52 protein-coding genes and 4 pseudogenes (1 of these 56 running past the window's edge) are annotated in these 57,671 nt (G+C 59.4%); 20 read left to right on the top strand and 36 right to left on the bottom strand.

The window, feature by feature from the left end; translation table 11 throughout:
- The 3 genes and pseudogenes from MOV75_RS01510 to MOV75_RS01500 form a co-directional block, all read right to left on the bottom strand.
- Positions 1–734, bottom strand: the 5' portion of a protein-coding gene (locus tag MOV75_RS01510) for a glutathione S-transferase (RefSeq protein WP_246917158.1). The gene continues 70 nt to the left of window position 1, outside the view; the window shows 734 of its 804 coding nt (coding positions 1–734); its start codon is at positions 732–734; its stop codon lies beyond the left edge, outside the window.
- A 414-nt stretch (positions 735–1,148) separates the two neighbouring features.
- The gene (gene panB / locus MOV75_RS01505) at positions 1,149–2,021 is read right to left on the bottom strand and encodes a 3-methyl-2-oxobutanoate hydroxymethyltransferase (RefSeq protein ID WP_246917163.1); all 873 of its coding nucleotides are present in this window, start codon (positions 2,019–2,021) and stop codon (positions 1,149–1,151) included.
- Positions 2,022–2,281: 260 nt separating this feature from the next.
- Positions 2,282–3,904 (bottom strand): annotated as a pseudogene (locus tag MOV75_RS01500) (long-chain-fatty-acid--CoA ligase); the annotation flags it as partial.
- 215 nt (positions 3,905–4,119) lie between these two features.
- Between MOV75_RS01500 and MOV75_RS01495 the strand changes: the two are divergent.
- Together MOV75_RS01495 and MOV75_RS01490 are read left to right on the top strand one after the other, a co-directional pair.
- Complete coding sequence (locus MOV75_RS01495; protein WP_246917169.1) at positions 4,120–4,527, top strand: tautomerase family protein; 408 nt, start codon at positions 4,120–4,122, stop codon at positions 4,525–4,527.
- 776 nt (positions 4,528–5,303) lie between these two features.
- Positions 5,304–6,410: an AraC family transcriptional regulator gene (locus tag MOV75_RS01490; protein ID WP_247004589.1), complete on the top strand. Its 1,107-nt coding sequence runs from the start codon at positions 5,304–5,306 to the stop codon at positions 6,408–6,410.
- Positions 6,411–6,577: 167 nt separating this feature from the next.
- Here MOV75_RS01490 and MOV75_RS01485 read toward each other — a convergent pair whose 3' ends face one another.
- The 9 genes from MOV75_RS01485 to MOV75_RS01445 form a co-directional block, all read right to left on the bottom strand.
- Entirely contained in the window at positions 6,578–8,794 is a 2,217-nt protein-coding gene (locus MOV75_RS01485) for a 3-hydroxyacyl-CoA dehydrogenase NAD-binding domain-containing protein (protein WP_246917175.1), read from the bottom strand.
- Between the two features lie 119 nt (positions 8,795–8,913).
- Positions 8,914–10,122, bottom strand: coding sequence for an acetyl-CoA C-acetyltransferase (locus tag MOV75_RS01480; RefSeq protein ID WP_247004587.1), 1,209 nt, complete (start codon positions 10,120–10,122; stop codon positions 8,914–8,916).
- A gap of 359 nt (positions 10,123–10,481) precedes the next feature.
- A complete protein-coding gene (locus tag MOV75_RS01475; protein WP_246917181.1) occupies positions 10,482–11,684 on the bottom strand; it encodes an ABC transporter substrate-binding protein in 1,203 nt (400 codons plus the stop codon).
- A 73-nt stretch (positions 11,685–11,757) separates the two neighbouring features.
- Complete coding sequence (locus MOV75_RS01470; RefSeq protein ID WP_246917185.1) at positions 11,758–13,341, bottom strand: class I adenylate-forming enzyme family protein; 1,584 nt, start codon at positions 13,339–13,341, stop codon at positions 11,758–11,760.
- A 241-nt stretch (positions 13,342–13,582) separates the two neighbouring features.
- A complete protein-coding gene (locus tag MOV75_RS01465; protein ID WP_246917188.1) occupies positions 13,583–14,353 on the bottom strand; it encodes a Phenylacetic acid catabolic protein in 771 nt (256 codons plus the stop codon).
- A complete protein-coding gene (locus tag MOV75_RS01460) occupies positions 14,353–14,607 on the bottom strand; it encodes a phenylacetic acid degradation b (protein ID WP_246917191.1) in 255 nt (84 codons plus the stop codon). Before MOV75_RS01460 ends, MOV75_RS01465 begins: the two co-directional genes overlap by 1 nt.
- A 10-nt stretch (positions 14,608–14,617) precedes the next feature.
- Entirely contained in the window at positions 14,618–14,929 is a 312-nt protein-coding gene (locus MOV75_RS01455; RefSeq protein ID WP_246917194.1) for a metal-sulfur cluster assembly factor, read from the bottom strand.
- Positions 14,926–15,882: a Phenylacetic acid catabolic protein gene (locus MOV75_RS01450; protein ID WP_246917197.1), complete on the bottom strand. Its 957-nt coding sequence runs from the start codon at positions 15,880–15,882 to the stop codon at positions 14,926–14,928. Before MOV75_RS01450 ends, MOV75_RS01455 begins: the two co-directional genes overlap by 4 nt.
- Before the next feature lie 34 nt (positions 15,883–15,916).
- Positions 15,917–16,624 carry a TetR/AcrR family transcriptional regulator gene (locus tag MOV75_RS01445; protein WP_247004585.1) on the bottom strand — a complete coding sequence of 236 codons (708 nt, stop codon included), beginning with the start codon at positions 16,622–16,624 and terminating at the stop codon, positions 15,917–15,919.
- 358 nt (positions 16,625–16,982) lie between these two features.
- On the opposite strand from MOV75_RS01445, the gene MOV75_RS01440 reads away from it, so the two are divergent.
- From MOV75_RS01440 to MOV75_RS01425, 4 genes are all read left to right on the top strand, one after another.
- Positions 16,983–17,582, top strand: a complete 600-nt coding sequence (locus MOV75_RS01440) for a 2-hydroxychromene-2-carboxylate isomerase (protein ID WP_246917203.1) — start codon at positions 16,983–16,985, stop codon at positions 17,580–17,582.
- Entirely contained in the window at positions 17,579–18,286 is a 708-nt protein-coding gene (locus tag MOV75_RS01435) for an SDR family NAD(P)-dependent oxidoreductase (RefSeq protein ID WP_246917206.1), read from the top strand. Before MOV75_RS01440 ends, MOV75_RS01435 begins: the two co-directional genes overlap by 4 nt.
- 254 nt (positions 18,287–18,540) lie before the next feature.
- Positions 18,541–19,524, top strand: a complete 984-nt coding sequence (locus MOV75_RS01430) for an NAD(P)H-binding protein (protein ID WP_246917209.1) — start codon at positions 18,541–18,543, stop codon at positions 19,522–19,524.
- 154 nt (positions 19,525–19,678) lie between these two features.
- Positions 19,679–19,894 carry a hypothetical protein gene (locus MOV75_RS01425; RefSeq protein ID WP_247004583.1) on the top strand — a complete coding sequence of 72 codons (216 nt, stop codon included), beginning with the start codon at positions 19,679–19,681 and terminating at the stop codon, positions 19,892–19,894.
- A 64-nt stretch (positions 19,895–19,958) separates the two neighbouring features.
- On the opposite strand, the gene MOV75_RS01420 is transcribed toward MOV75_RS01425, so the two are convergent.
- Positions 19,959–21,134 carry a trans-acting enoyl reductase family protein gene (locus tag MOV75_RS01420; protein WP_246917213.1) on the bottom strand — a complete coding sequence of 392 codons (1,176 nt, stop codon included), beginning with the start codon at positions 21,132–21,134 and terminating at the stop codon, positions 19,959–19,961.
- A gap of 237 nt (positions 21,135–21,371) precedes the next feature.
- On the opposite strand from MOV75_RS01420, the gene MOV75_RS01415 reads away from it, so the two are divergent.
- Positions 21,372–22,163: an SDR family oxidoreductase gene (locus tag MOV75_RS01415; protein ID WP_246917216.1), complete on the top strand. Its 792-nt coding sequence runs from the start codon at positions 21,372–21,374 to the stop codon at positions 22,161–22,163.
- A gap of 246 nt (positions 22,164–22,409) precedes the next feature.
- On the opposite strand, the gene MOV75_RS01410 is transcribed toward MOV75_RS01415, so the two are convergent.
- From MOV75_RS01410 to MOV75_RS01385, 6 genes are read right to left on the bottom strand one after another with little or no spacing between them, the layout of a single operon-like run.
- Positions 22,410–23,960 (bottom strand): class I adenylate-forming enzyme family protein, encoded by a 1,551-nt coding sequence (locus tag MOV75_RS01410; RefSeq protein ID WP_246917219.1) that lies wholly within the window; start codon positions 23,958–23,960, stop codon positions 22,410–22,412.
- Positions 23,961–23,967: 7 nt separating this feature from the next.
- The gene (locus MOV75_RS01405) at positions 23,968–24,384 is read right to left on the bottom strand and encodes a Zn-ribbon domain-containing OB-fold protein (RefSeq protein WP_246917222.1); all 417 of its coding nucleotides are present in this window, start codon (positions 24,382–24,384) and stop codon (positions 23,968–23,970) included.
- 2 nt (positions 24,385–24,386) lie between these two features.
- Complete coding sequence (locus MOV75_RS01400; RefSeq protein ID WP_246917225.1) at positions 24,387–25,556, bottom strand: thiolase family protein; 1,170 nt, start codon at positions 25,554–25,556, stop codon at positions 24,387–24,389.
- A 54-nt stretch (positions 25,557–25,610) separates the two neighbouring features.
- Positions 25,611–26,018, bottom strand: a complete 408-nt coding sequence (locus tag MOV75_RS01395; protein WP_258719482.1) for a rhodanese-like domain-containing protein — start codon at positions 26,016–26,018, stop codon at positions 25,611–25,613.
- A 5-nt stretch (positions 26,019–26,023) separates the two neighbouring features.
- Positions 26,024–26,530, bottom strand: a complete 507-nt coding sequence (locus MOV75_RS01390; RefSeq protein WP_246917230.1) for an aromatic-ring-hydroxylating dioxygenase subunit beta — start codon at positions 26,528–26,530, stop codon at positions 26,024–26,026.
- Positions 26,531–26,541: 11 nt separating this feature from the next.
- Positions 26,542–27,801, bottom strand: a complete 1,260-nt coding sequence (locus tag MOV75_RS01385; RefSeq protein ID WP_246917232.1) for a Rieske 2Fe-2S domain-containing protein — start codon at positions 27,799–27,801, stop codon at positions 26,542–26,544.
- Between the two features lie 344 nt (positions 27,802–28,145).
- Here MOV75_RS01385 and MOV75_RS01380 point away from each other — a divergent pair, with 344 nt between their 5' ends.
- Positions 28,146–28,931, top strand: coding sequence for an SDR family oxidoreductase (locus MOV75_RS01380; RefSeq protein ID WP_309486922.1), 786 nt, complete (start codon positions 28,146–28,148; stop codon positions 28,929–28,931).
- Positions 28,932–28,976: 45 nt separating this feature from the next.
- On the opposite strand, the gene MOV75_RS01375 is transcribed toward MOV75_RS01380, so the two are convergent.
- The 4 genes from MOV75_RS01375 to MOV75_RS01360 form a co-directional block, all read right to left on the bottom strand.
- On the bottom strand, positions 28,977–29,948 hold the full coding sequence (locus MOV75_RS01375; protein ID WP_246917236.1) for a tripartite tricarboxylate transporter substrate binding protein: 972 nt from the start codon (positions 29,946–29,948) through the stop codon (positions 28,977–28,979).
- 60 nt (positions 29,949–30,008) lie between these two features.
- Positions 30,009–30,884: a tripartite tricarboxylate transporter substrate binding protein gene (locus MOV75_RS01370; protein WP_246917238.1), complete on the bottom strand. Its 876-nt coding sequence runs from the start codon at positions 30,882–30,884 to the stop codon at positions 30,009–30,011.
- Between the two features lie 245 nt (positions 30,885–31,129).
- Positions 31,130–32,029, bottom strand: coding sequence for a LysR substrate-binding domain-containing protein (locus tag MOV75_RS01365; protein ID WP_246917241.1), 900 nt, complete (start codon positions 32,027–32,029; stop codon positions 31,130–31,132).
- A 273-nt stretch (positions 32,030–32,302) separates the two neighbouring features.
- A complete protein-coding gene (locus tag MOV75_RS01360) occupies positions 32,303–34,225 on the bottom strand; it encodes an AMP-binding protein (RefSeq protein ID WP_246917244.1) in 1,923 nt (640 codons plus the stop codon).
- 375 nt (positions 34,226–34,600) lie between these two features.
- On the opposite strand from MOV75_RS01360, the gene MOV75_RS01355 reads away from it, so the two are divergent.
- The 3 genes from MOV75_RS01355 to MOV75_RS01345 all read left to right on the top strand — a co-directional run bounded on the left by MOV75_RS01355 (position 34,601) and on the right by MOV75_RS01345 (position 37,761).
- A complete protein-coding gene (locus MOV75_RS01355; protein ID WP_246917247.1) occupies positions 34,601–36,283 on the top strand; it encodes a tannase/feruloyl esterase family alpha/beta hydrolase in 1,683 nt (560 codons plus the stop codon).
- Positions 36,284–36,483: 200 nt separating this feature from the next.
- Entirely contained in the window at positions 36,484–36,873 is a 390-nt protein-coding gene (locus MOV75_RS01350; RefSeq protein WP_246917250.1) for a hypothetical protein, read from the top strand.
- 564 nt (positions 36,874–37,437) lie between these two features.
- Positions 37,438–37,761 (top strand): hypothetical protein, encoded by a 324-nt coding sequence (locus MOV75_RS01345; RefSeq protein WP_246917253.1) that lies wholly within the window; start codon positions 37,438–37,440, stop codon positions 37,759–37,761.
- A 518-nt stretch (positions 37,762–38,279) separates the two neighbouring features.
- Here MOV75_RS01345 and MOV75_RS42590 read toward each other — a convergent pair.
- The 3 genes and pseudogenes from MOV75_RS42590 to MOV75_RS01335 form a co-directional block, all read right to left on the bottom strand.
- Positions 38,280–38,510 (bottom strand): annotated as a pseudogene (locus tag MOV75_RS42590) (transporter substrate-binding domain-containing protein); the annotation flags it as partial.
- Positions 38,511–38,672: 162 nt separating this feature from the next.
- On the bottom strand, positions 38,673–38,921 hold the full coding sequence (locus MOV75_RS01340) for a hypothetical protein (protein WP_246917256.1): 249 nt from the start codon (positions 38,919–38,921) through the stop codon (positions 38,673–38,675).
- Positions 38,922–39,342: 421 nt separating this feature from the next.
- Positions 39,343–40,113, bottom strand: a complete 771-nt coding sequence (locus MOV75_RS01335) for a LuxR family transcriptional regulator (RefSeq protein WP_247004581.1) — start codon at positions 40,111–40,113, stop codon at positions 39,343–39,345.
- A gap of 100 nt (positions 40,114–40,213) precedes the next feature.
- Between MOV75_RS01335 and MOV75_RS01330 the strand changes: the two genes are divergently transcribed.
- The 3 genes from MOV75_RS01330 (at position 40,214) to MOV75_RS01320 (ending at position 43,615) form a co-directional block, all read left to right on the top strand.
- Positions 40,214–41,113, top strand: coding sequence for an alpha/beta hydrolase (locus MOV75_RS01330; RefSeq protein ID WP_247004579.1), 900 nt, complete (start codon positions 40,214–40,216; stop codon positions 41,111–41,113).
- Between the two features lie 11 nt (positions 41,114–41,124).
- Complete coding sequence (locus tag MOV75_RS01325) at positions 41,125–41,883, top strand: glucose 1-dehydrogenase (RefSeq protein ID WP_246917264.1); 759 nt, start codon at positions 41,125–41,127, stop codon at positions 41,881–41,883.
- Between the two features lie 103 nt (positions 41,884–41,986).
- On the top strand, positions 41,987–43,615 hold the full coding sequence (locus MOV75_RS01320; RefSeq protein ID WP_246917267.1) for an AMP-binding protein: 1,629 nt from the start codon (positions 41,987–41,989) through the stop codon (positions 43,613–43,615).
- Between the two features lie 115 nt (positions 43,616–43,730).
- Here MOV75_RS01320 and MOV75_RS01315 read toward each other — a convergent pair whose 3' ends face one another.
- Positions 43,731–44,942 (bottom strand): ABC transporter substrate-binding protein, encoded by a 1,212-nt coding sequence (locus tag MOV75_RS01315; RefSeq protein WP_246917269.1) that lies wholly within the window; start codon positions 44,940–44,942, stop codon positions 43,731–43,733.
- Between the two features lie 223 nt (positions 44,943–45,165).
- Here MOV75_RS01315 and MOV75_RS01310 point away from each other — a divergent pair, with 223 nt between their 5' ends.
- The 5 genes from MOV75_RS01310 to MOV75_RS01290 all read left to right on the top strand — a co-directional run bounded on the left by MOV75_RS01310 (position 45,166) and on the right by MOV75_RS01290 (position 50,970).
- Positions 45,166–46,425, top strand: a complete 1,260-nt coding sequence (locus MOV75_RS01310; RefSeq protein ID WP_246917271.1) for an ABC transporter substrate-binding protein — start codon at positions 45,166–45,168, stop codon at positions 46,423–46,425.
- An 84-nt stretch (positions 46,426–46,509) separates the two neighbouring features.
- Complete coding sequence (locus MOV75_RS01305) at positions 46,510–47,304, top strand: SDR family NAD(P)-dependent oxidoreductase (protein WP_246917273.1); 795 nt, start codon at positions 46,510–46,512, stop codon at positions 47,302–47,304.
- 46 nt (positions 47,305–47,350) lie between these two features.
- Positions 47,351–48,997, top strand: coding sequence for an AMP-binding protein (locus tag MOV75_RS01300; RefSeq protein ID WP_309486921.1), 1,647 nt, complete (start codon positions 47,351–47,353; stop codon positions 48,995–48,997).
- A gap of 72 nt (positions 48,998–49,069) precedes the next feature.
- Positions 49,070–50,524: an NAD(P)/FAD-dependent oxidoreductase gene (locus MOV75_RS01295; RefSeq protein WP_246917277.1), complete on the top strand. Its 1,455-nt coding sequence runs from the start codon at positions 49,070–49,072 to the stop codon at positions 50,522–50,524.
- A gap of 191 nt (positions 50,525–50,715) precedes the next feature.
- Positions 50,716–50,970, top strand: a complete 255-nt coding sequence (locus tag MOV75_RS01290; RefSeq protein WP_246917279.1) for a hypothetical protein — start codon at positions 50,716–50,718, stop codon at positions 50,968–50,970.
- A gap of 343 nt (positions 50,971–51,313) precedes the next feature.
- Here the strand turns inward: MOV75_RS01290 and MOV75_RS01285 are convergent, their stop codons facing one another.
- From MOV75_RS01285 to MOV75_RS01275, 3 genes and pseudogenes are all read right to left on the bottom strand, one after another.
- Complete coding sequence (locus tag MOV75_RS01285; RefSeq protein WP_247004577.1) at positions 51,314–51,568, bottom strand: hypothetical protein; 255 nt, start codon at positions 51,566–51,568, stop codon at positions 51,314–51,316.
- Complete coding sequence (locus MOV75_RS01280) at positions 51,565–51,900, bottom strand: hypothetical protein (protein ID WP_246917284.1); 336 nt, start codon at positions 51,898–51,900, stop codon at positions 51,565–51,567. Before MOV75_RS01280 ends, MOV75_RS01285 begins: the two co-directional genes overlap by 4 nt.
- 2 nt (positions 51,901–51,902) lie before the next feature.
- Positions 51,903–52,366: pseudogene (locus MOV75_RS01275) on the bottom strand (helix-turn-helix domain-containing protein).
- A gap of 322 nt (positions 52,367–52,688) precedes the next feature.
- Here MOV75_RS01275 and MOV75_RS01270 point away from each other — a divergent pair.
- Positions 52,689–53,146, top strand: a pseudogene (locus MOV75_RS01270) (LysR substrate-binding domain-containing protein); the annotation flags it as partial.
- A gap of 220 nt (positions 53,147–53,366) precedes the next feature.
- On the opposite strand, the gene MOV75_RS01265 reads toward MOV75_RS01270, so the two are convergent.
- From MOV75_RS01265 to MOV75_RS01240, 6 genes are all read right to left on the bottom strand, one after another.
- The gene (locus tag MOV75_RS01265) at positions 53,367–54,224 is read right to left on the bottom strand and encodes an ABC transporter substrate-binding protein (protein ID WP_246917290.1); all 858 of its coding nucleotides are present in this window, start codon (positions 54,222–54,224) and stop codon (positions 53,367–53,369) included.
- 36 nt (positions 54,225–54,260) lie between these two features.
- Positions 54,261–54,995 carry an amino acid ABC transporter ATP-binding protein gene (locus MOV75_RS01260; protein ID WP_246917301.1) on the bottom strand — a complete coding sequence of 245 codons (735 nt, stop codon included), beginning with the start codon at positions 54,993–54,995 and terminating at the stop codon, positions 54,261–54,263.
- A gap of 38 nt (positions 54,996–55,033) precedes the next feature.
- A complete protein-coding gene (locus MOV75_RS01255; protein ID WP_246917293.1) occupies positions 55,034–55,798 on the bottom strand; it encodes an amino acid ABC transporter permease in 765 nt (254 codons plus the stop codon).
- Between the two features lies 1 nt (position 55,799).
- Positions 55,800–56,501 carry an amino acid ABC transporter permease gene (locus MOV75_RS01250; protein WP_246917296.1) on the bottom strand — a complete coding sequence of 234 codons (702 nt, stop codon included), beginning with the start codon at positions 56,499–56,501 and terminating at the stop codon, positions 55,800–55,802.
- A 13-nt stretch (positions 56,502–56,514) separates the two neighbouring features.
- Positions 56,515–57,282 carry an SDR family oxidoreductase gene (locus MOV75_RS01245; protein ID WP_246917298.1) on the bottom strand — a complete coding sequence of 256 codons (768 nt, stop codon included), beginning with the start codon at positions 57,280–57,282 and terminating at the stop codon, positions 56,515–56,517.
- Between the two features lie 83 nt (positions 57,283–57,365).
- The coding region (locus tag MOV75_RS01240; protein WP_247004573.1) for a LamB/YcsF family protein at positions 57,366–57,671 on the bottom strand (306 nt) is incomplete at its 5' end.

The raw sequence follows: 57,671 nt of genomic DNA, 5'->3' as shown, positions 1-57,671 counted from the left end.
AGACGACCGAAGTGTCTCATCATGCGCGGATACTCGTTTCGGACACCACGGTGAAGTATTCTGCTTAGGCCCATCTCCTCCAGCTGACGCCGTCGAGAATGTTCGTTCATGAAAAGAGCAAACTCAGTGGCGAAGCAGATATCGGCGAGGGAAATGTTGTCGCCGACCAGCACCTGGCTGGCGGACGAGAGCGCTTGCTCAAGTCCCGACGCGTAGATCGAAAACGCTTCTTGAGCTCTCGCGTGGACCGTCGCGTCCAGTGTCCCGTCCGACAGCGCGAGAAGGTAGATCTGAGCGTCCCGCGCAAAAATCAGACTCACATCCAGGAAGCTGTCGATCCTTGAAGCCTCGTAAGCATCTTGCCCATAGAGAGGGAAATCGGTCTTGCTCAGGCGTGCCACCGCTCGCATGATGCTATTCGATTCGAAGATGCCGATTTTTCCGCCGGGAGCGAACGCCGCAGGAACGTTGCCGAACGGGTGGGCATCCATGAACGCTTCTGTCTTGAACAGGCGCTCTCCTGTCAGCCCTACCCTTCCAGTTCGAGCGAGTGGCGAGTAAGCGTGCCATTCGTAGGAAGCCACGGGGGCGGCGTTGTAATCCCAAAGCCAGCTCTTCAATTCTTTCGCCAGAGCGCCTTTGATCTCGATTTCAACTCCGGCGAATCTGCCCGCAATGGTCGCCTTCCAAACTCTTGGGTTCGGCAGATACGAAAAAATGCGAAGGTCAGCCATTGTAAAGCCACTAACAGAAGCGGTCGCTGGGACGTTTCAGAGGACTAAAGGCCTAGCGGAAATCTGGGCAATCAAAAATCTGCATATCGCCCTACTCACCAATGAATAGGACACCGCGGATCTGGATCCGGCAGGCATTCGTCTGTGAGCGCGGAGCGATGCAATCCCACGTACCGCTGTCGTTCTTTACGACCGGAATGCGTGTCGAAGATAGCGCGTTCGCACGAACCATAGACCTACTAGGCTAAAACATGGCGCGAACGCATGATGCATTAGACGCCGGTCATGGACCAGATGGAAACCGCAGCACTATTCCTCGCCTCGCCCACTGCACCTCCGCCGCGAAGAGAATCGCGACACCCGTATTTCGACAGATCTCCTCATCGCGCAGAAAGTCGCGAGGTCTGATCCGCCTCAAGTCGGGCGAGACGGTGTCCAGTTGGCGATGGCAGGGCCCGCGCCTTCAGGAAGACGATAGGACTCGTCTGCAGAGGGGAATGCGCCATCCCGGACATCCGCAGCCCAGCGTGAGAGTGCCTCTTGCAACTGGCCAAAGCCGTCCATGTAGGTGCGAACGAACCTCGGGCGACGGCCTTCGACCAGGCCGAGCAGATCATGGAGCACAAGAACCTGGCCCGCACAGGCCGGCCCCGCTCCGATACCGATCGTAGGAATCGTCAGCGTTTCCGTCGCTCGGGCTGCCAGCTCGGCCGGTATTCCCTCCAGAACGAGCGCGAAGCAACCAGCCTCCTGCAGACGGTGAGCATCGTCGAGCAGCCGCAAAGCATCGTCCGCCTTCCGACCTTGCACCTTGAATCCGCCCATCACGTTGACGCTCTGCGGGGTCAGGCCGAGATGGCCCATAACCGGAATCTCACAATCGACCAAGGCGCGAACCATTTCGAGACGCTTCGCTCCGCCCTCGAGTTTCACGGCGTCGGCTCCACGCTGCAGAAACCCGCCGGCATTGCGTATCGTGTCTTCGATGCTGAGATGGAAACTGAGGAACGGCATATCGGCCACCAGCAGGGCTCTCGGCCTCGTTCGTGCAACTGCTTCGAGGTGGTGATTCATCATGGCCATGCTGACCGGCAGCGTATTATCGTATCCGAGACAAACGTTACCCACGCTGTCGCCGACGAGAATGACATCGACGACGGGATCAGCTATGCGGGCGGCCACCGCGTCGTAGGCGGTGGTCATAACCAGTCGTCGACCATCCCGCTTCCAAAACTCGAGCATCGGAATCGTAACTCGCCGGACGGGCCCCTCGGGAGTATGGCTCATCTACGTCGCACCCATCTCTTCGTTCGATTGCCCTAACCGGTCCAGCGCTCTGGAGTGCACTGAGAGCGGGCAAGCCAAGCACAGGCTTTTCACTTCGCGTGAATATTTGGCCCGAAGAAGGCTGAACAGATCAATTTGTGGTGCCACGCAATTCATCCATGAATTGCGGATCGTCACCGCTCGCGCGGTGACAGATCTCAACTGTGCCGGCTGGCTCGCCCTGACTTGGACGTTTCGCTATCAGGCAGCGGGCGGGAGGAAGCCGATGCGCCGGGAAGTTGGTGATTGCGGTAGCGCTCACGAAGCTCTGACTTCTTGACTTTCCCCGTCGCCGTATGGGGGATTGAGTCCATCACGACGTCGTCAGGCATCCACCACTTCGCGATCTTGCCCTCGAGATACGCAAGAATGGCGCTTTTGGACGCCTCCGCCCCCGTCTTGATCTGGACCACGAGAAGCGGCCTTTCGCCCCATTTCGGGTGTGGGACGGCAATCACCGCAACCTCCTGCACGGAAGGGTGCGCGGCGGCGACATTCTCGATCGCGATCGACGATATCCATTCGCCGCCTGACTTGATAACGTCCTTAGATCGATCGGTTATGCGCATGTACGCGTGCTCGTCGATCGTTGCGACGTCTCCTGTGTCGAAGTAGCCCTCCTCGTCCAAAATTTGGTCATTCAAGCCAAAGTACGCCTTGGCGACGCTTGGGCCACGCACCTTCAGTCTACCAAATGCTTTTCCGTCGCGGGGAAGTTTCGCGTCGGCGTCGTCGGTGATCTTCATCTCGACGAGAAACGGTGCAAAACCTTGGCTTGAAAGCTGGGCAAGCCTTTCGGCGCCATTCAGCTTTTCGAATGGCGGCTTCAGGTACCCGATCGAACCGACAGGCCCCATCTCCGTCATACCCCAGCCCTGCCGTGCAGCGATTCCGATTCGCTCAAATCCTTCGATCATCGCAGGTGGAGGCGCCGCCCCACCGATAGTCAGATTTTTGAGCGACGGCAGCCGCAAGTTTTCCGATTCCATATGCTGTTGAAGCATGAGCCAGACCGTCGGGACACCTGCCGTCGACGTCACGTTCTCGTCCCTGAGCAGCTCATATACGGATGGGCCGTCGAGCTTCGCGCCAGGGAAGACAATCTTGCTGCCCACCATTGGCGCCTGGAATACGTATGCCCAGCTATTGGCATGAAATAGCGGAACGATCGGAAGGACGGTATCGTTACAGCTCAGGCCCATCACGTCTACTTGGGCGGTCATCAGCGACTGAAGTACATTTGACCGATGAGAATACAGGACACCCTTCGGATTCCCCGTGGTGCCCGACGTGTAGCACAGGCCAGCGGCGGTATTCTCGTCGAAGCACTTCCAGGCGAAGTCGCCGTCGACGCTATCGATCCAGTCCTCATACGCAATGGCTCCCCGCAAGGACGTGTTCGGCATGTTCTCGCGATCCGTTAGTATGACGAAGCGCTCAACGAATCCGAGGTGTGCCGACAGCTTTTCGAGAAGCGGTACGAATGTGACGTCAGTACAGAGAATTCTGTCCTTTGCGTGATTGATGATCCATGCAATCTGTTCGGGAAACAGGCGGGGATTCACGGTGTGGCAAACGGCGCCGATCCCCATGATCCCATACCAGAGCTCCATGTGTCGCCAAGTGTTCCAGGCCAATGTCGCTACCCGATCGCCAAGCACAATGCCGTCGCGATCCAGCCGCTGGGCAACTCTTAGCGCACGTTTTCTGATTTCGCCGTAATTGGTCCGATGGATCGGCCCTTCGATCGACCGAGTCACCACCTCGCGATTTGGGTGGCAAGCTGCGGCGTGATCAATGATCCGCTGACACAGCAAAGGCCAGTCCTGCATTAAGCCCAACATGGATTCCTCCGATAAATCCTGCCACTTCCGTTTAATCGGAAGCGATCAATGTCTGTTACCTCGATTGGAGCATGCGATCGTCGGACGGTAAAACGAAACATAAGAGTTGGCGCACAACGTCAATTTTTTGGCGCGTACGGCCATAGAACCCGCGCTGCTGGGGCGTGATATCTTTCCGCACAACTTCAAAAAGCGGCAAGGCGGCAGGAGACGACATGCCAATCTACAGGATCATGAGTGAACGCGGCGCGATCAGCTCCGAACAGAAGCATGAGATCGCCGAAGCGTTGGTGGAAATGCACTTGCGTGTGGCGGGCGGAGCCAGATGGCTAGTCAACGTCGTCTTCGAAGAATCGGAGAGCGTGTTTGTGGGCGGGACGCCGGCAAAGAGACTGCTGATAGCGACAACCATTCGCGAAGGACGAGACGCCGAGGCCAAAGCGAAACTCCTTGCAGAATACTCATCACTCGTATCGCGTGTGCTGGATGTCCCAACCTCCGACATCATCGCTGGTCTCGATGAAGTAAATCCGGACAACGTGATGGAGGCCGGATTCATTCTTCCAAAGGTCGGGGAGGAAGAGGCTTGGATGAAGAAGGTCCTGGCTTCCAAAGGGCATTGACGCCGAACGGGAATTGAAACGGCCACGTGTGTGGCTATCTGATGTGAACGAGATGTCGGAAAGCGCTACCACGCGGGCGAAGCCGAGGCCTATTGATCCGTAGGCCGCACCCCAGCACGAGACCGCCGAACTCACCGTCGCGGACTTTGCGAACGGCGCTTGAGGTCATTTGAGTGCGATTGCATCGTGCCGGCGGCCGCGGCCAATCCGCTGGCCGCGATACTGGGCGCTCCTGGGAGCTCGGCCGCAAAAGAGCGAATTGATCCCCGCGGCTTACGAAAGGTGCCCCGCGCACCAACTTGCACAGCCAAAGGCACTGCATCCGCCGCCAGTCCACGCGACAGCTCAGCCTGCCGTTGCGGCCGAAAGGCTCGATTGCACCGCAAACGCTTCGGATGGAAGGCCTTCGGCCGCGAAAGGCCTGCCGCATACTGTCGTCTTTTGTCCACGGGAGCTTCGCGGCGCCCTGGACGCAGGTAGCGCGCCACTTGCCGCCTTGCCAGTCCCCTCCGGCGATAGCTTAACAACTTATGACGGCTTTCGGCCACCGCGTTCCAGTCCCTCTCGCCTGCAGCGACCGCATCACTGCTCCTGCGACCCGCAACGATCGCGTGGAAGGTCCCCCTGGAGCAGGCCACTACCGAACTGTCATTCGCGCACGTGGTCGCTGCGACCGAGAATCTACGAGAAAATCCGAAGGCCGATAAGAAGAGCATGGCCATGCTTGTCAAAATACTGATATCATTCGACCGCGCTCCGCGGGGAGAACCATCGTCTTGACAGCTCTTACCGTAGCCTCATGCTGGTTCAACGCAATTCTCGACGGCCTTGAACGACAGGGCCTGGAGAGAACACGACTGACGCTCGGTGTCCGCGGCATCGTGGACGGCAGATTTCCCGACACGAGCCGCATTGAGCTCTCTCCAACAAGAACCATTTGGGGCCGCGCCCGGCTTCTTTCGGATGATCCTCTGCTCGGGGTCAAGGTCGGCAGCTCCCTGCCTATACACGCCACCAATGTGATCGCGGTCATCACAGCGCACAGCCCTACGTTTGGCGAATCTATTCAGCACCTGTTGCGCTATCAGGCGTTGCTGAGCGAGGGCGGCCAGCTCACGACGCAATCCACGGGAGGAGCGGTTCGGATGCTGTATAAACCGAACTGGGACGCCGTATCGATGGATGTGCTTCATACCGATGCGATCATCGCTTGTATCGTCGCGAGCGGTCCGCAGCCTACGCTTGTTCATCTCGTTGGTCGGCCAGAGGCCGATCAGGCCTCGTTCGCTGAAACCCTTAAATGCGACGTTTGCTTTGGCGCGCGATACGCTTCCGTCGACTACGATGCCAAGGCACTGAAAACACTAAGATCCGGAGCGGATCGATCCTTGTGCGACATCAATATCGCTTACGCTGAGACTTTGCTTGGCGCTCTCCGTCAAATGGATGCCCTTTGCCAAAGGGTGCAGGCAGCGGTCGCAAAGCTCGGTCCGGGTGCAGCCAATATCGACTCCGTCGCCAGCGAAGTCGGCTGTTCACCTCGCACGCTCCAGCGCCGTTTAAGTTCAGCCGGCACGAGCTTCTCTGAACTTTTCGATGCCTATCGGATGGCTGAAGCTCTAATCATGCTCTCCGAGACAGATGTCGGTGTTTCTCGTATCGGTCACCTTCTCGGCTTCTCGGAATCGAGCTCATTCTCCCGCGCCGTATCGCAGTGGTGTGGACTATCGCCCCGCCAAATCAGGGAGCAGCGGAACAGTGACCTGGCTGGAATTCGAGATTCGCATCTATCGCCTCATCGGCCGCTTCCCCGAACGAGGAACGCTGTCGGAGCGACCCGGATGGGGGTCGTCAAACGGCCAAGCTCCTTGGTGACAGTGTGATGTGCTCGCTCCGTCACCCCGCGAACGAAAGAGCGGCTCTTTCGATAATTCAAGGCGGCTTAGCGGAAGACATTCCCTCTCGCCCGACAATGAAACGGGCCGTTCGATCAAGCGGGGCACCGGATTGACGGTTGCCCCGCTGCGAGCTCAGACGGATATCGACGCCGCTATGCCGCCGTCGCCTTTTTCGGTGTAAAGCGACCGTAGAACGTTTCGCCTTTAGCGGCCATTTCGATCAAGAGCTTTGGTGGCGTGAAGCGCGAACCATACTTCTTTTCCAGCTTCAGACACAGCTCGACGAACTTTTTCGTTCCCATGAAGTCGATGTAGGACAGCGTGCCCCCGGTGAATGGCGGGAACCCGAATCCGAGAATCGAGCCGACGTCGGCCTCCCGCGGATCGGTGATGACGTTATCTTCCACGGTGCGCGCGGCTTCCACGGCCTGGACCACGAGAAACCGCTGCTTCAATTCCTCGACGTCGAGCGTATCCGGATCGAGCCGCTTAGGCTGCATCACGGTCAGCTCCGACCATAGCTTCTTTTGTCCCTTTCCCTTGTCGGGATAATCATAGAAGCCCTTGCCATTTTTTCGGCCGAGGCGCCCGCGCTTCTCCACCATTTCGACCAGCAACTTCTTGTGATCCTGATTGACCGCCTGCGTGCCGACATCGGCTTCGGTGGCCCTCAAGATCTTAAGCCCAAGATCGAGCGCGGTTTCATCACTGAGTGAGAGCGGCCCGACCGGCATGCCGGCCATCTTGGCGACGTTATCGATCATCGCGGGCGGCACGCCCTCGAGCAACATCTCATATCCTTCGAAGAGGAAGAGCATCACACAACGGTTGGCGTAGAAGCCACGAGAGTCGTTGACGACTATCGGCGTCTTCTTGATCTGGCGCACGTAGTCGAGTGCGGTGGCCAGCGCCACGTCTCCAGTGTCATTGCCGACGATGATTTCCGACAGCATCATCTTCTCGACTGGAGAGAAGAAGTGGATCCCGATGAACTTAGACGGATCCTTGAACTCCTCAGCCAGCGAATTGATCGGCAGCGTGGAGGTGTTCGACGCAAAGATCGCGCCCTTCTTCAAAAGCGGCTGCGCTTTGGCGTAGGTCTCTGCCTTGACCTTCCGATCCTCGAACACCGCCTCGATCACCAGGTCGCAATCGCTTATCGCGTTGTAATCTGCGGTGGCGGTAATGCGCGAGAGGATCGCGTCGCCGTCGGCTTGATTCATGCGCCCCTTGGAAACTGCCGCCTCGACGTTCGCCTGGGCGTGGCCCTTGCCCTTGTCGGCCGAGGCCTGGTCGCGATCGATCAGCACCACATCGATTCCCGCCTGAGCGGAAATGTAGCCGACGCCGGCGCCCATGAAACCTGCACCGATGACTGCGAGCTTCTTCACCTTTGTCGGCGGCACCTTCTGCGGACGGCGCGCACCCTTGTTCAGATCCTGCATCGATATAAAGAGCGAGCGGATCATCGCCGCCGCTTCCTTCGAGCGCAAAATCTTTGAGAAGTACCGCGACTCGACGCGCAGCGCCGTATCCATCGGCAACTGCAGGCCTTCGTAGACGCACTGCAGGATTGCCCGTGCGCCCGGATAATTGTCGTAAGTCTCCCGGCGCAGCATCGCGGTCGCAGGCTGGAAGAACTGCAAACCCGTTTTCGAGTAGACCGTACCACCAGGCAGCTTGAAATCTTTCTGATCCCAGGGCGCGACCGCCTTGCCGCCGGCTTTGATCCAGTCCTTCGCCTTCTGAATCAGATCCCCAGCAGGCACCACCTCTCCGATGATACCGCGGGCTTGGGCCTTCTTGACATCAATGGCCTCGCCCTTGAACAGCATCTGTACGGCGTCCATGGTCGGCATCAGGCGCGGCAAGCGCTGCGTGCCGCCGGCCCCGGGGAAAATTCCAATCTTGACCTCCGGCAGCCCAACACGGGCTTTTGGATTGTCGGACGCTATGCGGTGGTGACAGGCAAGCGCCAGTTCGAAGCCGCCGCCGAGCGCCGTTCCATTGATCGCGGCAACCCACGGCTTGCCACCAACCTCGATATTTCGGAATGATTGCGACAATTTGCGCGCCTCACCGAACACGTATTTGTTCGCCGCTTCCTCGCCTTGCGACTTCAACATCTCCCCGTGAGTACGGTTCATCGCTTCAAGCATCGTCAAATCCGCGCCGGCGCAAAACGCGTCCTTGCCGGATGTGACAACGACGCCCTTGACCGCCACATCTGATGTCATCTGCTCGATGATCGCCGCAAGCTCGGCGCCGGATGTGTCGTCGATGACGTTCATCGATTTTCCGGGGATATCCCACGTCACCAGCGCAATGCCGTCGACGTCTGTCTCAATCCTGAAATTCTTGTAGGCCATGTGATCGTTCCAATTCCTTGTCGTCATCCAGGGGTGCCTCGCTCCTCGCGAGTGCTCCTAAGGACGTCATGATTAGGATTTTCGCCTGGGTCGCCTCCCCTTACAGGGAAGAGAACAATTCAGACCCGTTCAATGATGGTCGCGGTACCCATTCCGCCGCCGATGCACAGCGTCACGAGAGCGGTGGATTTGTTGGTACGCTCGAGTTCGTCGAGAACCGTACCGAGGATCATCGCGCCGGTCGCGCCAAGTGGGTGGCCCATCGCAATCGCGCCGCCGTTGACGTTGATCTTGTCCCTGTCGATTTCGAACGCCTGCATCAGTCGCAGGACCACGGAGGCAAACGCCTCGTTCAGTTCGACCAGATCGATGTCCGGCAGCTTCATGCCGGAACGATCAAGCACTTTTCTGGTCACATCGACCGGACCGGTCAGCATCATCGCAGGTTCGGAGCCGACATTGACGAACGCGCGAATCTTTGCACGTGGCTTGAGGTCATGCTTTTTGCCAGCATCCTTGCTACCGAGAAGAACGGCTCCCGCGCCGTCGACAATACCCGACGAGTTGCCTGCATGGTGCACGTAATTGATCGCCTCGATTTCCGGATGCGATTGCACGGCAACGGCGTCAAAGCCGCCCATCGCACCCATCGTGGCGAATGATGGCTGCAGCTGGCCGAGCGACTGCATTGTCGTTCCCGGGCGAATATGCTCGTCCTTTGCGAGAATCGTGATGCCATTGACGTCCTTCACCGGCACGACCGATTTCTTGAACCGACCTTCGTCCCAGGCCCGGGCGGCGCGCTCCTGGCTCTGAACGGCGTAGGTATCGACGTCATCGCGCGAGAAGCCGTACTTGGTGGCAATCAAATCCGCTGCGACGCCCTGAGGCATGAAATAGCTCGGCACCGCCATAGAAGGATCCGTCGGCCATGCCGAACCGGAGGACATGATCCCGACGCGGCTCATGGACTCCGCGCCGCCGCCGATGGTCAATTCGTGCTGCCCCGACATGATCTGCGCCGCGGCAATATTCACGGCGTCGAGGCCCGACGCGCAGAAGCGGTTGACCTGAATACCGGGCACTGACTTGTCGAAGCCGGCCTTCAGCGCAGCAAATCGCGCGATGTCGCCCCCTGCCTCGCCGATCGGATCCACAACGCCGAGCACGACGTCATCGACGCTGTCAGGCGCCAGATTGTTGCGCTCCTTCAGCGCCTGTAGCGGAACGGCCGCCAGCGCGAGAGCCGTCACTTCGTGGAGCGAGCCGTCGGACTTTCCCTTGCCGCGCGGCGTGCGAACGTGGTCGTAGATATATGCCTCAGGCATCTCTGGCCTCTCCTGCCTTGTTTACCTCCCCGGTCCGGGAGGAATTGTCCCAGCGCAAATCAAGCTGTCTTGAGTCACTCGCGAGAGCGCGGCCGACACCGACCCTTCTCACTCAGATCAAAGTAGATGCTGCAAACCTACATAAGTTGCTTTCGTATATTACCTTGTTTTTTTCAAGTCTTGATCGGCGAGTTTCGCTCCAGCCGCACACCTAGCTCTCGGTGCGGCAGGTCTGATCTTCGTTCGGTGTTCAGCGGTGCGTGACGACCCTGCGCCGGCGCATCACGGCTCAGCTCATTGCGCAGGTCTGCCGGGAGCCGCCACCGTGTGGGCACGTGAGCCCGACCTTCCGTCCCTGCTCACTCTGAGGAAGCGTCAAGGACTTCGCCGAAAAGCTCCCAGGCTGTACCACTCCAGCGTTGCAGCTTCATTTGGGTGTAATTCATGTTGATCTTATCGCTCGTACTGACGCTGATGCCAGGCAACAGCGTCGGTAGCATGACATTCTTCAGGCTCTTCGCCTGCTTGATGATATTCTCGCGGGAAAGATCGCTCCCGCACTGTTTGATCAGGTGTTCGAGCAACGCTGCTTGCGCATAACCGTACTGGATATTGGTGTCGGCGAAGTCGGCGCCCGGCATGTACTTTTCGATGAAGGTTCGATAGCCCTTCATCCCAGCGTCGTTGGCCCACTGCGTGTCGACCGGATCCATCAGGTTCTGCCCGACGATCACACCGACCGCCCTTTCCAGACCTGCCGGCTTCAGGGTCGCGCTAACCGAACCCGAGGGGTAGTTCAGTACGATCGTGGGTTTCCAGCCGATCTCGGCAGCCCTCCGAATGGCTTGCGCCGCGAACTTTGGCGTCCCCGCCACCAGCAGCGCATCGGCCCCTGAACTCTTCAAGTTCAGGATTTGAGAATCCACCGTTGGATCGCTGACCTCATATGAGACGGCGACAACCTTCGCTTCGAAAGCGCCTTTCAAGATCGCCTTGAAAGCGTTGACGTAATCCTTGCCGAGATCGTCATTCTGATAGAGGATGCCATACTTCGCATTCGGCATCGTCTTGGTCAGAAACTTGGCATAGATCTTCCCCTCTGTATCGTAACTGACGATGCTCGTCGTCGTCAGCGGATAATCCGAGACGTTCGTGAACTTGTTCGACCCGGTGATGATGCCTATGCTCGGCACGCGCTTCGCAATGAGATATTTGGCGACCGCCGTGTTTCCCGGGGTACCAAGCTGACCATAGATGAAGGCGACCTCGTCGCCTTCGACGAGCTTGCGCACCTGCTCCACCGCTTTGGGCGGGCTGTAAGCATCGTCGTACATGATGTAGTTTATTTTCCGGCCGTTAATGCCGCCGCGGTCGTTGACCGATTGGGCATAGGCAAGAATGGCTTGACCTATGACACCGTACGGCGAGGCCGGTCCGCTGAAAGGAAAGACTCCGCCAATCTTGATCTCAGACGGCGTCACACCCGGTGCATCGGCGGCATACGCAGCGGACCCGAACGACATCAGCATCAGAGCAATAAATGGCCTGAAGAGCTTGAACATGACATCACTCCAAAAATGTGAAACTACGTGTCTTCTTAAACCTCAAGCCGGTTCGAGAAGATCGGCTCCTTGACTAGGACGCGCGGCGTATGCGCGTCGACGAAGGGAGCCGCTCGCGGACCATCTCCCGAACCAGATCCTTGCGTACTTTGCCGAAGCTGTTGCGCGGCAATGCGTCAAGGCAGACCACTTCACGCGGCCGCTTGTAGCTCGCGAGGGACGCGCAGCTCCTTACGATGTCGTCCGGATCTACGGCTGCATCTGTCGCCTTGACGATGGCAGCGACAACGATTTCGCCCCACTTTTCGTCGGGAATTCCGATCACCGCGACTTCCCGGATTGATGGATGATCGATCAACGCCAATTCGACTTCGGCGCAATAGACGTTCTCTCCACCGGAGATGATCATGTCCTTCTTGCGGTCCTTGATAGCAAGGTATCCGTCCTCATCGAGAACACCGACATCGCCGCTGCGATACCACTCCTGCCCATTCAGATCGATGATCGCGTCCCGCGTCGCTTGCTCGTTGTCGAGATAGCGCGAGAATGCCGTCGGCCCGCTGATGAGAATTTCTCCGATCTCGCCACGAGGAAGGACCCCGCGCTTGTCGTCGTAGATGGCGATCTGCGTCCCAGGTGCCGGGAGCCCGGCACTGCCTGGCTTCCTCGACAGCATCGACGGAGGACAGGTCGAAACGAACAGCATTTCGGTGATGCCGTAAGTGTTAATAACTCCATTGGGTAATTCGAAGCGTTTGGTGATTTGCTCCGCAAGTACCGGCGGCAACGGGGCGGACGCTGAAAGCCAATTTGCGAGATGAGGCAACGGCTTCGTCTCGGCAGTTAGTTCGCGCAGCAATTGCCAGGCCATCGTCGGGACGATGAACGCGGTGTTGATCTCGAGCTTCTCCAGGTATTCCAACGTTTGTGCAGCGTTGAGCTTCTTGAACAAAAACTGCGTGCCACCACACATCACGACCGGGAGCGCAACGTTTTCCATCGCTCCTCGATGAAAAAGGGGAGCGACGCCCAAGACTCTGATGGGTTCCGAAATCCGAATAGCCCAGGCGCCGAGCATCGCGGCAGCCAGAGCAGATCGGTGCTTAACCACTGCTCCCTTCGGCCGGCCTGTCGTGCCCGATGTGAACCAGATGCCGCTATCAGCATCTGCGCTCACGATCGGGAAGGAGGACATGTCTGCGGTACCGCTTAGCAGATCGTCGAAGCGAAGCTGATCGGGCCCCACGCCGCTGCCGCACACGATCAGTCGGATCGAGAGCGTAGAGGTCGCGATGGCCTGAGACGCCAGTCCAGCGAGCTCTTCATCAACGATGAGCGCTTTACACTTGGCTGCCGAGAGCTGATACGCGAGCTCTTCGGCCGTCAGCCGAAAGTTTAGAGAAACGGTCAGCGCACCGAGCCGGGCGATCGAAAAGTAGGATAGAAGCAGCTCGCGCTGATTCCACAGCAAATATGCAACCCTGTCGCCTGCTCCAACTCCGAGCCGCTGAAGTCCAGCAGCAAGGCGGTCGACCGTCTCATCGAATTCGCGGTAGGTCAGCGACCCCGCCTCATCGACGACGGCGCTTCTTTGCGGCGTCGCGCAGGCCGTTGCCCGAAGAACATCCGAAACCGAAATGGCTCGATCCAGCACCATGACCTCCCCTTGTTCGTTCTGGCAGCTTGTGCTGCTCTTTGGTTTTCCGACCGCACCTAACGTGATGGCTCAGGCTGCCACTTCACCCAATGGAAGAACGACTTGCATTTCCGGCATCGAAACAAGACTTCGGAAACGCTTCCACCGAAAGGCGATTCGATATCGACAACATCGCTCTCACAGTGCGGACAAACGACCTTGCTGGCATCTACCGGCAAGTCGAACGTTGGCTCGTTTCGATTCACGGCATCGCCAATTCGCGATTCTTGAAACCGATCTTCTCGAACAGATTCTCCGGGATCCCGGGACGGCCGTTGCGGCGGATGGACGGCTGCCACGACTTTGCAGGGCCCACAATTCCGTCCGGAACATCGAAGGTTGCGCCGATCGCTTTGAGGAAGCGATCGCGAAGGTCCGAATCCGACGTATCCCGATAGCCGGTTGAGAAAACCACGTCCGGCCGGTCCGCGTCGCCCCACCAATCCAAAGCGTCGACCAAGCGGCGACGGGCGTCTTCGTCTACCGTGGACGCCGAATCCTTGCGCAGCGCCTTGATCCAGCCCACCGAATAGCTGAGGTGAAAGCGCGATTCCTTCAGGATCTTGTCAGCGAGACGTGCCAGGGTTCTGTCGGCCAGGCTTGTCCTGTAAGCGCTCAGTTGCGTGGAAATGGCCTGCTCAGCCATGAATATCGTTGCGATAAAATCAGACCACGATTGCGGCGGCCGGTCGAGCAGCTTGGGCGAGCGGATATCCTTCGCACCACGCGTCCACTCGACCTCCTCGAGCGTGACTCCGAAACGCCCCAGATGCTGATAGAGCGCGCGGGCATGCCCATACTGCCCCTGCATCATCGCGCAGATGGACGTGAAGTCCGCGATGGAGCGCCCGTTCTGCAACACCATCATGTACCAGCCGGCGAGCACCAGTTTGGCGTCCGCGATGCAATACAGTTCGTCCCGCAGGCACCGGTCCGCTTCTGAAAGATCTTCGATTGAATTGATGACGGACATCACACCACCTTCACCTTCGATTTGCTGCCGCGTTCGGTAATAGTAACGATTGCCGACAGCGGAACGATGCACATCTCCCGCCAGGTATGGTGGTCGTAGACGAACCAGGCGCGCGCCTCCGCCAGTTCCGCGTTGGGGGCCTCGACCGAACCGATATGAGTGAGTGGTTCTGCGGAATCTCTGCGCGCAAATACCTCGTAGAATTCGGGCTTGTCGCCGCCCAACTCCAATTGTCTGTCGATAACCTTCTTCATCATCGCACCCTTAAACTTGTATTCCGAAGCGGCGCATCAGTTGCCGTGCATTGGGCTCAATGGATTGAGTGGTCCAATCGTGGTGCCAGCCTTCGAGGACGTTGACCTCGCTGACGCCTTTTAGGCCGCCCACGGCGTCCTTGACCGATTGTTTCAGCATCGACACGCCAGGACAGGCCAGGCACGGGATGGCGAGTTCGACATTGACCACGCCGGTTTCCGATATCGTGACTGCCCGCAACATCCCCATGCTCTCGATGCTGACCGGTATATGCGGGTCATTCACCGCGAGAAGCGCCTCCCGGACCGCCTGCTCCGTCACCACAGGTCTTGCCCCCACAGCTCAATCTGCATCCGGCTCAGGCCCGGCAGCTTCAATGGGCCGCCCTTCTTCCACTGCGCCAGCTTCTCGGGCCATGGCACCGTACGGAAATCCCATTTCAAAGTTTCCAGATTCAGCAGGATCGGCATCTGGTAATCGAGGACGTAAATGCCTCTTTCGCTATCGAAGTGAGCCGGGACCTTCAGACCAACCTGCTCGCAGAAAGGAACGAGGCGCTGCAGCCAAATCTGCCTGAGCTGATCGTTGCTGCTACCGCGAATCTTGTAATGGAGCTGGTCGGTTCTCGACTTGACATCGTCCGTCGCGCCGAACCACTCGGCACCCAAGGGAAACCAGAAATCCATACGTTCCTGAACACGCTTCCGTATCTCGGGCCCCTGCTGCATGTAGTGGCGGATCATGTACTCGCCGCGCTTGACGTGGAAATTTTCCTCGAAGTTCACCTTCCGCAGGGACCGGCTATATGGACCGAATGAACAATTTTCCTCGAGATCACACGTCGTGATGTATCCCGCCTGATCGCCGACAAGGTGGCCTAGCCCCACATCGATCGGACTCAAGTTGCCAAACTCGAGCAGAAAGAACGTCTTGAAATTCTTGGGATCACGCTCGAACACCTGGTGATAGGAGTCGAAGCCGAAATCCTCGAGCATGCGGAACATGACTTGGGCATGCCCCATCTCGTCTTGCAGCGCAGACGCGATGGCAATTCGATCGTTGATACTGGGCGCAAACGCGATGGCATCGAAGTCGAGAGGCAACGTCATGATTTCCAGATCGGCCGCGATCGCCATAGTCGCGACGAGCACGTCACGATAGCGCGGCGTCATCTCGCTGATATCTTCCAGCGTTGCGCCAGCCTTGATTCGGGTCTGTAGAGCGACCTCAGTTGCCTCTTCCGGGATTTCGCGTGCGAGCGCCGCTTGAGCCATGGTCGGACCTTCCCTGTTAGAATTCGTTGATTGTTTATGCGTGGTCCTGGAGATTGCCTCGCAAGACATCGATAACGGAGGGGCCATCATCGGCCTCGATGTCTCTCGGCGCCTCCGACGCGATTTGAAGACCGGTAAGCACGACAGCCTTCAGCGCGCGAACCAGACGGTGAACGTCAATGCGGAGATTCTGACGGAGGCACTCGAGCATGATGCCATCGCCGGTGGAGATCAGGACCCGAGCCATATCGCTGCTGCTCAGATCGGAGCGGAACATGCCAGAAGCCTGCCCAAGCTCCAGGACAGTTCGCACTTCTCGCGCGATCCGATTGTAGCCAGCCTTTACCCTGCGCGCCGCCTCGGATTCAGTTGCGGCCATCTCTATAGAGACGACGATCGGCAGCAACATCGAGCCCGGATGGTCAAGGGCGACCTCGCCGGCCCTCTCCAGATATTTCGTCATGCGCTCGACGGGCGAAAGGCTTTGATCTTGCAGGATCTGAAGATATGGCTCCATGACGTTGGCTCGCACGCGATTGAGCAGCTCAAGCAGGACACCTTCCTTGTTGCCGTAATAGAAGTAGACGCTGCCCTTGGTCAGGTCTGCGAGCTGCCCGATCTGCTCCGTCGTCGTGCCGTTGTAGCCCTGGGTCACGAAGAGAAACTCGGCGGCAGCCAATACTGCCGACATGCTCAACTCGCGATGTTCGGAATTTGTCAGTCGTTTCTTGCGCTTTTTCATGCGCTCGAAAGTATTATCACTCGACTCGCGAGGTAAAGCCTCGTGCAACCCTAATGCACCGCTAGACGCACGATTGCCGCATTCGCCAATGCCATGGCTAGCGTCGACAACTCCTGACAATGCGGAAATACACATGCTCATGGCCCAGCGAAGTCTTCTTCGAAGCGGCTAGCAGTTGACATTGATACTCATCTACAATTAACTTACTTACCAGTCAATAACTTTCTTTGAGGGCAGGAGACACCAGATTTTCGTCTTGGAAACCAGTGAGATACACGAAAGCAGCGGCCCGGCTCGGCAGCTGTTCGGCAGCAAATTGAGCCAAAACGAGCGATCGACAAGGGAGAAAGGACCAGGGATGACCAAACAGATTGAATTCTATTTCGACTTCGGTAGCCCCTACAGCTACCTCGCACAGAGTCAGCTCAAGAAGCTGGCCGCAGACACGCAGGCAACCGTCGTCTACATGCCCATCAATGTGCTGGATCTGATGAAAGCGACCGGCAACACCCCGACGACAATGGAGTGCAGGGCGAAGAGAAAATACGCAAAAAGCGATCTGCAACGTTGGGTCAAAAAGTACGGCGTCGGCTGGGAGCCCAACCAGAACTTCCGGCACATCGACCTCAACTTCCTGCTTCGCGGGGCCATCGCCGCGATCAAGCTCGGGGTGGGGCCCGATTTCGTATCGAAGGTGTTCACGGGCCTCTACGCCCAGGTGCTTGACCTCGGCAACGTCGACATCCTCAGAGACTTCCTGAAGAAGAACGAGCTTCCTGCCGATCGCATCCTCGAACTGATGGCTCAGGAGGAGACCTCCGAGGAACTGAAGGCCCGCAACAAGGCAGCCGAAGAAGCCGGCCTGTTTGGTACGCCAACGTTTCGGATCGGAGAGGAACTCTATTTCGGAAACGATCGACTCCCATTCGTTGAAGCAGCAGCAAAAGCGCAGGCATGATCATGACAAAACCAGTTTGTGTTATTACCGGTGTTGGTCCCGGTACAGGCAGCGCACTCGCCCGCCGCTTCTCTCGCGGCGACTACCACGTCGCTCTCATTGCGCGCTCGGAGAAGCGCATTCCGAAGCTGCAAGCCGAGCTGCCGGACGCCTCCGCCTACATCTGCGATGTCACGCAGGAGGACCAGGTCAGCGAAACCATCGCAAAAATCACGCGTGACCACGGCGCGCCCGCGATCGCCATCCACAATGCCGTAGGCGGAACGTTCGGAAATTTCCTGGAAGTGGATCCCGCGGCTCTTGAGACGAACTTCAAAGTCAACACCATGGGACTGCTTTACCTTGCCAGAGCGGTCGCTCCTGCGATGATCAAGGCGCAAAGCGGTGCCATCATCGCGACCGGCAATACCTCAGCCTATCGCGGGGTCGAGAGCTACGCCGGCTTTGCGCCGTCGAAGGCGGCAGAACGCATCCTTGCCGAATCGATGGCGCGGCATCTGGGCCCGAAGGGCGTCCATGTCGCCTTTCTGATGATCGACGCAGTCATCAACGTACCGTGGGCTCGCAAGATGTTCCACGACAAGCCGGAAGAGTTTTTCGCTCAACCGACAACGATTGCCGATGAGATTTGGCACATTTGCCATCAGCCTCGCTCGGCATGGTCGTTCAACTACGAACTCCGCCCCTACGGCGAGAAGTGGTGATCCGCTTCATCTCACAATCGATCGCGATGCCGATCTGAAAAATGCCGGACCGTCGCCATTGCTGAGCGACCGGTCCGGCCCTCGACCATAGCCACCTACTTTTTCAGACCGTGGAGAAGAAATTGCCTGAAGCACTTTCTTCGGAGGCACGGGCGAACTTGCCAAGCGAGATGGGATGGGAACTCCAACCATTTTGCGGCTCAAGGCAACACTAACCGCGCCGGAGACCGACTGCTGACCTTGGGAGACGATTCATGTCGAAGCGAAGTCCAATCCTGATCACCGGCGCCGGCGGAGAAGTTGGCTCGGTCAGTAAAACGATCACCCACATGCTGCTGGAGCAGCAATATCCAGTACGTGCCTTTGTCAAAAGGGACGACGAACGGGCCGAAGCGCTGCGGGAAGCCGGTGCAGAAGTATTTGTCGGGAATCTTCTCGATCTCGCCGACGTCGTCGCCGCCGTGAAGGGCTGTCAACGAATTTATTTCAGCATGAGCTTGAACCCCTATTATACCGACGCCAGCATCCTGATGGCTGCAGCCGCACAAGAACAAGGGGATACCGAAGTGTTCGTGAACATTTCGGAATACGAGCAGTGCTACATGACCTTCGACAGAATGTCGACTTCGCACGATGCAAGACGCGCTTGGCTGGGCGGCTTGATTGGCGATTGGTCGCGGCAACAACGGGCTCACTGGGCTTCGGAGCGGGCGTTGAAATGGTCAGGCCTGCCGGTTGTGAACGTTCAAGCGACGATGTTCGTCGAGAATCCCATCCTGTCGTGGTTTCCCCTGAAGCAGCTCCTCGGTGCAAATGAGCTGCACCTGCCGTTTGGGTCGCAGAAGGTTGCGCCCATTGCGGCCTATGACGTTGCAGTAGTATGCGCGAAGATTTTGATGGATCCGTCGGGGCATGTTTCGAAGTCTTATGCGTTGACCGGTCCGACGTTGAAAGACATGCACGGGGTTGCGGAGGACTATGCCGCGGTGCTGGGCCGGCGTATTTCTTACGTTCCTCAGGCGGCGGACGCCTGGATCGAGACTTACGTCAACAGCGCTTATGCGTCCCGCAATCCGCATGTCGCAAGCCACATAAGGGCGCTCGTCCACTTGGTCGCGGGCGGACGCTATGACATCGTTGACGACCAGCTCGAGCGGTTGCTTGGGCGTACTCCGAAGGACATACAATGGGCTTTGAAGCGATCGCCGCGGATTCGCGAAGCTCTGCAGAACGCATAGATCGATGGGACGCGCCGCCGCGCGGGAAGGCGGGCAGCTTTATCGAAGCCGGCGCGCAGGCACTGATGGAAACCAATCGGAATTTCCGCGGCCCGAGGTATATGCTCGAACTACAAGGCCAAGCCAGGCGATCTTGATCCTCCGACAATCGTGGTTGGATCCGCGCGGCGTCGAAGAGCCCCCCGAAAAAAAATGGCCCGGGATCAGAGATCCCGGGCCAGTCTGGGAGACCCGCGCGCCCACTTCACAGCGCAATCCAAAGAACAAGCTGCACGATGACAGCGAAAGGCAATCCGAAGGCCAACGCGAGAAGCTGACCTTCTCTGATTTCATCGACGCTCGGATCGGGAAAGAATTCGATCGCGAATAGACCACATTCCATGAGCCGCCCCCGATTTTTCCTGAACAACAATTTTCCCAGCGTTCGTCCTTTCTCAGCTCTCGACTTTGAAGGTGAGCCCGGCATTTCGAACCAACCGAGGTATCAGCTTCTCGCCCATCGCCGCGCCAGGCGTCCAAATGCCAGCAGCGACGTCGCTCGCGTCCTGCAGGAGGCAGATCGCGCATTCCGTGATCATTTTTGACGTCGATCCGTAACCTGGGTCCCTGTCACCTCGAACCGCGACAGAGATCTTGCCGCGATCCTTGCTACTCCCGATGAACAGGATGTCGTAACAACCGGCCTCACGTTCCGCCTTCGACGGGCCCTCACCTGGCTTCGGACTGCCTTCGCCGCCGAACGATCTGTTATCCTCCGCAATCTTGGCGGCCGTCATCTCGCCCTGCTTGCCGGGACCGGCGACGATCATCTCGTCGTAAACGAAACCGGTCCCGTAGCTGTGCCCCATGAGAGCGTTCGAGCGATGAACGTTGCGCGTGTTGATCGGCGACATGATGAAGGGGGCCACCCAGGCGCCGAGGTCCTCGTCGAACTCAATCTTCATTCCATGCGGCTGCTTCGGTCCAGCAAAGCCGGGCGTCAGAAGAAACGGATCCTTGAGCTGGTCGAGCACCTTCGGATTACTCATCGCGGCGGCCATCGTCGCGCGTGAACTGGCTGCAGTTCCGCCCGAGAACGTGCCCTTCATCACCCGGACCCGGCCTTTCACGTGCTCGGCGGGCTCTCCCCACGCCTTCCTGGCGGCGCCCTGCAGGAAGAACACGCCGAGTTCGAACGGCACGGAATCGAAGCCGCACGAGAAGATGATGCGCGCCCCACTCGATCGGGCCTCGTCCTCATGGGCGTCGATCATGCTCCTCATCCAGACGGTTTCGCCGCTCAAGTCGAGATAGTCCGTGCCCGCGCGAGCGCATGCCGCCACCAATTTCGATCCAAAAAGCTGGAAGGGTCCGACCGTGGAGATCACGGCGCGCGTCGACCGAGCCAGCGCCTGCAGCGACGCTTCGTCGTCCGAGTCAGCCTTGATCAGCAATGTATCGTCGGGCGCGCCGATCTCGGCGCGGACGGTGGCGAGCTTCTCGAGGTCGCGGCCCGCCATTCCCCATTTGATTTTCTTTCCGTATCTCGTCGCGAGGTACTCGGCCACGAGCCGACCGGTGAAGCCACTGGCGCCAAAAACAATCAGATCGCAGGCGCTATCGCGTACCATACTCTCGCTCCATCAGTGCTCGGAGGCGCGGCCTCACCTACGGCCACGAACTCACGACTCACGAAATGACTCATCCTGCCGATGAGGCTGAACCGTTGTTTTTCATCAATTTTCCCGGCATCGAGAAAACATTCTGACTATACAGTAAGTTTCATTGATGTAAAGTATGCCGCGTCTCGGCTGCCCCTTGCGGCTGAGGTTCGGATGCCCCCTCCAACAGAACATCAGGTCTTCAAAATGGTCAGCTTGAAAAGCTTGCTCGATCTCTCTGGAAAGAAAGCCCTCGTGACCGGAGGCTCCCGCGGGCTTGGGCTTCAAATCGCCGAAGCACTGGGCGAACAGGGAGCGGAGATCGTATTGTCGTCGCGGAAGGCTTCGGACCTTGAAAAGGCGCAGGCGCATCTCGCCGGCCGTGGAATCTCAGCACAATGGATCGCAGCGGATAACTCCAGGGACGATGACATCTCACGTCTCGTCGACGAGGCCCTCGGCAAGCTCGGGCGAATTGATATTCTCGTCAACAATGCGGGAGCGACATGGGGGGCTCCGACCGAAGATCACCCTATCGAGGCGTGGGACAAGGTCATGAATCTCAACATTCGCTCCCTCTTCCTCCTGAGCCAGCAGATCGGAAAACGCTCGATGATTCCGAACCGATATGGTCGGATCATCAATCTGGCGTCGATCGCCGGCCTCCTCGGCAGCACGAGCACGACTCAAACGATCGCCTACAACACGAGCAAGGGCGCCGTGGTCAACTTCACCAGAGCACTCGCCGGCGGCTGGGGGCGCTACGGCATCACGGTGAACGCGTTGGCGCCGGGCATGTTTCCCTCGAAAATGACCAAGGGCACGATCGAGCAGGTCGGCATGGAGAAGCTGACGACAGGCGTACCTCTGCAGCGCATCGGTGACGAAGACGACCTGAAAGGCGCCGCCCTGTTGTTCGCCAGCGAAGCCGGCAAACATATCACCGGTCAGATCCTAAGCGTGGACGGCGGTCTAACGGCTGTACTGTCCTCATCCTAGCGAGCCCTCATAACCGATCAGCTGTTATCTTGGATGAGATGCTCCACGAGTTGTCGGGTCGAAGCCGCCTCTCGTGCTTCGCCGCGCCGCTCGCGACGTTCACCGGATTGACGCTCGACACCCGTTGTTCGGGACTCAAGGAGCTTCTTATTCAAGATTCAGGAACCCACTCTTCAAGAGTGAGGAACCTTCAAGGCCTCGACAGTTGATTTCCGAACGGCGATCGGCGCATCGACTGTCGCATGATCAACCCCGGGCTGCTTCGGGCGACAGACGCAGTAATCGTTCTGCGCGCAGCCGCAGCTCGTGTTTCAAGACCTTGCCGGTACCGTTTCGCGGGAGGTCATCGACCAGGAAGACGTGTTTGGGCTTCTTGTAACCAGCGATTCGCCCTTGCGCGGTTGCGATCACATCTTCGATTGTCAACGAGCTATCCGCCGAGCGCTCGACGAACGCAACAACCGACTCGCCGTAGACATCGTCTGGAATACCGACGACGGCGGCGTCCACAATGCCGGGGTTGGTCAGCAGGGCCTGCTCGACTTCCTTTGTGTAGACATTCAAGCCGCCGCTTATGATCATGTCCTTCTTGCGGTCCACGATATAGAGGTATCCAAGCTCGTCGCATCTTGCGATGTCGCCGGTATGCAACCAGCCGTCGCGCAGCGCCGTCGCCGTCTCCTCGGGCCGTTCGTAATAGCACCGCATGACGGTGAAACGCCCCGGCTCGCCCGATCGAACGAGTAGCTCGCCCGGCTGTCCCGGTACGGTGTCGGCCCCGCGATCATCGACGATCCTGATCTCCACGCCCGGTGTCGGGCGTCCGATCGATTCGGGCCGGACGAACTGTTCCTCGTGCGCGAGCGACGTTACCGCCCCGGCTTCCGTCATGGCGAAGAAGGAGACGAGGCGGACGTGCGGAAGCAAGGACAGAAACTTCCGTTTCAGCTCCACCGGGAACGCCTCCCCGGTCACGACAATGCACCGCAACGAGGCGCACCGCGACGGGTCTTCCTGGATTGCAGGCAGCATCATGCGACAGACGGTCGGCACCATTCCGACCACGGTGATCTTCTCGTCTTCGATCGCCCGGACAGCCGCGACGGGATCGAACGTCTTGAGGATCACCAAGGTCCCCCCGAGACTCAGGGCGTTCGCCAGTCGCGCCAAGCCGGCGCGATGCGCCAGAGGCGTTGTAACGAGATAGTTGTCGTCGCTCGAAATGCCCCATTCGACGGCGTGCACGAAATAGTTCTGCACGATGAGGTTCGAATGGGTAATAACTGCTCCCTTCGGAGCACCGGTCGTGCCTGACGTGTACATTACCAATGCATCGTCCGCAAACGGCAGGGGATGCAGAGGAGCAGGATCGTTGGCGCGCAACTCGGCCAGGCCGATCGCGCCGAAGATCTTCGCCCCGGTCGAGATGAAGACCGCGTCCGGAAGGTCCTTCGCGACTTCAGCGCGCAGAGCGAAGTCCGCCTCCAGAGCGACCGCGAACGGTTTGCTGTCCCGGCAGATGTATTGCAGCTCGAGGGGCGTCAGCCGCGTAGATACCGGAACCACGATCACACCGATCGTGAACGCCGCATAGAGAAGCTCGACCAGTTCGATTCCATTCGGCAGATTGATGACCAGCCGGTCTCCGGTCTTTGCGCCGAGTTTGAGCAGGCCGGTCGCTAGATTGAGTATCCGCCGGTCGAGCTCGCTGTAGCTGACACGATCGCTTCCACAGACGAGTGCGGTCTTTTCGGGATAGCGGACCGCTTGTGCTCGGAAGATCGTGTCGAGCCGCATCGAAGCCTCAAACGATCCGGAACGCCGGGTACTGTACGTCTTCCGAGAGGCGGTCCCAGCTTACTTCGACGCGCTGCCCGATCGAGACCCTGTCTGGATCCGTGTCGACGATGTTGCCGAGAATCCTGACCCCTTCGTCCAATTCGACCGTCGCGACCGATAGCGGTAAGCGGCCCTCCAGCCCGGGACCCGGAACGCGAATTACCGTACAGGCATAGATCACTCCTTTTCCCGAAACCTCGCGCCACTCCAGATTTCGGCTCCCGGTGAAGATGCTGACCGGGCGCGGATAGTGCTGGAATTGATTGGTGTCCTTGCAGAACTGCAGCACGAGTTTTCCGCGTTTCGCGGCTTCCCAGAACGGAGCGGTGTCGACATAGACCGAGACCTTCGGAACGGGGCGCGCGACCGCTTGATCAACCATCGCTAGGCCTCCAGGATCAGGGCTGCGCTTGTGCCCCAGTTGCGCGCAAATGGGATGACACCGATTCCCGTGACCAGGGCGTTCTTGGGATCTTTCACCTGTCGACCGCCTCCTTCTCCGAACATCTGTCGAACAGCCTCGGCCAGATTGAGCCCGCCGCTCGCCAATCCTGGTTGCCCGGCCGAGATCTGACCGCCTCCCGTGTTCAGCGGCAATGTGCCGGTGCGCGAGAGATCCGTACCCAGAGTGAAGTCGCTGCCCTGCCCGCGCTCGCAGAAGCCGAAGTCTTCGAACTGCATCATGACGGCGATCGTAAAATCGTCGTACGGCTGAAACATCCGGATGTCCCGGGCAGACAAACCGCTCTGTTTGTAGATCAGGGGAGCGATGACAGAAAAGCCCGTCTCCGTTATGTCGGGACACGAACGGTCACCGTGCAGATTGGTGATCTCGGCGTAAGCCGTGGGGTAGACCATCTTGCTCAAGCCCAGCGCTCGCGCGCGCTTCTCGGACGTAACCAGGAAGGCGTTCGCCCCATCGCAGAACATCACACAATCCAGCAATCGAAGCGGGTCTGCGATCACACGGGAGTTGAAGTAGTCCTCCATGGTGAGAGGCGTCTTGAACTTCGCAAGCGCATTTTCGTTATGGAGCGCGTGTTCACGCTGTGTGACCGCGATTTTTCCAAGGGCTTCCGATTTGATCCCATATTGATGATGATATCGGCTCATCAACAAACCAAAGCTCGCGGGAGGTCCTTGAACACCCACGGGTTCCTGAAACTCCCCTCGATATGCTCCGTAATTCGCTCGCCAGGCCGTGCTCGGGGCATCCGCGCAAAGAACAACGACGGTTTCGCACAAGCCGTCTCGGATGGCTGAAGCAGCCCTCGCGATGCCGCCCGTGGCGGAGCATCCCCCGGTGCCGCTATAATTCAGCCATTTCGGCGAAAGCCCCAACGCCTCTGCCATATACACGGGGAAAAACGGATTCGGACACTCGCTGAGCGGCGCAGCGACCGCCATGCCGTCGATCTCGGATTTTGGGATGCCCGTGGATTGCAGAAGCTTCGCTAGAGCCTCTCCGCCGAAGTCATACGCGCTGCGCCCGGATTTGAACTCGACAGGAGTTTCGGAATAGCCCGCTATGACGATGTCACGCTTCTTCGCCAAGCTGATCTCCTCGGAATTGGAATTGCCGCTGCGCCGGCGCACCGGAACGCAATTTCACGGTTGTCTCCAGGGTAGTCCGTCCGCCTTCCAACCGACCTTGGTGCCGCGATGTCCTTCTTCGTCGGCATCGCCCTCGAAGCCGCCGGCGAGACTGAAGCACCGCGCAAACCCTGCCTCGAAGACAGCCTTCGCGGCAGCGAGGCTTCTGCCGCCGGAGCGGCACATGAAAATCACCGGGTTGGCCGGATCGTACGTCGCCTTCAATTTTCCGATAAACTCGGGATTGACGCGCATCTCCGGAAAGACACGCCAGGAGATTTTGGCAACCGCCTTTCCGAGATCCGCAAGATCCGGCACTCCGACATAGCCCCATTCCGGCTCCGTCCGCACGTCGACGAGCCGCGCGTGCTTGTCGGCAGCCAATAAGTCCCATGCTTGTCGCGGCGAAATTTCCGTCGTCATCGGTGTCACAACGGAATAACGATCAAAATATCGACGTTCCGGGAATCCAGGATCACCACTCGCTTCCGGAAGCGGGGCTGACCATCCTCGATCACGACTTCGTCGAGATATCTGCCGACCGCGAACAAGTCCATGCGACCGGTTTCCATGGTTCGCACGATCTGAAAGTTCGACCGAGCCGAAACCACCATATCCGATGTCTGCTCCAGAAACTCCGATCGTCCGATGATGTGGCTATAGGTATGTGGCTCGAAAATGTTGGCCGAATAGAATGCCTTCACCCGGTCCTGCATCATACCCCTTCCGACACAACGCACGACGCCGATCGGAAGTCCCGCCTCATGGTTCTCGCGGGTCGTCACGTGGTACAGCGCGTCTGACGTGAAGAACTGCGGCCACGCATCCAACCTCATGTCGTCGACCGAATGTGCGTAGGCTGCGATCAAATCCACGACTTGGTCTCGCGTCGGTGCGACCATCTGCTTGGAGGCTTTGTCGAGAACCTTGTGCATCTCGCCTCTCCTCAGAAGCCCATGATGTGGCGATAGCCGTGCCAGAAGCCGCGAACCGCGGTTTCCGTCGCGCGCGAATTCCTTTCGGATTCGACTTCACGCCCCCCCATCTCGATGAACGACGACTGGTCGGGATCGGCGCGCGTTCCGCGCTGCACGAATTCGTTGATGCAGCCGTCCTCCAGGGAGACGAGGCCGGCGGCACCGGTCAGATTGCTTTGCATCACCCGCATGCTCGACTGTTCATCGGTATCCCGCTCGTAGCCCAGATAGATCCAGAACAATTCGGTCTGATCCACGCCGCGCGGGGCGAAAAAGCGGATCGCCAGAGAATTGAGCGTGAACTGAATGCACATGTTGGGAAAGACGGTCTGGATACTGTGGGTGATGCCGTCGTCGAACTCCTCCCAGGCCTCGAGCAAGCCTGGGCCATCCAGAGCAGATTCGTAGTTGGCCGAATGCACCTTCGCATCCGCATATTCGGCCGCCTCCTGCATTTTCGTGCGACGCGCGAAGCTCAGATGGTGCCATTTCCGCTCGGACAGCGTGATGCCGCCGTCCATGTCGAGGCGGTTCACCTTGAAGGTTGTGTAGAACGTGTGCAGCAGGGTCGCATGATAGGAATCGCGCAGGTTCTCGGCGTATAGCTTCCAGTTGTTGTGGATCATCTGGCTGTGCGTTCCGAGGATGCGCAACGGTCGGCCGAGGTTTCGCTTGATGAACGATGCCATCTCGGGACCGAGATACGCCTCGACGTCCTCGATCTCGTCCGCAAAGGTCCCGAAGATCATCCCGCAGAACGACTCCACCCTCAAGGGGCGGAGCCGGTGCTGCGCCGGATCGAAATCCTCCGGCATGCCACCCTGACCACGCACACCGTTGCGGAAAGCGACGCCCTTGAGCTTGCCGTCGAGCTCGTAATTCCAAGCGTGGTAGACGCACGAGAGGCTCGCGACGTTGTCCTTCTTCTTCAGGCAAACCAGAGCGCCTTTGTGCGCGCAGCGATTGACCATCGCGTGTACCTTGCCGTCGCGGTCGCGCGTAACGACAACCGGCGTTTCGCCGACGGTCGTGGTCCGGTAGTCGCCGGCATTCTGGATCTCGATGTCCAGGCACAGGAAATTCCAGGTCTTTCCCCTGAAGATCCGCTCCTGCTCCAGCTTGTAGATTTCGGGGTCGGTGAACAGACGGTATGGCGCGCGGGTTACGCCCTGCGGCGGCCATCGGAATTCCGATGCTTTGTTGCGTTCTGCTTGAGCCGTCGGCGACATGAGATATTGCTCCCGCTTCGTCCACTTGAGGGACTTTGCGGGATACTAGGTGTCGCTCTCGCCGAGCTCCAATACATTATTTCGCTGTATTGATAAGCACTCGCTATCACCAATCGGCATCGGACTCTACCGGTTGGGCGCAAACCCGACGGCCCCAGAGAGGCTCTCGGTTTGAAGCCGTGGCGAAAGTCGTCGCTTGCCCTTGCGCCTTGCCCCGATGGCCGATCCAGCAGTGGCGACGAGGTCTCGGTTTTGTATCCGCTCTCGATCTTCCAAACTTTCCATTTGGCGACAATCCAACACGCGCATATAGTTCCGATTTGGAATTGATCAACCAAGCACGCATGCGAGCAAACGACATGGCTCAGTCCACTCAATCTTCCGTTCAAGACGTTGCGCTCATAGTCGGCGGCGGTCCGGGCATTAGTTCAAGTTGCGCGAGATTGTTCGCAGAGAATGGCATGCGTGTTGCCGTAGCGGCGAGGAATCCCGAAAAAGCGGTCCTTGAGAAGCTCGAGAAGATGCATGGGGTGCATCGCTACGCCTGCGATGCGAGCGAACCGGTCGCTGTAGATCGGTTGTTCGCGAAGATCGTGCAGGACCTCGGGACACCGAGGCTTGTCGTTCACAACATTGATGGCCGCGTCCCCGGCATTTTCCGCAAAAGCGTGATCGAAGCGGACCCAGGCATGGCGCTGGAAACGCTTCGCAACGCTGCATTCAGTGCATTCCTGGTGGGGCAACAGGCCGCCAAGGTCATGCTTGGAAACAAGCCCGACGCCAACGGGGCAAAAGGCACAATCATCTTCACAAACGCCAGCGCCGCGCTCAAAGGCTTCCCATTGAGCGGTGCGTTCGCGATGGCATGTCATGCCAAATCGGGGCTCGCACAAAGCATGGCGAGGGAATTGATGCCGCAAGGTATCCACGTTGCGAATGTGCCCATTGACGCCGCCATCGGCTGGACCCAGGAGGACGGGACCCGCGCTCACCGGCTGGCCGGAACGACCGTCGACGACAACATGGTCGACCCCGATCATATCGCCGAAACCTATCTGCACCTGCATCGCCAACATCGATCGACCTGGGCGTTCGAAGTGGTGCTTCGGCCGTGGGTCGAAAAATGGTGACGATTGCCAGCACAGGACGGCCTACAACCGGTAAACTCGTGTCGCCTATTCTATGATGGATATCCCCGAACTCTTGATAACGTCTCCCCATTTTTCAGTTTCATCCTTCATGAATCGGCCGAACTCCGCACCGAAGACCGAACCCGCTTGCGCGCCCGTCGCTTCAAGGCTCTTTCGAAAGCGCGGGTTCGACATGACCCGCTCTATGTCGGCTGTCACTTTTGACACGATATCGGTCGGCGCTCCCGCCGGCGCCAACACGCCGAACCACGAAGATGCCTCGAAGTGAGCCAATCCGGCCTCCTCAAACGTCGGCACGTCGGGCAGTGAGTCCAGACGTTTTGGGCTTGCAACGGCCAGAGCGCGAACGGTGCCCGCCTGCACCTGCGGAATGACGGTAGGTAGATTGTCGAAGAGAATGGGAACGTGGCCGGCAATAATGTCGTTCATGGCCGGCGCGGCGCCGCGATACGGCACGTGCCTGAGCTTGAGGCCCGTCATCTTCTTGAACAATTCCGCCGACAAATGATGCGTCGATCCAATTCCGGAGGAAGCGTAGTTGAGTTCATCCGATTGTTTCCTGGCGAACTCCAAGAGCTCGTCGAGCGTGGAGATCGGCAGTCCCGGATTGACGATCAGCACGATTGGAACGGTTGCGAGCAGTGCGACGGGCGTGAAGTCTCTCGGCGGATCGAACGGCAGCTTCTTGTAAAGCAATGGATTTATGACGATTGGACCGGGCGAGGAGACCAGGTAGGTGTATCCATCTGCCGCCGCAGACGCGGCGGCCTGGGTCCCGATATTTCCGCCCCCTCCCGGCTTGTTCTCTACGACAACATTTTGTTGCCAAAGCTCGCTGAGCGCTTCCGCCAGGAAGCGCGCTGCGGCGTCGTTTGAGCCTCCGGCAGGGTTCGGCACGATCAGTCGAACAGTCCGCGCCGGAAACATCTCGGCTGGGGCGGCGCTCACCTGACCGACGAGCGCAAGAGCAAGCAAACCCAGGACCAATCTTTTCAAGGCGTGCTCCACATTGACTGATCAATAGAATGGCAGTTCGGCGCCGCGTTCAGTCTCCGGTCAGTCCAGCGTTATGTTCAAGGACTTCACAAAGGGCTCCCAATAGTCGGACTCACTCTTCAACAATTTCTCTGTATCCGAGCCGTTCATTGGAGCGGGGATCGCTCCGAGATCAGTCAGCCGGGCTTTGGTCTCTGGATGGTTCACCGCGTAAAGAGCTGCAGATTCCAGCTCGGCTCTCGCTGTTGCGGGAATCCCAGCGCGCGTGCATACCGCAAACCAACTTTTGTTGATGAACTCTGAAAGGCCCGCCTCGGCGATCGTTGGAACGCCTGGCAGCGCCGGCACCCTGACGTCCGTGGATACTCCAACCGGACGGATCGTATTCGACTGAATGAGGCCGATTGTGCCTGGGACGTTGTCGAACATCATCATGATATTCCCGGCGATGAGATCCTGCAGCGCCGGCTGCGTACCGCGATACGGGACATGAATCATCTCGACGCCGGCAAGCCTCTGAAAGAGCTCTCCCGACAAGTGCATGATGGTGCCTTGGCCGGCGCTGCCAAAGCTGTAGCGGCCAGGACTCGCCTTCAGATAAGCAATCAACTCCCGCAGGTTCGTCGCCGGGACGTCCCTGTTCACCACGAGAATGTTCGGGATATAGGCGATGTGGCCGAGCGGAACGAGGTCTCGATCCACCGCGTAGTTCAAGTTTCGAAACAGGAATTTGCTGAGCACCAGCGTGCTGAGATTGCCCAACAGAATCGTGGAGCCATCTGCTGCCGATCGGGCGACTTCTCCCGTACCTATCGTTCCCCCGGCGCCAGACCTGTTCTCCACGACGATCGATTGTTTGAGATAGTCGCCCATATGACGAGCGACGAGGCGCGCCACGGTGTCGGTGGAAGCGCCCGGCGAATAGGGAACGACCATTCGAAGAGGACGCTCCGACAATCTTCCCTCTGCCCGGACGGATCGTACTCCGGCGGCTGCAGACAATGTCAAAGCCAGCGCGTCTCGCCGGGTGATGGACCTTACCGCCACTTTGACCCCCTCAGTCATCCTCCCTGTCGCCAATCTTTAGAGGCGTTCAAAGGAGACTACCGAGCGGAGCGTTGTTGCAGCCAATAATGATTCCCTCCAATTTAATAAGAAGATCGTATTAGCCGCGACCATCATCAGGGTGACGGCCGCGCCAGCTTTCTCAACTGATCGAGGAATGCGACGACGGCAGGGGCTCGCTCTGACTTGCGATAGACCATGGCCAGATCGGACTGCTGGTTGATCTTCGCCAACGGCCGATACACCACGTCGTCAATCCGCAGCTTCCGAAGTGAATCGGGCACGAACGCCACACCGAGACCGCCCGCGACCAGTCCGGCAAGAGCCGTGAATTGTCCCGCGCGTTGCGCGATCTGAGGCGACAATCCGCCCGCGGCGCATATCTGGGCAACCTGCGCGTTGAAACCGCTGCCCTCCTGAATCTGCACGGCGACGAATGGCTCGGACTTCAACGCGCTCAGCGTGACGCTCTTTTGCCGCGCGAGCCGGTGCCCGCGCGGGATCGCCAAGATGATCGGCTCGCGATGCAGCGACATGATCCCAACGCCGGTCGGCACCGACTTCACGGGAAGACGAAGGATGCCAAGATCAAGGCGGCCACTGCTGACGTCGTCCAATTGCTGGACGATCCCGACCTCGTTCAGGCGAAACTCCACGAGAGGATTGCCTACGCGAAACCGGGCGATTGCCTTCGACAGGACGCCCGTGAAAATAGCTGACCCCACGTATCCAATTTCGATGTGCCCCAGTTCGCCGCGACCTGCTTGGCGCGCCACTAGCGCGGTCTTTTCAGCTTGCTGAAGGGTCCTGATCGCCTCGTTCAGCGTGACCCGACCGGCGACGGTGAGCTTCACGGATCTCTTCGTTCGGTGGAAGAGCTCGACATCCAGTTCGCGCTCGAGAGCCCGAATTTGCTGCGTGAGTGCCGGCTGCGCAATGCCCAGACGCTCGGCTGCCCTTCCGAAGTGCAATTCCTCGGCCAGAACGGACATGTATTTCAAGCGACGCAATTCCACTCTCAGCCTCCCGTGGCAGCCTAGACCTTACGAGTGTAACGTTCACCCGACCAAGCTCATTCTCCGTTGAATAACGCCTAGCCAAATTGAACGGGGCCATATCGTGGAGCAGGTCAAGCCGGTCACAGTAAGGAAGAAAGAACTCAGCGTCCCGAATGCGCCCATAGGCAGGAGAGCCCTGACGGGGTCGCCTGGTCGACGTTCACAAGCCCACTGCCCGACGGGCGCACCAAATTCGGCAGTGGCCGAGAAGCGCAACGTTTGTCCCAGACCTCATTTGCGCCAGATGACGCCACTCTCGGCCGGCCGACGGGATCTCCGTCCGAGGGCGCTCGGCATTCTTGTCACGAATTCTATCTCAGGCGGCAGCGAATATGGCGGCAGCTGCCCCCGGGCGTGTTGAGCAATCTCGTCCGCGACGTCAGCTGAGGGTCTTCGGCCGGAATTGAGAACAACGAACGCCTTCACGACTTCACCGCGCAGCCTATCGGGCCTTCCGACGACTACGACCTGCGCCACGGCTGGATGCGAAGTCAATGCCGCTTCGAGTTGGCTAGGTACGACCAGATAGCCGCTACTGCTGATCGCATCTTCCTTCATTCCCAGGAAATAGACATTCCCTTCCGCGTCCATTCGGCCGATGTCCCCCGTGAGGTAGTACCTACGGCCGAAGTTATACCTGACTGTCGTGCCCTCGGTTTCATTGTGATATCGGTCGAACCAGTGCAAGGGCGACTTTTCAGTATCAATGGCGATTTCGCCTTTTTGGCCTATCGAACATTCGCGACCGCCAGCGTCCAGGATGACCACTTTAAAACCCGGGACTTGATGGCCGATCGACCCGGGCGGGCGGCGGAATTGTAGTGTCACCGCCTGGTGATTGGATACGAACACGCCCGTTTCAGCTTGCCCATAGTGGTCATGAAGTCGTACGCCCAGCCGTTCGGCGGACCAATTTATCAGTTCGTCCGGGAGGAGTTCTCCGACACTCGAGGCCACGCGGAGACGGAGCTCACCTGTGGCAGGCTGAATCTTGTCGAAACTTCGCATGGCGTTGTACCAGTATGGAGATGCCGCCAGGTTCGTAACCTTGTGTTTCGCCAGCACACGATAGATCTGACCAGCGTCAAAGGGCCCATCGCAGAGCACGGTAGCCCGCCCGAGCAGAAGTGGGCCTATGATCGCGTAGTAAAGGCCGCCACCCCAGGCCGGATCGCTGAGATTCCAATAGACATCGTCATCGCGCAGATCGAGCCCGAGGCGCATGTGCTCCTCGATTCCAGCCAAAGCGCTCACCGGAACAGGAATGCCCTTGGGCGTCCCTCCGATACTCACTGTGTACAGGAGAACGAAGAGATCCTCTCCGCGAAGGCTGGTAACGCTCTCCAGAGGGGTAGCCATATGAAGACTGGACCAGAATGATCGGTCTTTGGTGGGCCCCGGCACGGCGCCATAACCCTCGACAACAACGACGCGCAAACCACCCGCGACGTCCAACGCGCTGCTTCGCAGCGAACGCGTGGTGATCAATACTTTGCTCTCGCTATGGGTTAGCCGAAAGGATATCGCCGCACTTCCGAAGGCTGTGAACAGAGGAACGTGAATGGCGCCCAAGCGCCAAGTTGCAAGCATCGCTATGAGCAACTCCGGACCTTTCGGAAGGAGAGTTGCGACGGCATCGCCTTTTCTTATTCCGAGGCCACGCAGGACTGCTGCGAAACGCCGCGAATAGTCCGACAACTCCGCATAAGTCAGGCGGGAGGTGTGGCCGGCTGCGCTTTCGTAAACAAGGGCCACCGCCGATCCCCGTTCCGAAGTCTTGTGCCGATCACAGAGCAGCGCCGCAAGCGGAATCGAAGCTCCGACGTATTTGGCGTGCGACAGAGCCGACAGTCGAGCAACTGCGTTCGGACTGAGATTGTGCGTGCCAAAGCGTGCCGCAGCGATCGTGCCGAGCACGAAGGTGTCAGCTCCGAGATAGTAGCGACGCGTGCTTTCGTCCTGCTCCAAGAGGCTCTCTCTGATAAGAGCGGCGAGCAGTCTGCGAACGGTCGCTTTGCTCAGTCCGGAGTCGGCGACCAGATCGGTCAATCGTGCACCACGATTGCCATGCGATGCCACCTCCCGCAGCAGAACGACGGCTCTCTGGAGGCTTTGAGTTCCCGTTCCGCTTTCGGCGGCATCTGCGTCAGGCATGTGCACCCCTCCCCGGGCAATCACTTCCGTCACTGCGAAGTCCACATGCTGGACCAGCGGCGGATGAAATAGAAGCCCTCGGCTGGCGCGTTGTCTTGCGAGACGTTTTCGCGCTTCGTAACATCGAGAGACATTCAATCAAGGTCCATCATGTGGACCTAAAAACATCGATCGTGCAATCGATCGGGAAGCCTGCTCACCGCAGGCGTTCAAGGGAGGGACGAGCGTGCGCAGCAGCGCGGGCCGCGGATAAACTTTGCCCGAATGCCAATTTGTGAACGCGGCGGCGTGACCGGCGCACAAGCGCTCACGTGCGGCTGTCACGTCGTCAAGCTGGCGGCTCCAAAATGATTCCACAGCAAGGGAGGGTGAGAGATGATCGAGACTGAACGACGTGGACGACGAGCTTCAAGGTACCTGCCGGCCGCTATCGTGGGTACGGTGATCGGGTTCGCAGCATCACCGGCGTCGGCGACGACGAGTTGTTCGCAGCTGGCGAGCAGCTTTCATCGACCAAATACGACGATAACGACGGCACAGAGTGTTCCGGCCGGAACGTTCGTCACGCCGACGACTCCGCCTCAATCCATCACCGGCCTACCGGACTTCTGCCGGGTGGCGGGCTTTACCACGCCCACGAGCGACTCGCACATCGGTTTCGAGGTCTGGATCCCCGAAACGGGATGGAATTCGAAGTATCTCCAGGTCGGGTGCGGTGGCTTCTGCGGCGCGATCTCCTATCAGCAAATGGCCGACCCACTGCAGCGGGGTTACGCCGTCGCAGCAACCGATGACGGGCATCAGGCCAGTGTTGTCGACGCAAGCTGGGCGGCCGGGCATCCGGAAAAGCTGATCGACTTCGGTTATCGCGCTCTGAAGGAGACGACGGACGTCTCCAAAGCGATCATCAAGGCCTTCAAATCCGCCGGCGCGAGGCGATCCTATTTCATGGGTTGTTCGGACGGAGGCCGCGAAGCATTGATGGAGGCACAACGTTTTCCTCGCGATTTCGACGGCATCGTTGCAGGCGCACCCGCAAACAACTGGACCAACCTTTTCACCGGCTTCTTGTGGAACGAGCGAGCTCTATCCGCTACCAAGGCCGGCGACCTCTCCCAGGCGGATGTCGACCTGGTAAGCAATGCCGTGCTCGCACAATGCGCCGGCCGTGACGGCGGCTTGAGCGCCGACAAGTTTCTGAACAACCCGCTGGCGTGCAAGTTCAAGCTGGAAAAGCTATCGTGCAGGGCGACCAACTCGGCAACTTGTCTCGCACCCGACAAGATAGAGGCAATCCAGAAGATCTTCTCGGGGCCGCCGCGCATTTTCCCGGGCTACGGCCCAGGCGGTGAAGCAAACGTCGCCGTCAATTGGCCGCTCTGGATTCTTGGTCCCGGCAACCCGGCTCTAAGTCTGCAGGGCCTGTTCACAAACAGCTACTTCCAAAACATGGTGTTTCCCAATTCCGGATGGAATCCCAACACCTTCAGCATCGAAGAGAATCTCCGCCAGGCTCGCATCCGAACTGGCGCGATCCTGAACTCGGTCGACCCAAATCTGCAGCCTTTCGCGCAAAGCGGTGGCAAACTGATCCAATATACAGGTTGGGCCGACACCGCGATTTCTCCGCAAAGCGACATCGACTACTTCAAGGCAGTCAACGAAGCTATGGGTGGACCGAGGCGCACCAGCGAATTCTATCGGCTATTCATGGTGCCGGGCATGGCTCATTGTGGCGGCGGACCAGGCGCGAACGCATTCGGCCAAGGCGGTGCGACGGGGCCCAACCCCTCCGATCCGGAGAGTGATATTCTCTCGGCTCTCGATCGCTGGGTCGAATTCGGTAGAGCTCCGGAAAAGATAATCGCGACGAAGTACCGTAACGACGATCGGACTCAAGGCGTCGCGTTCCAGCGGCCACTGTGCCCCTTCCCGAAGACGGCGAAATATGAAGGGCGTGGCGCAAGCACGACCGATGCGTCAAGCTTCGAATGCTCGCGTGACGAAGGCGATCACGACGGCCATCACGGCCGCGACGAGCGGGCCGACAATCGCTGACCAACGCGGCCGGGAGCCCGCCATCAGCGGTGCTCCCGGCCCATACTTTCGCTCATGAAGTGCGCACACAGGCCTTGTCTGGATCGAGGCTCGTCGAGGTTGGCCATGGATGTTCGTCGATGCGTGTGATCCGACGGAGCCGAATATGGTCGTCTCCGAACGCCGTCCTGATGACATTGGTTCTATCTGGATCGCTGTTGATGAGCAGCAGACAGGCAGTTTGTGAGGAGCTGTTGATCGAGGGGAATGAAGCGGTATTGCGTCTGGATGCCCGTGACGTCCCGCTCGGACGGTTGCTCGATGCCATGCAAAGGAAATTCAATCTGCGCTACCGGACCGATAGTCCGCTCGACTCGTCCGTGACCGGAACATACAGCGGGCACATGCACCAGGTCGCCGCGCGCCTTCTCGCAAACTATGATTTCGTCATGCGAACGAGTCCGGAAGGCCTCGATGTGCTGATCTTTCGGCGGACTATGGAGCCTGTCCGCTCTTTGCCCGCCTCCAAGGAGACGGCTGCCGCGTCGTCAATGTTTCAATTAACGTCGAACCAGATCCTCGGCGTCGTTCTTTCGGGGCGCTTGCCCTAGCGGGCGCATCGCCGAGATGAGGAAGGGGGGCGTTCCCATCGTCAGCGTCGGCAAAAAGAAATATCCGGGAAGCCGCGCCTTCGAGATGTACGCGATAGAGGGCGCCTATAGGACGGTCTACCGCCTTGATGAAGTGAGGGGTGTGATGGTGGTGGTACGAGTAGCCCTTCAAAGCCGAAAGCCGGAATGCGAAAGCATCCCGGCTTCTCCTTGGAAACTATTTCCTCCGCCAGACTTGGACGCTGCTTCTAAGCGGCCCAATCTTCCTTACCGGCTGAGCCGGGGAGCGGATTTTTCCTTATAGCAACTTCGCGAGCGCTTCGAACAGAAGCACTAGGCCCGTAGCTATTGATACTGCATCCTCACGATTAAGAAGCACTAAGCCGTTCCAGGCACCGGAAGCTATGAGGTCCGCTTCGCGGACGGCCGGCTGAGCGTCTATTTCTATTGGGACGACCTGCCGGGCCGACGGCTTCGGCCGGACCTGCTGGCACGTAGCGAGGCCGAGGCTAAGGCCAAGGAGCTGGCTCGCATCGAGCGCGACAAGCTCGCCGGCGCCAGTGCATGAAGCACGTCGAGAACCGCCCCTTCGCAGATCCTCAAGTTGCCGCGCGCAAGCTCATCGAGCTCGCCGCCAGCGTCGAGCCTGTCAACGGGCGCATTCACATCGAGAAGAACAACGCGCCGTTCCTCTCCAAGAACGGCTGCAAGGCGACCGGCGCGGAATTCGGCGCCGGCATCCCCCCGGCGCGGAAGCGCCCTGAAGCCGGGGCCGTCTCCCCGCCACGGTCAGGTTTGGAGTTTGCGTATGGTTCCTCGCCCTCGATCGCGCCGGCTGACCAGGATGAGCGCCCGATCTACATCTGCCAGACGGTCGCCTCCTCGTGAGTCCACGTTGATCAGCGCGTCCGACCCAAGATTCATAAGGACACAGATTCGAAGACTCGCAACGACTTTGATTCACACTTGGGCATCTAAAAACTTGACCGGCGTTAACGCTCGCCGCGAAGTCACTGATACGGCGCGCGAAATTGCACGTCGACCGGTCCTCCAGAAAAAATTTACAAAATCGTTTTGTAAGAAGAGATCACATAACCCCGGACTCCGGGCAGCCCCGTATTTTTCCCAAGTCAGTACTGCGGCCTCTTCAGCAGCTCCGGCAACCGAGAGATCGCCTTCGCGATCCGGCGCGCCTCCTCGCGCGACAAAAACTATTGGGTGTATTGGTACCCGTTGCGGTGCAAGTCCTCTCGGTGTGGGACCCCGCAGATGAAGAAGCCGCTGGCGTCCGATACGACGAACGTATCCGAGCAGCCGTTACAGCATGACGATGCCGATACTCAAATTCTGACCAGATCGCGACCTCGCGCGGAGCCACGCTAATCGGACAATCCGACGGTCCGGCGTGCGCTGAGACGCTGCGGATAGAACAAGTTCGCACCGACCGCTTGGACCTGACCGGAGAGCAGCGCCTGGATCGTGGCCGCGTCGTCGTCAAATCTGCGGATTTCGGTGCCCGCCGGAGCGTTGTTGGTAACCTGAGTATCCTACGTGGACGACCGCGGAACGCCAATCACGTACTTGGCCATATCGGCATTGCTGTTGATCGGCGTTGCCTGGGCCGCGACGAGCGTGAGCGGCAGGCGTGCAACCGGCCTCACCGATCGCCACTCCCACGCGCAGCAACAGGAGCTGAACGAAATTCTGAGCAAGGCCGCAGAGCGCGGTGAAAGCCGACCAAGTCGCCAATGATATGCTGATGATGAGACGACGATCGCGGCGTTCCGCCTGCCGGCCAATTACAATACCAAATACCGTGCGAATGGGAGGCCACCGATCGCGCCGATCTGCCAGTCTGCGAGTTGAAGATCCTGCTTTATCCGCTCGGCCAGAACGTTAACGATCTGCCGGTCCAGGGCATTTAGTATATTTGCGAAAACCAGCAGGCTTATGCCATATGTCAGATAGCGCGGCCCATAAGGTAAGTGCGGGTCGCCTTCTGGTCGCGATAAGCGAAGCTTCGATTGACCAGCTGAAGTCTCCAGCATCAAGGATTGCTCGCGCGATGCATTGCAGCGCTGCCAAACCCTCTGGTGATGCAAGGGGCGCCTAGCAACTCCATCATGATCGTCCCTTAGCTTTCCAACATGCTGCAATGGAAACTCAACAGCCCGAAACCTGAGCTGTTGTCCTGAGCTGCTGCCGGATTGATGGACAGCGGGTAAGCTAATCTCACCTTGCTCCCGAACTCAACAGGGCTGAGGTAGCCTAGTCGAGTGGCGCCTGATCGCATCCTAGAACCGCCCTCGTTCCTTGTTTGATATGCCTTCCCCGCAGCGCCAGGCATGCCAATAGCCGCGATGGCGACACGCCAGTTTTTCGCCGTAGCTCAAACCAGGAAATCGATGGATGCATCTGATAAGATGCGGGACCGTGAGTGCCGTTTGAATATGCTCAGCAAACTCACAGCTAACTGAGCGGGCCCAAAATCCCGAGCTGTGCAGCGATGGCCACGGCGTGTGTCCGGTTAGTGGCGTCCAGTTTGCGTATGACATTATCGAGATGATACCGGACCGTTGTCGGCGCCATCCCCATCAACGAGGCGACTTCAGCCTCGCGGCAGCCTTGGGCCGTAAGTCGCAGGCACTCCCACTCGCGGAGCGTCAGTTTGCTCAGCTCCTCTTCGCGCGTATGCAGCGCACCGATCATTTTGCGGTAGGCATGCATGAAATGGTGCCCTGCCGCGAGAAGCTCGGTCGTGGCTTGCGACAGCAACTCCTTGGCCTCTGAAGTCGACAAGGGCCCGCCCCACGATACCATGGCGACCTGTCCGCGAGGCAGATGAACCGGCGTCGTGATCAGGGATTTGACGTTCATCAGCCGCATGGCATCGACAATCTGTCTCAGTTCCGGACGGCCGACGGGCACCTTTTCAAGTTCCGAAGTTAGGAAGGGCAGGGCGCGGATCCTGCACCGGACGTAAAGGGGATTCTTGAGCATGCCGTTCCGCTGCCACCAGAGCTTCATGATCTCGTCAGACCAACCCTCGCGGCGGAGGAACGCATCGATGTGCGGATTGAAGCTTGGCCGGGAAATGTCGGCCGACCACGCCAGAACCGGCATGCCGACGGTGCGGGCAATATCCTTGAGGGCCTGCTGAGCGGCGTCGAAGTCCGGTGCCAGTTCGAGGCACCGCACGGCACGGCACAATTCGGTCGAATCGACGGCAGTGCACGGCACGACTGGGCAAGTCCTACGGTTTCCGAGGGGCGCTTCCGCAACGGAAACGGGTTAGTCCCATCGGCGGAAGGTGCCTTATTCTAAGGCAAAGAGAAAACGTATGCCAAGCACTGAACTAGAGGCGGTGGTCGCCCTGTTGCGGGCTCATCCGCTTGATTTGTCCAGTTCCGAGCAGAAATTGAGAACGCGGCTCGACGGATTCGCCAGCATGTTTTCGGTGCCGGCCGGCGTCGATGTCACCTCCACGCGGCTGGGTGGCGTCGCCGCCGAGCATATCGTTGCCGACGCGAACGGCCCCGTCGTCCTCTATCTTCACGGCGGCGGTTACGTCACGGGGTCGCCGGCATCGCATCGGCATGTCGCGGCGCTGCTCGCCAAGGAAGCTGCAGCACAGGTCTATACGCTGGACTACAGCCTTGCGCCGGAGGCGCCCTTTCCGGCAGCGCTCGACGATGTCCTCGCTGCCTATCGTGCGGTGCTCCTCAAGCATGGCGACGCCAAGATCATGTTTGCGGGTGATTCCGCCGGCGGCGGGCTCATCTTCGCTGCGGCGGTAGCCGCGCGCGAGCAAGGCCTGCCTTTGCCGGCCGCATTGGTGGGCATGAGCCCCTGGGTCAACCTCGGCACGGAAAGCGAAAGCTTCGACAAGCTGGTTTCCGTGGATCCGACGCTATCGCGTGCGGTGGTCGACTATTTTGTCAGCCGATATCTGGCCGGCCAGGCGTCGACCGATCCACGCGCATCGCCGTTGTTTGCGGACCTATCAGGCCTGCCGCCGGTCTTGATCCAGGTCGGCGACCGGGAATGCTTCTTCGGCGACGCAGCCCTGATGCACCAAACCCTGTTGTCGGCCGGGGTCGACAGCGAAATTTCGGTCTGGAAGGGCATGTTCCACGTTTGGCATTTGTACTGGCCGATACTTCCGGAAGGCCGGGACGCCATCGGCCGCATCGCCAGCTTTATCGCCGCGCACGGCGCCCGCAATACGGCGCCAGCCTGAAAGGAGAAAGAATGGCCGGACTACTCGCTGGGAAAGTCGTGATGGTGACCGGGGCGGCATCAGGCATCGGCAGCGCCGCGGCGGTCGTGTTTGCCGAACGCGGCGCAAAGGTCGTCGTAACCGACATCAACGCCCATGGCGGCGAGACCGTTGAACATATCAGGCGGACCGGCGGAATCGCCGAGTTCGTCCGCATGGACGTGTCGGATCAGGGCCAGGTCGAAGCGGCCGTCGTGTTCGCTGCAAAGACCTATGGCCGGCTGGATGGTGCCTTCAACAACGCAGCATCACCGGAACGACTCGGGAGCCTGCTGGACGGAAGTGAGGCAGATTTCGAGCGCATCCTGTTGATCAACCTCAAGGGCGTGTGGCTGTGCATGCGCGCTCAAATTCGTCAAATGCAGCAGCAGGGCGGTGGCGGTTCGATCGTAAATACCGCCTCTACCGCCGGTCTGCGCGGTTCGGCGAAAATGCCGATCTACAGTGCGAGCAAGCATGCCGTGATCGGCCTCACGAGATCGGCGGCCCTGGAGTTTGCACGAACCGGCCCGCGGATCAACGCGATCTGCCCCGGTGTCATCGAAACGCCGATGTTGCAGGACGTCGTCGCTGGCAACGAGCGAGCTCATCGGGCATTTTTGGCGAGCCAGCCAAACGGTAGATTGGGTAGTCCCAATGAAATCGGAGAAGCCGCCGCATGGTTGCTTTCGGACGCAGCCTCGTTCGTCACCGGCACTGCCATGGTGGTGGATGGCGGGCAGACGAGCTGAGAGTCTCGCGAACGTGTTGCCCCTCGATCCCTGAAAATAGAGCTAACATTTCGTTTCGCGTGCGCCACAAATAGAATGACAACGGCACGCTTGGGAGGACTGGATGATCGCCGCTGATTCGCGCGTGCCCCTGGCCGATGAATGCGTGCTGCGTGACCTGCTCGAACGACATGGCAGGGAAAGGCCCAGCGCCACTTTTGCCGTCATCGAGGAAGGGCAGAACCTGACCTACGGAGACATGTTGCGCCTGGTCAGGGAGACTGCGGCGGGCCTCCAGGCGCTTGGCGTTCGGCAGGATGATCACGTGCTGTCGTGGCTGCCCAACGGACTGGACGCTCTCAGAGTCTGGTTCGCGCTCAACTACATCGGAGCGGTCTATATGCCGCTCAACACCGAGTATCGGGGGCAACTCCTCGAACACGCGATTGGGCTGTCAGATGCGAAACTCATCATCGCGCATGGGGGTTTGTCGCCGCGGCTGGATGGGATCAGCTGTGCCAACCTGGAAAAGGCGGTTTTTATCGGCGGCGTCGACATTTCCGAATGCAAACTCTCCGATGTTGTCATCCACGGCCCGGAAGCACTGCGTGCACCAGCCGAAAGCTTACTGCCACTCTCCCGACCGATTGAGCCCTGGGACACCCAGACCATCATCCTGACGTCAGGCACCACAGGGCCGTCGAAAGCGGTCCTTTCGTCCTATGCGCATCTGTACGCACTTTGCGGCCCATCGAGTTGGCAATATGCCGGTGAGAACGACCGCTTCATGATCAATCTCCCCATGTTTCACGTAGGAGGAACGTCCTGCGTATACGCCATGCTCATTCGCGGCGCCTCGATCGCCATGGTGGAGGGTTTCAGTACAGAAACGTTCTGGTCGACGATCAGGCGCACTGGAACGACTGTGGTCGGACTCATGGGGGTGATGGCGCCGTTTCTGGCAAAGGCGCCACCGTCACCCGATGACCGGAACCATGGACTGCGTGTTGCCGTCGTCATTCCACTGATCGGAGACGTCGGTGCGTTCGCCGAACGGTTCGGGGTTGAGGTCTACACCGTCTACAATATGACCGAAATATCCACGCCGCTGATCTCAGATCGCAATCCGCTGGTGCCAGGTACCTGCGGCCGTCCTCGCGCGGGCGTACAGGTTCGCATCGTCGACGAGAACGATTGCGAGGTCGCGGACGGCGATATCGGAGAACTGATCCTGCGCACCGATGCGCCATGGGCCATGAATCATGGCTATTACAAGAATCCGGAGGCGACGGCGGCCGCTTGGCGTAACGGCTGGTTTCACACCGGCGACGCCTTTCGTCGCGATGCCGACGGAAACTTCTTCTTCGTGGATCGTCGCAAGGACGCCATCCGGCGTCGCGGCGAGAACATGTCGTCCTTCGAGATCGAGTCCGAAGTAGGGGCCCATGCGGACATCAAGGAGGTCGCCGTCGTTGCCGTACCGAGCGAGTTCGGCGAGGACGAGGTGCTTGCCGTGGTTGTTCCAGTTGCCGGGCGGACCATAGACCCGGCCGAGCTGATTGCATTCTTATCGGCGCGCATGACCCGCTTCATGATCCCGAGATACATCCGGATCGTGAACGAACTGCCGCGGACGCCAACACAGAAGGTACAAAAGCATCTCTTGCGCACCGAGGGCGTGACGGCCCACACGTTTGACAGGGAAACAGCCGGAATCACGTTGCGTCGCGAACGGCTGTCGGGGGCGGGGTAATCATTAGTAATCGGTCTCGGTGCGGATCTCCGGATGACCAAGCGGCGCAGGCCGATGCCACGGGCGTGCTCCACCCGTGCCACCAATATTTCCTCGCTTCCGCTGCGTCTCAAAATCAGTTCACCAGGACGCAATCCTTGGACATGGGCCGGAATGCTTCGATGCCCGGAACCTTGCGAAGAATCTTGTAATAATCCCAGGCCTCCCTGGACTCCTCCGGTGTCTTCACCTGGACCAGATACAGATCATGTAACAGGCGTCCGTCTTCGCGCAGTGTGGAGGTACCGAAGGCTTGATCCGAGACCGGTAATTGCTTCATCTTTGCGATCACGGTAGGGCCGGCATTGGACCTGGCGGCATATACAGCCTTGAGATAATGGGTAACGACTGAATAAGTGCCTGCCTGTACGGCGGTGGGGACCTTGCCGTCGTAACGTTCGGAGAACCGCTTCGAGAACGCTCGAGTCCCCTCGTCGGCATCCCAATAGAACGCTTCGGTGAAAATCAGGTCCCGGGCCACCTTCAAACCCATGCCGTGAATATCCGGAATCAATGCCCAAAGCAGAACGAGCTTTTGGCCACCTTTCGGAATCTCGAACTCCTGCGCCTGTTTCACTGCATTGATGGTGTCGTCGCCACCCTGCAGGATTGCAACCACGTCCGCTTTGGAGGCTTGCGCCCGCAGCAACTGGCTCGCGAAGTCCGGATTGTTAGGCGGCGTCTTCACTGAGCCGGCAATCGTTCCGCCCCTGGCGAGGATGACCTCACGGGCGGAATCCTCGAGGGCCTTGCCGCCGGCCGCGTTCACCGTGACGAAAAACCAGCTCTTTCCCCCTTCCGACATTGCGGAAGCGGTTGGCTTACCGATCGCCGCTTGGTCATAGGTCCAGTGTACAGTGTTCGGCGAACACTCCTTGGTGGTCAGGTCGTTATGGCCCGAGCCGCTGACCAGAAGGGCGGTCGACGATCCCTTGAGCGCGGCATTGACCGCGAGCGCCGAAGGCGAGTGCGGAATGTCGATGATGGCATTGACGCCTTCTTCGACCCATTTCCTTGCAATCGATACGGCGAGGTCGGCCTTCAGTTGAAAATCGGCCGAAACGATGTCGATCTTGAAGGAGGCGTTGGGGTAGGCCTTCTTGAAGTCCTCCACCGCCATTTCGGTAGCGACCACGGAACCTTTTGCGCCCCATGATGCGTACGGGCCGCTGAAATCGCTGAGCACGCCGAGCTTGACCCTCTCTCCTGCAATCTGCGCGTGAGTTGCCGTGCAGATAAGGATCGAGAGCAATGAGACAACGATCTTTGGTGCGTCGTACAACTGCATGAAATTTTCCCCGCATTTCTTCTTTGAAGCCGGGGAGCCGATCGCCGTGCAGCAAACAGCGCAGCCTCGACGAGATGGCTGAGTGGAGCATCGAGTGTGGCAACCGTTTCCGACAGCGCAGACGCTAGGCGCTTGGACGCCTCAATGAACCTACGCCTTCCGAGGGGGGACCTGAGGACGCAGCCGGGATATCTCTTCGACGATAAGGGAGGTGCGGCGCGGTTTGCTGCACGCCAACATTTTCGGGGGGAGGTCGGTCATGAAGCGAGATTTTGCGCGGAGCTGTCGGGCCTTCGTCGGTGTTTGTGTTGCCCTTTGGATGACTTCTGCACGGACCGACGCGCAGCCGCGGTACGATGCCGGGGCGACCGATGCTACTATCAAGATCGGCAACGTTGCAGCGTCCAGCGGCCCTCTTTCGATCTATCGACCCTATGGCGAAGCGCTGAGCCGGTGCTTCGACAAGATCAATGCCGATGGCGGGATCAACAAGCGCAAGATCCAGCTCATCGCATATGATGACGCCTACAGTCCGCCCAAGACGGTGGAGCAGACACGCAAGCTCGTCGAGTCGGATGAGGTGCTATTTTTGATGGGCAGCATAGGCGGACCGACCAGCATCGCCACGGCCTCCTACCTTGCTCAGAAGCGCATCCCGCACCTCTTCATTGCGACGCCCTCATCCAAGGTGTCGGACGCGAAACTTTATCCGTGGATGATGGGCTGGCAGCCTGCCGCTTCGCAGGAAGGGGCCATTTTCGGCCGCTACCTCCGCGAAAAAATGGCGTCGTCCAAGGTCGGTATCCTGTACCAGAACGACGACTACGGGCGCGATTTCCTGGCCGGCCTGAAAGATGGCCTCGGTGACAAGGAAGCGGCAATGCTGGTCGCCGCCAAATCCTATGAGAGCACCGAACCGACCGTCAGTTCCCAACTCGTTCAGATCAAGGCCGCGGGCGTCGACGTCATCTACCTCGCCGCGACCGGCAAGTTCGTGGCGCAATCCCTCAAGGCAATCAAGGAACTGGGCTGGAAGCCGACGATCCTCGTGCCTTATACGGCGAATTCGACGGCCACCGTTCTGAAGAATGCCGACCTGAAGGGTGACGAGAAGCTGATCTCCAGCAGCTTCTTCAAGGATATCTCCGATCCTGCCAATGCCAACGATCCGGAAATCGCGCAGTGGCGCAACTGGATCGACCAATACTATCCGACCGCCAATCGCAACGAAGTGTATGTCGCCTGGGGATGGTCCATCTGCAATACCGTCGCGCACGTGCTGAAAGACGCGGGAGACGATCTGACACGCGAGAACATCATGCGGCTGGCGAACAGTTTCTCCGACTATGCGCCGCCGTTGGTGCTACCGGGAATCAGCCTGTCGTCGACCCCGACCGAGCATCGCTTGATCAAGTGCCTGCAAATGCAGAATTTCGCCGACGGCGCCTGGCGCTCGATGGGCGAACTGGTGTGCGCGAAATAGACCGGCCGGCGAATGCGCGGCGGCCGCCGGACCGGCGACAAGAGCCACGTAGGCGTCAATTGAATTCGAGTTGAGGATCATGCAATGACGGGACCGCGAAAAGGATCGAACGGCGCGGCGCGCTATGCCGCCGGAGCCGCGGCAATCGCCGGCGGATCGGGGGGCATAGGGCAGGCGATCGCGCGCACGCTAGCCGCGTCCGGCGCCGATATCGCCGTGACCTACAATCGAAACCGATCCGCTGCGGACAAGCTCGTGAGCGAGATCTGCAAGTCGGGACGTCGCGCGGCCGCCTTCCAGGTCGATCTTAGGGATGCCGGAGCGGTCGCCGCGTTTCATGCGGATGTCCAGAAAGACCTTGGAAGCCTGCATACGGCGGTCTACGCGGCCGGTCCATATATCGACATGCGGTTCATCGGAAGTCTCGAACCCGACCGTTTCGTCAGCACGCTCGGCGCCGACGTCTTCGGGGCGTACAATTTCTTCTATCACGCCATACCGGGATTGCGGGCGACGCGTGGCGTTGCGATCTGTCTGGGCACGCCCGCCATCCGTCGCTATGCCAAGAGAGACGTGCTTTCCTCGGCGCCGAAGGCCGCTCTCGAATCCCTGACCAAGGGGATCGCGGCGGAGGAAGGCCGCAATGGGATTCGGGCCAACATGGTTGGCGTCGGTGTCCTCAGCGATGGCATGTACCATGAATTGGTGGCCAAGGGCGATTTCGACGATCGTTTCATAGCATCGGCCAAACAGACGCTGGCGCTGGGTCGCCTTGGTACTGCCGAGGACATCGCGCTTGCCGTCGACTTCCTCGCATCTGATGCAGCCTCCTACATCACCGGGCAAACCCTGATGGTGGACGGCGGCTACGCAATTTGAGGGAGCGACGGCGTTTGGAAGGGCCTCTCCCGGCTTCGTCCGGCTTATGGAAGAGTTCGAAGGCGTAGGTATGAGCGACGGGTTGACGAAATTGACGTTGGGCGCCTTGCCGGCCGAAGCGTCCCGGAAATGGCCTCACAGAGAGGCGTTGGTATTCAATGATCGCCGCTGGACCTATGAAGCGTTCGATGCCGAGGTGAACGAGGTCGCAAAGGCCCTCATCAACGCGGGGGTGAAGCACGGCGAGCATGTCGCGGTCTGGGTGACCAATCGGCCCGAGTTCCTGTTCATTTTCTTCGCAGTCATCAAGATCGGCGCCGTCATCTTTCCATTGAATACCAGATACAGGGTCAACGACCTGAACTATGCGTTGCGACAAAGCGACTGCGTCACCCTGATTACCGTTAATCGCGGTGGCCCCATCGACTTTGGAGCGATGGTGAGGGACGTGCTGGGACCCGTTCACATCGGGACCGGGAAAAATATCCGATCGACGGCGTGTCCCCTGCTCAATCGAATCATCATGGTCGACGAAGGTGATTTGCCCGGCTCCTGGTCATGGGCAGATTTCATGTCAGGCGCGCGTCACGTCGCCGAAACCGAACTGGCCGCGCGCCTGAAGGCGGTGAAGCCCGGCGATGTTGCCATGATCATGTACACGTCCGGCACTACGGGCAATCCGAAGGGCGTGATGCTCAACCACGTCGGCATCGGCATGTGCGCGCAGCGAGCCGCATTGTTCGGCATGACCTTTGCCGATGTGCAGCTCAATTATCTCCCGCTATTCCACCTGTTCTCGCTCGGCTACATCGTGCTGCATAGCGTTCTGACCGGCGCCAAACAGGTGCTGATGGAGACTTTCGACGCAGCCGCGGCGCTAGGTCTCATTGAGCGCGAGCACGTCACGATGCTGTACGGGTACGATACTCATTTCAGCGATTTGATAGCGGCGAAAAAGCGGTCTCCGAAGGTCGGCCTGGGCACGCTTCGCACCGGCTGTTTCGCCGCTGGCCTGGAGAATTCGATTCCGATCGCCGTCGAGACCCAACGGCAACTATGCCGGACGCTGTCCGGCTGGGGCATGACCGAGACGTGGAGCGGTCAAACCTTGAGCTTCCTCGACGACGACGAGGACAAGCGCTGCATGGCTTCCGGCTATCCCATGCCCGGGGTCGAAATCCGGATCGTTGATCCCGAGACGGGAGATGACGTTCCACAGGGGCAGCAGGGCGAGATCTTGCAACGCAGCGATTGCTGCATGCTTGGATATTACAAGGATGCCGAGGCGACCGCGAAGATGGTTGACCAGGACGGTTGGCTGCACACCGGCGATGCCGGACTGATCCGTCCAGACGGACATCTTCGGTTTGTCGGACGCTACAAGGACATGCTGAAGGTCGGAGGTGAAAATGTTTCGCCGGCCGAAGTTGAGCTTCTTCTGACGCAACTTCCCGAGATCGCGCAAGTCGCGGTCGTGGGATGTCCGGACTCCAGATTGAACGAGGTCGCAGTTGCGTTCGTGGTTGCTCGGGTTGGGGTCGTGGTCGATCCGGAGGAAGTGATCAATTTCTGTCGCGGCAAACTGGCGAGCTACAAGATTCCGCGCCGCGTCATTCTGATCGATCAGCTTCCGATGACGGCGTCCGGAAAAGTCCAGAAGCAAAAGCTTCGCGATACGTTGAAGACGCATTGATCGCGCCCGACGGTCTTCGTACTGGCGAAATGAAACAATCTGTATTGGCGCGAAATGCCGGAAGGACCAGGTATGGGTAAGGTCAGGAAGTTGCGGGTAGCCATCGTCGGCGCAGGCGCGTCTGGCATCATGGCCGCCAAAAAGCTAAGAGATATCGGCGTCACCGACATGGTGCTTTTTGAAAAGGCCGACGATCTCGGCGGTACCTGGCGGGACAATACTTATCCCGGGCTGGCATGCGATGTGCCGTCGCATCTCTACCGATACTCTTTTGCCCCAAACCCCGATTGGAGCCAGCGCTATGCTCCCGGCGCTGAGATTCAGGCATATTTGAAGGGCGTCGCAACCAGCCACGGGATCGATGAACTCATCCAGTATTCCAGCGAGGTGATCGAAGCGATTTACAGGGATGGCCAGTGGCTCGTCCGGACGACGCGGGGCGATCAAGGTGCATTTGACGTCGTTATCACGGCCACAGGAGTTCTCCACCATCCCGTCTATCCGGATATTGAAGGCCTAAAGGAGTTTCAAGGCCCGGTTTTTCATACTGCGCGCTGGGATCACAGTGTGTACCTGCAAGGCAAGCGCGTCGGGATCATTGGCACTGGGTCGACTGCCGCCCAGATTTTGCCGGCCATCGTCGATGAAGTGACAAAGGTTTCGTTGTTTCAGCGCACGGCACAATGGGTCATGCCGCAACCGAATGCGCCGATTTCGGAGGAACGTAAGGCGCGCTATCGCGCCGACCCCAAATCGATGGACCAAAAATACCGAGAGCTCGCGCAGGTATTTAACGGCACGTTCTGTGCGGCGCTCGCGGGTGAAAATGCGGAAGTCTATGAATCGATGGCGAAAGCCTGCCAGGACAATCTGGATAGTATCGTGGATCCGGTACTGCGGGCTCGATTGACGCCGGACTACAAGATGGGTTGCAAGCGCCTGATCATCTCCGACCGCTTCTATCCCGCGATCCAGAAACCGAATGCCGAGCTTGTAACTACGAAGATCAGTCATATCGAGGCAGGCGGGGTACGCACCACGGATGGGCGTCTGCATGAACTGGACTGCATCGTGCTGGCAACGGGATTCGATCCACATCGGCTCTTCCGTCCGATGATCGTCATCGGCCGCAACGGCAACGCGCTGAGTGAAGAGTGGGCGGATGGCAACACCGCGTACCGGGCGATCGCCGTTCCGAAGTTTCCGAACTTCTTCATGTTGGGGGGGCCGCACAGCCCGATCGGAAACTTCTCGTTCCTCATGACGGTCGAACGCCAGTTGGCCTACCTTCTTCAACTGGTGTCTCTGCTGCAGTCGGGTTCGGCACGAGAAATCTCGCCGAGATCAGTTGCAACGGAAGCTTACAATGATGCGCTCAGGGAGAAGGTGGCTGGCTCCATTTGGGCGTCCGGCTGCCGAAGCTGGTATATCGACAAGAACGGAAATGTGGCCTCCTATCCGTGGTCCTATGAGAAATTTGAGCGTGATATGCACGCGCCTATGCTTGAGGACTTTGAGCTTGCATAGGCCTACTCTTCGTTCATCGTCATCGACAAGATGGCGAGTGCCCCGAGCGCTTCAAGATCCGACTTCTAGGTAGATTGGTGCAGCTCGCCTTGGCAACGGGGCAGTTGCGGCAGGTGGGCGCGCGCAGCGCAGTGTCGGCGTGCGTTTACTCTGCTTTCGCCGTTACATATCGACTAGTGCAGGTCCACTGGGTGGACGACACCATTGCGACCACGATTGAGTCGCCCGAGCTCGCCTTCTTCGCTCCTGGTCAAGATGCGTCGCCTTGGATCAAGGGATGGCACAAGGAGGTCATGGAGAGCCAGCGGTCCGCCGGCCTGAATACAAAACGAGGCTCTTGGTGGGCGGGCGGCATTGCGCCGATACTCAATCTGCAAGCGGCGGATGATCCATTTCGACCGCGTGATACGATAGGCGAACTGCAAGGGAATTTAGGGGTCGCGTGAGCGTGGTCGTGGTGCCAGACGCGAGTCACGCCCTTCCTTCTGAACAACCGGCCGCCGTCGTCAGAGCCGTTGTCGCGTGGACGCGAAGCCTCGAGCACGATTTGAGCGTCCTCTGATGCCTGATTGAAGCCACAACACCGCGCTGGCAGCCGTCGAGTGATGGCTTTGGCTAGATCAGACGGCAGGGGCGACCCTTGGACGCCACGCGACGAAACACCAGCGATGCTGTTGATTAGCAACGAGTTTATTGATCCGAATAACCTGCATTATGGAATATCCGAAGCTGACTTGGCGCCAGAATCTACCGAAAGCTGCGTCAAATTAGTTACTAAATCGTCATCGGCTAGAGAGATTCGACATGTGGCCTTAGCACGTCAACCGTCTCGATCAGTCCCGCAGCCTCCATCACGAGCAATAGCTCCGCTGGCGTCATTTCCGGTTTCTTGAAACGTTCGCGCATACGCCGAATAGCTGCAACAGCGCGCGCTTCGTCAAGTGCGATGGTATCCGCAATGAAAGCGTCGGCGGATTTCGCCTCCATGTTCAGGTCGGAAAGTACTGTCGCCGGGAAGTCCTTAAGGTTTTCAGTGATGATCATTGCGGCTTGCGTCTTGGCGGCCGCAGCAACAACGTGGTGATCAGCGGGATCGGGCACACCCGCCGCAACCGGCAAGAAGTTGTCAAAATCTGTAACCATGGCTCGAAGGCAGCTTCCATACTGGCGCGCGCCTGCTTCGCGCGCGCCTTTGCATCGTCAAAGCCTTTGCCGCTCAAGATTTCCTCGATAGCTGCTTCAGTCTCACCCAGGACGCGGGTCGACCAGCGGAGACGAAAAAATTCTGCCTCCGCCAAGGAGAGGAGCAGGTTCCTTTTGAGCGCGCTTGCAAGCGAGCACGCATCCACGAATGCGGTGAAACGGTTTGCAAACAAGCTTACAGATGCTCCGCGTCGCGCTCGGCGAGATTCGCAAGCGCGTTGCCTCGCTTCTCATCGCGCGTGCGCTTATATGCGAATAAGTCCTCTGCCCTAATCCTGCGATGACGCCCCACCGTCACGTGCTGAATTTCGTTCTTCTCAAGCAGCGAGACTAGAAACGGACGTGAGACATTCAGGATGTCGGCAGCTTGCTGCGTGGTCAACATCTCATGCACAGGCACGAGCGTCACCGCATCGCCGCGACCGATATGCCGAAGCAATTCCATCAAGAGGCTTGAGAGGGCCGGCGACAAGGTTATCTCGGCAGCCTGTTGCGCGTCGTCGAGCACGCGCAGTTTGGCGTCTCCCGCCGCATGCGATGCGAGAATCTGACGAAGCTGGTTGGCTGCCGCCTTCTCGCTCGCGGAAGGCAGGCGAGTCCCCCCCCCCCCAGCTCTTCGGCGTAGGCTGGCATGGTCATCGAATCTTCTCCCTGTACAGCTTTACGTGGCACGCCACATTCGAAATAAACGCAACAAGTGAAATAAACGAACTAACTGAAGTTCCAATCCGCCCAGACACCCTCACCTCCGTCAAGGATGGTTTCGGTTCCCTCACTAGGAATAAATTCCAAAATCTATCTTCTTCGAATCAAAAAGACCATGTGAATTCAAGGCACTAGTACAGCCACACCCTCCACCGCTGCAGCGCCGCTTCTAATGCCGTTCCAAACGGCCTTGCGTCAGCTTGGACGCGAGCTCGCAACGCGCCTGATCGCGCAACTTGGCGGCGCCTCGCATATCAAAGGGGTCGAGGTCGTCCCTCTGGTGGAGGAGACGGTTGCCCCGCTCTGCGCGCCCGCACTCGCAAGGTCGATAAAGAAGCCGACTGACCTGCTGGAACACACGCTCATCCGTTCGGACGTCAAGCAAGTACCGTGACATCAATGGTTCGCGGCGAACGGGGTGGAAGCGCCTGCGCTACACGGCATGCTTCGATGGTAGCTTTCTCGCGATTGCGACAGCTGCGAAGGGTTTGGCGTGGCGCTGGAATCAACGCTGTTGGCCGACCGCGAACTGTCCAGTCGACGATTAGTCGCGCCATTGGCGGAATGCGCCAATGTTATCCGCTACGTCGGTCATCGCCTCATCTATCCCCCGCCAGCCGACAGAGATCGGCGGTGCGAGCTTTCGCAGACTGGGTCGTGGAGCAACTAGGCGTCGTTCATCGCGCTGAGATCCAACTGTCTGGCCGAACCTAATCGGAACTAGGCAGGTGAACGGCTCATTTGCCTCTCGACCTCCACCACTTTCGGGCCGAACCAGCTCGTTCAGCGCATGGGAGTCACCGTCAAGGCAAAGCTGTACAGGAATGCCATCGCGAGTGAAATCGGCAATTACGAATCCATTCTCCTTGATCGCTTCAGCCGCTTGTTCATCGTTCGGTGGCCGGGAACGAGGCGCCGATCCCGGCGGCACGGCTCACGGGAGCGGCGTGAACTTGAGCTGGCTGAGCGGCACGACCTTGTCAGAGCGGGTCATCTTGAACTCGGTGGTCGGGCCGAGCCACTTGTCCCAGAGCTGGTTGATCTCACCCGCCTGATCGAGCGCGAGCAGTGTCTCGTTGACCTTGGCGAGCAGCGCCGGCTCGTCCTTCTTCATGCCGATGCCGATCGGCTGCAGTGCCATCGGCTCCTCGATCATCTTCAGCGGCTGGCCGGCGGACTTGGATTCGTTGACGAGCTTGGTGATGGTCATGGTGTTGGCCACCATTCCAACCGCCTTGTTCTGCTGGACCGCCATATAGGCTGAGCCGGTGTCGACGAAGGTGAGCGGGTCCGATTCGTTCAGCTTGATCGCGAGCTCGGAGGTCGATCCCTTGGTCGAGGCCAGCCGCTTGCCCTTGAAGTCGGCCTTCGTGGCGCCTGGGTCCGATGCCTTCACCGCCAGCATCTCCTTGGCGAGGTAGTACGGGTCGGAGAACTGGATCTGCTCGGCGCGGCCCAGCGTATAGGCGAGATTGGCGACCGTGATGTCGACGCGGCCGAGCTTGACCTCGGGCACCCGCGCCTCGACCGAGAGCGGGCTGATCTTCGCTTCTACGCCCCAGCGCTTGGCGATGGCTCTGCACAGGTCGACATCGAAGCCCACCATCTCGCGCGTTTTCGCGTCCGGCGCGGCGAACGGGTGTACGTCGGCGAAGGTGCCGCAACGCAGTTCTTTGCGCTGCATGATATCGGACAGCTGATCGGCCATCGCCACCGGGGCGAGGCAATTCAGGCCGGCGGCGACGATTGCCGCGCGGAGCGTGCATTTTCCAATCTCAGTACCAATCGACATTCCAAACTCCCTGTTTTGCATTGAAGGCGAGCGTCGTCATCGCGCCCGCAGGTCCGACAAGAAGCGCTGCGCGCGCGGATGCTGGGGCGAGCCGAAGAACGCACTGGGCGGCGCCGATTCGAGCAGGCGCCCAGCATCCATGAACCAGACACGGTCGGCGACATCGCGTGCGAAATTCATCTCGTGGGTGACGCACATCATGGTCATGCCGTCGCGAGCGAGCCCCCGCATCACCGACAGCACTTCGCCGACCATTTCCGGATCGAGTGCGCTGGTCGGCTCGTCGAACAGCATCGCCGGCGGCTCCATGGCCAGCGCGCGCGCGATCGCGACACGCTGCTGCTGGCCGCCGGACAACTGCGCCGGATAGTTCTCCGCCTTGCTGGAAAGCCCGACCCGGTCGAGCAGCTGACGCGCGATCTCCCGCGCCTTGCTCCGCTTGATGCCGTTCACCTTCACCGGCGACAGCATCACATTGTCCAGCACGCTGAGATGCGGAAACAGGTTGAAGCTCTGGAACACGAAGCCGATGCGGCTGCGCAGGTGGTTCATCGTCGAGCTGCCTATCTTGGCGTGGACATCCTGTCCGTCGAAGCGCAGCACTCCCGACTGGATTTCCTCGAGCCGATTGACGGTGCGAATGAGCGTCGACTTGCCTGAGCCCGAGGGGCCGCATACCACCACCACCTCGCCCTTTTTCACCTCGGCGTTGATGTCGACGAGGGCCGGCAGCGAACCGTAGAACTTGTTGATCCCGATGAATTCGATCATCGGCGCTGCCGTATTGCTCGGGGCTTGGTGCGACATGATCATGTCCTCGAGGCGCCGGCCGACGCGGCCGCCAGAGCGGGGGCTGCGAGGCCATTCGTGGATTGGGCGCGGCGGGCGGCAATCCGACGCTCGAGCGTGCTGGCCAGCTTGGTGAGAGTCCAGCACACGATGAAATAGATGATGGCGAGTATGAAATAGACCTCGAAAGGTTTGGTCAGCAGCCGGTTATTGATCTGTCCCGCCGCGAAGGTCAGCTCCGGTACATTGATGATGTAGCCCAACGTCGTCTCCTTGATGGTGGAGACGAACTGGCTGATGATGCTCGGGATCATGTTGAACAGCGCTTGCGGCAAAATCACGTAGCGCATCGCACCGAGGTGGCTGTGGCCGAGCGCCCGGGCCGCATCCATCTGCCCTCGCGGCAATGCCGTGATTCCGGCCCGCACGATTTCACTGAGAAACGCCCCCTCGTAGATGACGAGGGTGGCGAGCATGGTCACGAAGCCGGGAACGCTCTCGCCGATCAGGAGCGGCAGCAGGAAATAGACCCAGAGGATGATCAGCAGCAGCGGAACGCCGCGAACGACGTAGACCAGCGCCGTCGCCGGCCAGCGCAGCACGAGCCAGGGCGACAAACGAGCAAGCGCCATCGCCACGCTGAGCGGGAACGCCAGCGCGATGCCGAGAATCGACAGGATCAGGGTCGCGGCAATTCCGCCGAGCGGACCGTTCGGAAACTGACCGACCAGCAGCAGCAGCCAGTTGTCGCTGACGATGCCTATCATGTTGAACAGGAGCGTCATGTCAGAGCGCTCCCGCCATGCGGCTGCGCCGCTCGAAATAATAGCCAAGCCACATCAGGAGCAGCGAGCACGCGAGGTAGAAGACGGTCGCGATCAGGTAGGTCTCGAAAGCGCGGAAGCTCTGGTTTTCGACCTCCTTCACCGCATGCGTGAGTTCGGTGACGCCGATCGCCATGGCAAGACTGCTGTTCTTGAACAGCGACACCGTATGGTTCACCAGCGCCGGCATAGCGTTGCGGACCGCCTGCGGCAGCAGAATGTAAGCCATCGCGCCAAGATAGCTGTGACCCAGCGCGCGGGCGGCCTCCCACTGACCCTTTGGCACGGCGCGCAAGCCCGACCGATGGTCTTCGCTGAAATACGCGGCCTGACACAGCCCGAGCGCGATCACCGCGAAGATTGCCTCGCCGTTCTGATCGGACAGCCAGACCTGTAGCCGCTCGGGCAACAGGCTGGAGACGCCGAAGTACCAGAGCATCAGCTGCACCAGCGTCGGCACGTTGCGGTGATAGGCAACGTAGGCCTCGACCAGGGCGTCGGCGATCCGGCTTGGCAGCATTCGGATGGCGAGGAGGATGATGCCGAGGCTCATGGCGAGCAGCCAGGAGGCTGCGAAGATGATGAAGGTCATCTTCACCCCGTGGACGAGCATGCGGCTGAACTCGGGGTTCAGCAGGATCGCCATGAGGTCGAAGCCCTTCATCGCGGCCTCCGTTCTAGGTGACGGCTGGAGGGCTGGCGGGGCGCTCGGGACGGACCGTCGACAGTCCGCCGGGCACCTGCAGGGTCGGCGTGATCTCGATATGGCCGATGTTCACCGCCACCGGTGCGGCAATGGCGAAGGCGATCGCGTCGGCGATGTCCTCCGGCGCGGGCAGCTCGAATCCCTCGATGAAGGCGGCGCGGGTGGCGGCGGAGTCGCCGTGGACGTGGGCGAAGATATCGGTCGCGACCCGCCCCGGACAGATCTCGGTGACGCGAACGCGCTTGCCGAAGGCATCGATCCGGAGCTGACGGGACAGCATGCTGACCGCCGCCTTGGTGGCGTGGTAGGTCGAGTTGCCGCCGAAATTATAGGCGCCGGCGATCGAAGTGATGTTCACGACGTGACCGCGGTCGCGCGCCACCATGCCGGGCACGACGAGGCGGCACAGATGCAGGACGGCGCGCAGATTCACGTCGAGCAGCAGCTCGATATCCTCGGCATCGGCCTGCAGGAATTTCTTGGGCCGGTCGACGCCGGCGCAGTTGACGAGGACGTCGAATTCGACGCTGCTGGCGAGCTTGGTGATGGCGGGCAGGTCGCGAACGTCGATGGCATGGGGAATGCAGCCGACGCGCTCTGCCAGCGCCTTCAGCGGATCGGCGCTGCGCGCCAGCGCGTGCACCTGCAACCCCTCGCGCGCCAGGCGCTCAACGACGGCGAGGCCGATGCCTGACGAGGCGCCGGTGACGAGAGCCGTCCTGTAGTCGGAAAATGGCATCTGACTCCTCGCTGTTCTCCAGAGGCTACCGATGGAGCAGTTCCGCCGCCAAGATGGAATCACTTTGGCGGGATAAGGTGCGCTTATGATGGGCCACGCCCGGGGCCGTCGGTGATCAGCCGCGACACCGGCGCGATCTCCCCGCCGGCGGTCTCGATCGCGGCACGGATCGTCCGGGCGAACTCGACCGCGCCCGGGGTGTCGCCATGCAGCAGGATCGATGTGGCCTGCATCGGCAGCGCCCGGCCGGTCGCGGTGATGACGACGCCCTCGCAAAGCAGGCGCTGCACCCGTTCGAGCACGAGCGCCGGGTCGTGAATGACCGCGCCGGCCGTGCCCCGGGGCACCAGCAGTCCGTCATCGTCGTAGGCGCGGTCTGCCAGGAAAGT

The sequence above is a fragment of the Bradyrhizobium sp. PRIMUS42 genome (genome assembly GCF_023006515.1).
Lineage (GTDB): Bacteria > Pseudomonadota > Alphaproteobacteria > Rhizobiales > Xanthobacteraceae > Bradyrhizobium.
Note: the sequence above shows the minus strand (reverse complement) of the source record. Positions and strands in the feature narration are given on the sequence as shown.

Coding starts and splice junctions, on each gene's coding strand:
- panB (WP_246917163.1), bottom strand. CDS start 2,021: ATGAGCCATACTCCCGAGGGGCCCGTCCGGCGAGTTACGATTCCGATG.
- MOV75_RS01495 (WP_246917169.1), top strand. CDS start 4,120: ATGCCAATCTACAGGATCATGAGTGAACGCGGCGCGATCAGCTCCGAA.
- MOV75_RS01485 (WP_246917175.1), bottom strand. CDS start 8,794: ATGGCCTACAAGAATTTCAGGATTGAGACAGACGTCGACGGCATTGCG.
- MOV75_RS01480 (WP_247004587.1), bottom strand. CDS start 10,122: ATGCCTGAGGCATATATCTACGACCACGTTCGCACGCCGCGCGGCAAG.
- MOV75_RS01475 (WP_246917181.1), bottom strand. CDS start 11,684: ATGTTCAAGCTCTTCAGGCCATTTATTGCTCTGATGCTGATGTCGTTC.
- MOV75_RS01470 (WP_246917185.1), bottom strand. CDS start 13,341: ATGGTGCTGGATCGAGCCATTTCGGTTTCGGATGTTCTTCGGGCAACG.
- MOV75_RS01465 (WP_246917188.1), bottom strand. CDS start 14,353: ATGTCCGTCATCAATTCAATCGAAGATCTTTCAGAAGCGGACCGGTGC.
- MOV75_RS01460 (WP_246917191.1), bottom strand. CDS start 14,607: ATGAAGAAGGTTATCGACAGACAATTGGAGTTGGGCGGCGACAAGCCC.
- MOV75_RS01450 (WP_246917197.1), bottom strand. CDS start 15,882: ATGGCTCAAGCGGCGCTCGCACGCGAAATCCCGGAAGAGGCAACTGAG.
- MOV75_RS01445 (WP_247004585.1), bottom strand. CDS start 16,624: ATGAAAAAGCGCAAGAAACGACTGACAAATTCCGAACATCGCGAGTTG.
- MOV75_RS01440 (WP_246917203.1), top strand. CDS start 16,983: ATGACCAAACAGATTGAATTCTATTTCGACTTCGGTAGCCCCTACAGC.
- MOV75_RS01435 (WP_246917206.1), top strand. CDS start 17,579: ATGATCATGACAAAACCAGTTTGTGTTATTACCGGTGTTGGTCCCGGT.
- MOV75_RS01430 (WP_246917209.1), top strand. CDS start 18,541: ATGTCGAAGCGAAGTCCAATCCTGATCACCGGCGCCGGCGGAGAAGTT.
- MOV75_RS01420 (WP_246917213.1), bottom strand. CDS start 21,134: ATGGTACGCGATAGCGCCTGCGATCTGATTGTTTTTGGCGCCAGTGGC.
- MOV75_RS01415 (WP_246917216.1), top strand. CDS start 21,372: ATGGTCAGCTTGAAAAGCTTGCTCGATCTCTCTGGAAAGAAAGCCCTC.
- MOV75_RS01410 (WP_246917219.1), bottom strand. CDS start 23,960: ATGCGGCTCGACACGATCTTCCGAGCACAAGCGGTCCGCTATCCCGAA.
- MOV75_RS01405 (WP_246917222.1), bottom strand. CDS start 24,384: ATGGTTGATCAAGCGGTCGCGCGCCCCGTTCCGAAGGTCTCGGTCTAT.
- MOV75_RS01395 (WP_258719482.1), bottom strand. CDS start 26,018: ATGACGACGGAAATTTCGCCGCGACAAGCATGGGACTTATTGGCTGCC.
- MOV75_RS01390 (WP_246917230.1), bottom strand. CDS start 26,530: ATGCACAAGGTTCTCGACAAAGCCTCCAAGCAGATGGTCGCACCGACG.
- MOV75_RS01385 (WP_246917232.1), bottom strand. CDS start 27,801: ATGTCGCCGACGGCTCAAGCAGAACGCAACAAAGCATCGGAATTCCGA.
- MOV75_RS01380 (WP_309486922.1), top strand. CDS start 28,146: ATGCGAGCAAACGACATGGCTCAGTCCACTCAATCTTCCGTTCAAGAC.
- MOV75_RS01370 (WP_246917238.1), bottom strand. CDS start 30,884: ATGGTCGTTCCCTATTCGCCGGGCGCTTCCACCGACACCGTGGCGCGC.
- MOV75_RS01360 (WP_246917244.1), bottom strand. CDS start 34,225: ATGCCTGACGCAGATGCCGCCGAAAGCGGAACGGGAACTCAAAGCCTC.
- MOV75_RS01355 (WP_246917247.1), top strand. CDS start 34,601: ATGATCGAGACTGAACGACGTGGACGACGAGCTTCAAGGTACCTGCCG.
- MOV75_RS01350 (WP_246917250.1), top strand. CDS start 36,484: ATGAGCAGCAGACAGGCAGTTTGTGAGGAGCTGTTGATCGAGGGGAAT.
- MOV75_RS01345 (WP_246917253.1), top strand. CDS start 37,438: ATGAAGCACGTCGAGAACCGCCCCTTCGCAGATCCTCAAGTTGCCGCG.
- MOV75_RS01340 (WP_246917256.1), bottom strand. CDS start 38,921: ATGCTGGAGACTTCAGCTGGTCAATCGAAGCTTCGCTTATCGCGACCA.
- MOV75_RS01330 (WP_247004579.1), top strand. CDS start 40,214: ATGCCAAGCACTGAACTAGAGGCGGTGGTCGCCCTGTTGCGGGCTCAT.
- MOV75_RS01325 (WP_246917264.1), top strand. CDS start 41,125: ATGGCCGGACTACTCGCTGGGAAAGTCGTGATGGTGACCGGGGCGGCA.
- MOV75_RS01320 (WP_246917267.1), top strand. CDS start 41,987: ATGATCGCCGCTGATTCGCGCGTGCCCCTGGCCGATGAATGCGTGCTG.
- MOV75_RS01315 (WP_246917269.1), bottom strand. CDS start 44,942: ATGCAGTTGTACGACGCACCAAAGATCGTTGTCTCATTGCTCTCGATC.
- MOV75_RS01305 (WP_246917273.1), top strand. CDS start 46,510: ATGACGGGACCGCGAAAAGGATCGAACGGCGCGGCGCGCTATGCCGCC.
- MOV75_RS01300 (WP_309486921.1), top strand. CDS start 47,351: ATGGAAGAGTTCGAAGGCGTAGGTATGAGCGACGGGTTGACGAAATTG.
- MOV75_RS01295 (WP_246917277.1), top strand. CDS start 49,070: ATGGGTAAGGTCAGGAAGTTGCGGGTAGCCATCGTCGGCGCAGGCGCG.
- MOV75_RS01285 (WP_247004577.1), bottom strand. CDS start 51,568: ATGATCATCACTGAAAACCTTAAGGACTTCCCGGCGACAGTACTTTCC.
- MOV75_RS01265 (WP_246917290.1), bottom strand. CDS start 54,224: ATGTCGATTGGTACTGAGATTGGAAAATGCACGCTCCGCGCGGCAATC.
- MOV75_RS01260 (WP_246917301.1), bottom strand. CDS start 54,995: ATGATCGAATTCATCGGGATCAACAAGTTCTACGGTTCGCTGCCGGCC.
- MOV75_RS01255 (WP_246917293.1), bottom strand. CDS start 55,798: ATGACGCTCCTGTTCAACATGATAGGCATCGTCAGCGACAACTGGCTG.
- MOV75_RS01250 (WP_246917296.1), bottom strand. CDS start 56,501: ATGAAGGGCTTCGACCTCATGGCGATCCTGCTGAACCCCGAGTTCAGC.
- MOV75_RS01245 (WP_246917298.1), bottom strand. CDS start 57,282: ATGCCATTTTCCGACTACAGGACGGCTCTCGTCACCGGCGCCTCGTCA.